The 56836-nt window shown below is 73.2% G+C and carries 49 protein-coding genes and 1 pseudogene (1 of these 50 cut by a window edge); 30 read left to right on the top strand and 20 right to left on the bottom strand.

Going from position 1 to position 56836, the window contains the following annotated elements; all coding sequences use genetic code 11:
• The 4 genes from ACFQ9Z_RS32145 to ACFQ9Z_RS32130 all read left to right on the top strand — a co-directional run.
• A protein-coding gene (locus ACFQ9Z_RS32145; protein ID WP_383027465.1) for a PHP domain-containing protein crosses the window boundary here: on the top strand, positions 1-335 show its final stretch. It extends 706 nt beyond the left edge of the window; 335 of the gene's 1041 nt are visible here — the last part of the coding sequence; its start codon lies off the left edge, out of view; the stop codon is at positions 333-335.
• Between the two features lie 67 nt (positions 336-402).
• Positions 403-1074 carry an HAD family hydrolase gene (locus tag ACFQ9Z_RS32140; protein ID WP_383027457.1) on the top strand — a complete coding sequence of 224 codons (672 nt, stop codon included), beginning with the start codon at positions 403-405 and terminating at the stop codon, positions 1072-1074.
• A 293-nt stretch (positions 1075-1367) separates the two neighbouring features.
• A complete protein-coding gene (locus tag ACFQ9Z_RS32135) occupies positions 1368-2399 on the top strand; it encodes an SDR family oxidoreductase (protein WP_383027452.1) in 1032 nt (343 codons plus the stop codon).
• Positions 2400-2432: 33 nt separating this feature from the next.
• Entirely contained in the window at positions 2433-2648 is a 216-nt protein-coding gene (locus tag ACFQ9Z_RS32130) for a hypothetical protein (RefSeq protein ID WP_383027449.1), read from the top strand.
• 121 nt (positions 2649-2769) lie between these two features.
• Here ACFQ9Z_RS32130 and ACFQ9Z_RS32125 read toward each other — a convergent pair whose 3' ends face one another.
• Complete coding sequence (locus ACFQ9Z_RS32125; protein ID WP_383027446.1) at positions 2770-4059, bottom strand: ROK family protein; 1290 nt, start codon at positions 4057-4059, stop codon at positions 2770-2772.
• 251 nt (positions 4060-4310) lie between these two features.
• On the opposite strand from ACFQ9Z_RS32125, the gene ACFQ9Z_RS32120 reads away from it, so the two are divergent.
• From ACFQ9Z_RS32120 to ACFQ9Z_RS32105, 4 genes are all read left to right on the top strand, one after another.
• A complete protein-coding gene (locus ACFQ9Z_RS32120; RefSeq protein ID WP_383027444.1) occupies positions 4311-4805 on the top strand; it encodes an FBP domain-containing protein in 495 nt (164 codons plus the stop codon).
• 94 nt (positions 4806-4899) lie between these two features.
• Positions 4900-6153: an aromatic acid exporter family protein gene (locus ACFQ9Z_RS32115; RefSeq protein WP_383027440.1), complete on the top strand. Its 1254-nt coding sequence runs from the start codon at positions 4900-4902 to the stop codon at positions 6151-6153.
• A 46-nt stretch (positions 6154-6199) separates the two neighbouring features.
• Positions 6200-7270 carry a hypothetical protein gene (locus tag ACFQ9Z_RS32110; RefSeq protein ID WP_383027437.1) on the top strand — a complete coding sequence of 357 codons (1071 nt, stop codon included), beginning with the start codon at positions 6200-6202 and terminating at the stop codon, positions 7268-7270.
• A gap of 111 nt (positions 7271-7381) precedes the next feature.
• Entirely contained in the window at positions 7382-8638 is a 1257-nt protein-coding gene (locus tag ACFQ9Z_RS32105) for a lactonase family protein (RefSeq protein WP_383027433.1), read from the top strand.
• Here the strand turns inward: ACFQ9Z_RS32105 and ACFQ9Z_RS32100 are convergent.
• Both ACFQ9Z_RS32100 and ACFQ9Z_RS32095 read right to left on the bottom strand, forming a co-directional pair.
• A complete protein-coding gene (locus ACFQ9Z_RS32100) occupies positions 8606-9331 on the bottom strand; it encodes a DUF2470 domain-containing protein (protein ID WP_383027430.1) in 726 nt (241 codons plus the stop codon). The genes ACFQ9Z_RS32105 and ACFQ9Z_RS32100 overlap by 33 nt on opposite strands.
• Positions 9332-9414: 83 nt before the next feature.
• Complete coding sequence (locus tag ACFQ9Z_RS32095; RefSeq protein WP_383027426.1) at positions 9415-10020, bottom strand: TetR/AcrR family transcriptional regulator; 606 nt, start codon at positions 10018-10020, stop codon at positions 9415-9417.
• Between the two features lie 121 nt (positions 10021-10141).
• On the opposite strand from ACFQ9Z_RS32095, the gene ACFQ9Z_RS32090 reads away from it, so the two are divergent.
• A complete protein-coding gene (locus ACFQ9Z_RS32090; RefSeq protein WP_383027423.1) occupies positions 10142-11662 on the top strand; it encodes a cytochrome P450 in 1521 nt (506 codons plus the stop codon).
• 63 nt (positions 11663-11725) lie between these two features.
• Here ACFQ9Z_RS32090 and ACFQ9Z_RS32085 read toward each other — a convergent pair whose 3' ends face one another.
• The 9 genes from ACFQ9Z_RS32085 to ACFQ9Z_RS32045 all read right to left on the bottom strand — a co-directional run bounded on the left by ACFQ9Z_RS32085 (position 11726) and on the right by ACFQ9Z_RS32045 (position 21441).
• Complete coding sequence (locus tag ACFQ9Z_RS32085) at positions 11726-12646, bottom strand: pentapeptide repeat-containing protein (RefSeq protein WP_383027418.1); 921 nt, start codon at positions 12644-12646, stop codon at positions 11726-11728.
• 81 nt (positions 12647-12727) lie between these two features.
• Positions 12728-13621 carry an RNA polymerase sigma factor SigJ gene (gene sigJ / locus ACFQ9Z_RS32080; RefSeq protein ID WP_383027415.1) on the bottom strand — a complete coding sequence of 298 codons (894 nt, stop codon included), beginning with the start codon at positions 13619-13621 and terminating at the stop codon, positions 12728-12730.
• A 121-nt stretch (positions 13622-13742) separates the two neighbouring features.
• Positions 13743-15044 carry an alpha/beta fold hydrolase gene (locus tag ACFQ9Z_RS32075; RefSeq protein ID WP_383027410.1) on the bottom strand — a complete coding sequence of 434 codons (1302 nt, stop codon included), beginning with the start codon at positions 15042-15044 and terminating at the stop codon, positions 13743-13745.
• A gap of 96 nt (positions 15045-15140) precedes the next feature.
• Positions 15141-16172, bottom strand: coding sequence for a LacI family DNA-binding transcriptional regulator (locus tag ACFQ9Z_RS32070; RefSeq protein ID WP_383027406.1), 1032 nt, complete (start codon positions 16170-16172; stop codon positions 15141-15143).
• Positions 16173-16357: 185 nt separating this feature from the next.
• Positions 16358-16678, bottom strand: a complete 321-nt coding sequence (locus tag ACFQ9Z_RS32065) for an L-rhamnose mutarotase (protein ID WP_383027402.1) — start codon at positions 16676-16678, stop codon at positions 16358-16360.
• A 17-nt stretch (positions 16679-16695) separates the two neighbouring features.
• Entirely contained in the window at positions 16696-17778 is a 1083-nt protein-coding gene (gene rhaS, locus ACFQ9Z_RS32060; RefSeq protein WP_383027397.1) for a rhamnose ABC transporter substrate-binding protein, read from the bottom strand.
• A gap of 37 nt (positions 17779-17815) precedes the next feature.
• Positions 17816-18805 (bottom strand): ABC transporter permease, encoded by a 990-nt coding sequence (locus tag ACFQ9Z_RS32055; protein ID WP_383027392.1) that lies wholly within the window; start codon positions 18803-18805, stop codon positions 17816-17818.
• Complete coding sequence (locus ACFQ9Z_RS32050) at positions 18798-19868, bottom strand: ABC transporter permease (RefSeq protein WP_383027387.1); 1071 nt, start codon at positions 19866-19868, stop codon at positions 18798-18800. Before ACFQ9Z_RS32050 ends, ACFQ9Z_RS32055 begins: the two co-directional genes overlap by 8 nt.
• Before the next feature lie 55 nt (positions 19869-19923).
• Positions 19924-21441 carry a sugar ABC transporter ATP-binding protein gene (locus ACFQ9Z_RS32045; RefSeq protein ID WP_383027380.1) on the bottom strand — a complete coding sequence of 506 codons (1518 nt, stop codon included), beginning with the start codon at positions 21439-21441 and terminating at the stop codon, positions 19924-19926.
• 261 nt (positions 21442-21702) lie between these two features.
• Here ACFQ9Z_RS32045 and rhaI point away from each other — a divergent pair, with 261 nt between their 5' ends.
• The 12 genes from rhaI to ACFQ9Z_RS31985 all read left to right on the top strand — a co-directional run bounded on the left by rhaI (position 21703) and on the right by ACFQ9Z_RS31985 (position 37067).
• Positions 21703-22863 (top strand): L-rhamnose isomerase, encoded by a 1161-nt coding sequence (rhaI, locus tag ACFQ9Z_RS32040; RefSeq protein WP_383027374.1) that lies wholly within the window; start codon positions 21703-21705, stop codon positions 22861-22863.
• 67 nt (positions 22864-22930) lie between these two features.
• Positions 22931-24970: a bifunctional aldolase/short-chain dehydrogenase gene (locus ACFQ9Z_RS32035; protein WP_383027371.1), complete on the top strand. Its 2040-nt coding sequence runs from the start codon at positions 22931-22933 to the stop codon at positions 24968-24970.
• Positions 24967-26415: a rhamnulokinase family protein gene (locus tag ACFQ9Z_RS32030; RefSeq protein ID WP_383027368.1), complete on the top strand. Its 1449-nt coding sequence runs from the start codon at positions 24967-24969 to the stop codon at positions 26413-26415. The genes ACFQ9Z_RS32035 and ACFQ9Z_RS32030 overlap by 4 nt, the downstream gene beginning before the upstream one ends.
• A 72-nt stretch (positions 26416-26487) precedes the next feature.
• Entirely contained in the window at positions 26488-27243 is a 756-nt protein-coding gene (locus ACFQ9Z_RS32025) for a (Fe-S)-binding protein (protein WP_383027364.1), read from the top strand.
• On the top strand, positions 27240-28718 hold the full coding sequence (locus tag ACFQ9Z_RS32020) for a lactate utilization protein B (protein ID WP_383027360.1): 1479 nt from the start codon (positions 27240-27242) through the stop codon (positions 28716-28718). Before ACFQ9Z_RS32025 ends, ACFQ9Z_RS32020 begins: the two co-directional genes overlap by 4 nt.
• Positions 28715-29362, top strand: a complete 648-nt coding sequence (locus ACFQ9Z_RS32015; protein WP_383027357.1) for a lactate utilization protein C — start codon at positions 28715-28717, stop codon at positions 29360-29362. The genes ACFQ9Z_RS32020 and ACFQ9Z_RS32015 overlap by 4 nt, the downstream gene beginning before the upstream one ends.
• A 166-nt stretch (positions 29363-29528) precedes the next feature.
• Positions 29529-30398 (top strand): nucleic acid/nucleotide deaminase domain-containing protein, encoded by an 870-nt coding sequence (locus ACFQ9Z_RS32010; RefSeq protein ID WP_383027352.1) that lies wholly within the window; start codon positions 29529-29531, stop codon positions 30396-30398.
• A 37-nt stretch (positions 30399-30435) separates the two neighbouring features.
• On the top strand, positions 30436-32124 hold the full coding sequence (locus ACFQ9Z_RS32005; protein WP_383027348.1) for a hypothetical protein: 1689 nt from the start codon (positions 30436-30438) through the stop codon (positions 32122-32124).
• A 265-nt stretch (positions 32125-32389) separates the two neighbouring features.
• Complete coding sequence (locus ACFQ9Z_RS32000; protein ID WP_383027344.1) at positions 32390-34075, top strand: nucleic acid/nucleotide deaminase domain-containing protein; 1686 nt, start codon at positions 32390-32392, stop codon at positions 34073-34075.
• A gap of 58 nt (positions 34076-34133) precedes the next feature.
• The gene (locus ACFQ9Z_RS31995; RefSeq protein WP_383027339.1) at positions 34134-34751 is read left to right on the top strand and encodes an SUKH-4 family immunity protein; all 618 of its coding nucleotides are present in this window, start codon (positions 34134-34136) and stop codon (positions 34749-34751) included.
• 112 nt (positions 34752-34863) lie between these two features.
• Entirely contained in the window at positions 34864-35721 is an 858-nt protein-coding gene (locus ACFQ9Z_RS31990; RefSeq protein ID WP_383027333.1) for an AAA family ATPase, read from the top strand.
• On the top strand, positions 35718-37067 hold the full coding sequence (locus tag ACFQ9Z_RS31985) for a VWA domain-containing protein (RefSeq protein WP_383027330.1): 1350 nt from the start codon (positions 35718-35720) through the stop codon (positions 37065-37067). The genes ACFQ9Z_RS31990 and ACFQ9Z_RS31985 overlap by 4 nt, the downstream gene beginning before the upstream one ends.
• Positions 37068-37125: 58 nt before the next feature.
• On the opposite strand, the gene ACFQ9Z_RS31980 is transcribed toward ACFQ9Z_RS31985, so the two are convergent.
• Positions 37126-37482 carry a cupin domain-containing protein gene (locus ACFQ9Z_RS31980; protein WP_383027325.1) on the bottom strand — a complete coding sequence of 119 codons (357 nt, stop codon included), beginning with the start codon at positions 37480-37482 and terminating at the stop codon, positions 37126-37128.
• A 275-nt stretch (positions 37483-37757) separates the two neighbouring features.
• Here ACFQ9Z_RS31980 and ACFQ9Z_RS31975 point away from each other — a divergent pair, with 275 nt between their 5' ends.
• The 4 genes from ACFQ9Z_RS31975 (at position 37758) to ACFQ9Z_RS31960 (ending at position 40395) form a co-directional block, all read left to right on the top strand.
• Positions 37758-38228 carry a hypothetical protein gene (locus ACFQ9Z_RS31975; protein WP_383027318.1) on the top strand — a complete coding sequence of 157 codons (471 nt, stop codon included), beginning with the start codon at positions 37758-37760 and terminating at the stop codon, positions 38226-38228.
• A 63-nt stretch (positions 38229-38291) separates the two neighbouring features.
• The gene (locus tag ACFQ9Z_RS31970) at positions 38292-38996 is read left to right on the top strand and encodes an RNA polymerase sigma factor (RefSeq protein WP_383027314.1); all 705 of its coding nucleotides are present in this window, start codon (positions 38292-38294) and stop codon (positions 38994-38996) included.
• Positions 38993-39343, top strand: a complete 351-nt coding sequence (locus tag ACFQ9Z_RS31965; protein ID WP_383027311.1) for a hypothetical protein — start codon at positions 38993-38995, stop codon at positions 39341-39343. Before ACFQ9Z_RS31970 ends, ACFQ9Z_RS31965 begins: the two co-directional genes overlap by 4 nt.
• A gap of 86 nt (positions 39344-39429) precedes the next feature.
• Positions 39430-40395, top strand: a complete 966-nt coding sequence (locus ACFQ9Z_RS31960) for a pirin family protein (RefSeq protein ID WP_383027308.1) — start codon at positions 39430-39432, stop codon at positions 40393-40395.
• 100 nt (positions 40396-40495) lie between these two features.
• Here ACFQ9Z_RS31960 and ACFQ9Z_RS31955 read toward each other — a convergent pair whose 3' ends face one another.
• From ACFQ9Z_RS31955 to uvrA, 5 genes are all read right to left on the bottom strand, one after another.
• Positions 40496-40903: a DUF2795 domain-containing protein gene (locus ACFQ9Z_RS31955; protein WP_383027305.1), complete on the bottom strand. Its 408-nt coding sequence runs from the start codon at positions 40901-40903 to the stop codon at positions 40496-40498.
• A gap of 34 nt (positions 40904-40937) precedes the next feature.
• Positions 40938-42080 (bottom strand): Vms1/Ankzf1 family peptidyl-tRNA hydrolase, encoded by a 1143-nt coding sequence (locus tag ACFQ9Z_RS31950; RefSeq protein ID WP_383027301.1) that lies wholly within the window; start codon positions 42078-42080, stop codon positions 40938-40940.
• 341 nt (positions 42081-42421) lie between these two features.
• Positions 42422-42742: a DUF2795 domain-containing protein gene (locus ACFQ9Z_RS31945; protein ID WP_383027296.1), complete on the bottom strand. Its 321-nt coding sequence runs from the start codon at positions 42740-42742 to the stop codon at positions 42422-42424.
• A 220-nt stretch (positions 42743-42962) separates the two neighbouring features.
• Positions 42963-44033 carry an NADH:flavin oxidoreductase/NADH oxidase gene (locus ACFQ9Z_RS31940; RefSeq protein WP_383027293.1) on the bottom strand — a complete coding sequence of 357 codons (1071 nt, stop codon included), beginning with the start codon at positions 44031-44033 and terminating at the stop codon, positions 42963-42965.
• A gap of 234 nt (positions 44034-44267) precedes the next feature.
• Positions 44268-46736 carry an excinuclease ABC subunit UvrA gene (gene uvrA / locus ACFQ9Z_RS31935; protein WP_383027290.1) on the bottom strand — a complete coding sequence of 823 codons (2469 nt, stop codon included), beginning with the start codon at positions 46734-46736 and terminating at the stop codon, positions 44268-44270.
• Positions 46737-47056: 320 nt separating this feature from the next.
• On the opposite strand from uvrA, the gene fdh reads away from it, so the two are divergent.
• The 5 genes from fdh to ACFQ9Z_RS31910 all read left to right on the top strand — a co-directional run bounded on the left by fdh (position 47057) and on the right by ACFQ9Z_RS31910 (position 55255).
• The gene (gene fdh / locus ACFQ9Z_RS31930) at positions 47057-50347 is read left to right on the top strand and encodes a formate dehydrogenase (protein ID WP_383027287.1); all 3291 of its coding nucleotides are present in this window, start codon (positions 47057-47059) and stop codon (positions 50345-50347) included.
• Positions 50344-51363 carry a 4Fe-4S dicluster domain-containing protein gene (locus ACFQ9Z_RS31925; protein WP_383027282.1) on the top strand — a complete coding sequence of 340 codons (1020 nt, stop codon included), beginning with the start codon at positions 50344-50346 and terminating at the stop codon, positions 51361-51363. The genes fdh and ACFQ9Z_RS31925 overlap by 4 nt, the downstream gene beginning before the upstream one ends.
• Complete coding sequence (gene nrfD / locus ACFQ9Z_RS31920; protein WP_383027279.1) at positions 51360-52421, top strand: NrfD/PsrC family molybdoenzyme membrane anchor subunit; 1062 nt, start codon at positions 51360-51362, stop codon at positions 52419-52421. The genes ACFQ9Z_RS31925 and nrfD overlap by 4 nt, the downstream gene beginning before the upstream one ends.
• Before the next feature lie 432 nt (positions 52422-52853).
• Positions 52854-54269, top strand: coding sequence for a cytochrome ubiquinol oxidase subunit I (locus tag ACFQ9Z_RS31915; RefSeq protein ID WP_383027273.1), 1416 nt, complete (start codon positions 52854-52856; stop codon positions 54267-54269).
• Positions 54266-55255 carry a cytochrome d ubiquinol oxidase subunit II gene (locus tag ACFQ9Z_RS31910; RefSeq protein WP_383027268.1) on the top strand — a complete coding sequence of 330 codons (990 nt, stop codon included), beginning with the start codon at positions 54266-54268 and terminating at the stop codon, positions 55253-55255. The genes ACFQ9Z_RS31915 and ACFQ9Z_RS31910 overlap by 4 nt, the downstream gene beginning before the upstream one ends.
• A gap of 309 nt (positions 55256-55564) precedes the next feature.
• On the opposite strand, the gene ACFQ9Z_RS31905 is transcribed toward ACFQ9Z_RS31910, so the two are convergent.
• Both ACFQ9Z_RS31905 and ACFQ9Z_RS31900 read right to left on the bottom strand, forming a co-directional pair.
• Positions 55565-56110 (bottom strand): hypothetical protein, encoded by a 546-nt coding sequence (locus tag ACFQ9Z_RS31905; RefSeq protein WP_383027263.1) that lies wholly within the window; start codon positions 56108-56110, stop codon positions 55565-55567.
• Between the two features lie 310 nt (positions 56111-56420).
• A pseudogene (locus tag ACFQ9Z_RS31900) lies at positions 56421-56836 on the bottom strand (glutathione-dependent formaldehyde dehydrogenase); the annotation flags it as partial.

Genomic DNA, 56836 nt, shown 5'->3' with positions numbered 1-56836 from the left:
TGGTCACCGGGCGCGGCCGGCCCGAGTCGGAGTTCGACGCGGACGAGGTGTTCGCGGCCTGCGCCGAGTCCGGCACCGCGGTGGAGATCAACAGCAGGCCCGAGCGGCTCGACCCGCCCCGGCGGCTGCTGCGCCGGGCGGTGGCCGCCGGGACGCTGTTCGCGGTGGACACCGACGCGCACGCGCCCGGACAGCTCGACTGGCAGATCCTCGGCTGCGCCCGCGCCGAGGAGTGCGGGGTGCCGGCCGGGCGGGTGGTGAACACCTGGCCGGCCGACGAGCTGCTGGCCTGGACGCGTGAGGGCCGCGTACCGGCGCGCGTGGCGGGCTCCTGACGTGGTACCCGCAAGGTGGCGGGCTCCTGAGGTGGTACCCGCAAGGGTGAGAGAAAGGAACCCCTGGATGGACCGCGCCGCCGTGTTCGACGTCGACGGAACCCTCGTCGACACCAATCATCTGCATGTCGTGACCTGGTGGGAGGCGTTCCGGCAGGCCGGGCACGACGTGCCCATGCACGCCGTGCACCGGGCCGTGGGCCTCGGCTCCACTGATCTCATCGCGCACCTGCTGGGCGACGGCCGGGACGAGGAGCAGGACGCCGAGCTGAGCGCGGCGCACAAGGCCCTGTACGGCCAGTACTTCGACCGGCTGCACGCCCTGCCGAGGGCCGGGGAGCTGCTGCGGCGGCTGCACTCGGACGGCTGGCGGGTGGTGCTGGCCACCTCCGCGAGCGGCGCCGAGCTGGGCGCGCTGCGCCGGGCGATCGACGCGGACGAGGTCATCGCGGGCACCGCCAGCGCCGACGACGTGGCACGGGGCAAGCCCGCTCCGGAACCGGTGGAGCGCGCGCTGGAGCTGGCCGGGGTGCCGGCGTCCCGGGCGGTGTTCGTCGGGGACACCGTGTGGGACATGCAGGCCGGCGCCAAGGCCGGGGTGCGCTGCGTGGGGCTGCTGTGCGGCGGGATCCCGCGGGCCGACCTGGAGGAGGCGGGGGCCGGGGCGGTGTACGACGATCCGGCGGACCTGCTCGGCCGGCTGGGCGACAGCCCGCTGGCCGAGACGCCGCGGCAGTGACGCGGGTCACGGCAGCGTCCGGGAACACCCAAGGGTGGTTGCCCGTTGAACCAGCCGTGGGTGTGGATGGGACAGTGTCCCCGGGCCTCACCTTTTGCCCACAGGGACGATCGTTCGGCTGAAGCCCTGTGGAGCCTTTCGCCGAGAGGCGACCGCCATCCGCGCCCACCCACAAGCCGCCCCGGCCGTGTCTCCCCCGTCACGGCCGGGGCTTTCTCGTGCCGCCGCCGTGTGCCGGTCGGGCCGCCGGGTACCCGGCGGATCCGCCGAAGTCTCCGCGGAAGGAGCCGAAGGTGACCAGCGCAGTGGGCAGCAGGGTGGTGGTGACGGGCGCCACCGGCAATGTCGGCACCAGCGTGGTGCGCGTCCTGTCCGAGGATCCGGGGATCAAGTCGATCCGGGGGATCGCACGGCGGACACCGGTGTGGTCCCCGCCGAAGACGGAGTGGTCGGCGGTGGACCTGGCGTCCGGGACGGCCAACCTGGCCGAGCGGTTCGAGGGCGCCGACGCCGTGATCCATCTGGCCTGGGCGTTCCAGCCGACGCACGATCCGGCGACCACCTGGCGGACCAATGTGCTGGGCAGCAACCGTGTGTTCGAGGCGGTCGCCGCGGCCCGGGTGCCGGTGCTGGTGCACGCGTCCTCGGTGGGCGCGTACTCGCCGGGCCCCAAGGACCAGGCGGTGGACGAGTCATGGCCGACGCACGGCTGGCCGGACGCCGCGTACTGCCGGGAGAAGGCGTACCTGGAGCGCACCCTGGACATCTTCGAGCGCGACCACCCGGAGGTCCGGGTGGTCCGGATGCGGCCGGGCTTCCTGTTCAAGTGGGAGTCGGCCAGTGAGCAGCGGCGCATCTTCGGCGGGCGCTTCCTGCCCGGGCCGCTGGCCCGGCCCGAGATGCTGCCGTTCCTGCCCGACGTGCCGGGGCTGCGGATGCAGGTGCTGCACACCGACGACGCCGCCGAGGCCTACCGGCTCGCGGTGCACTCGGAGGCAGCCCGGGGCGCCTTCAACCTCGCCGCCGACCCTCCGGTGGACGCCTCGATGCTGGGCGAGATGGTCGGCACCCGCGCGGTGCGGCTGCCGCGCGCCGCCGCCCGGTCGGCGCTCGCCGCGGCCTGGGGGCTTCGCCTGGTCCCGGCCTCCCCGCACCTGTTCGACGCGGTCCTGCGGCTGCCGCTGATGGACTGCACCCGGGCCCGCACCGAGCTGGGCTGGCGCCCCCGGTACACGGCCGAGGAGGTCCTGCGCGAGTTCCTGGACGGACTGCAGCGGGGCGGCGGCATGGAGACCGAACCGATGCGCGGCCGGAAGGTCGGCTGAAGCGCGTCGGCGTGATGGAGAGGAGAGGAAGTCATGACCGTACGGCCCGAGCCCGAGCCGGAGCCCGGCCGCGATGAGCACCCCGTCCCCCGGGACCCGCCCGACCAGCAGGCCCGTCCCGGCACCGACCCGCTGGACGTGGCCGCGGAACCGGCCGGCGAGAAGGAGACGGGGCCGGCCGGGGAGACCCGGACGGGCGAGGACATCGGGACGGAGGAGCGGCCGGAGCCGGACGAGCCCTCCGGGTGACCGCCGGGCCGACGGCCCGTGGCGTCGGTCTTCCGTGCCGGGCCCGCAGGGAACCGTGCCTGTTCACGGCTCTTGCCGCGCCGCCCCTCAGAGGGGCGGCACGGCAAGCGCGGTACAGGCCCTAGCGCGGCGCCCGCTCCTCCAGTGCGGCCCGCCAGGCCGGGTGGCGGTCCTCCGGGACCGGTTCGGCGCGGCGGCCGCCGCGGGCGAAGAAGTCGGCGAGCGGCAGGATGGCGGCGCCGACGGTGACCGCGTCGGGGCCGAGCCGGCCGAGTTCGATGGTGACCTTGTCCGCCGGGTGGCGCAGGGCGTACGTCGTCGCGTGGCGGCGCACGGCGGGCAGGAACCGGGTGCCGAGCTGGAGTCCGGCCCAGCCGCCGATGAGGATCCGCTCCGGCTGGAAGAGGTTGATCAGGTCGGACAGACCGGCGCCCAGGTACTCGGCCGTCTCCTCCAGGACCGCCAGTGCGACCGGGTCCGGGTCGGCGCTCTCGAGCGGATAGGCCGCGGCGAGCATCGCGGTGAGCGCGGTCTCCTCGTCGGCGCCCTCGGGCGGCCGTCCGCCCTCCTCGCGCCAGCGGGCCAGCAGCGACTCCGCGCCCGCGTAGGCCTCCAGGCAGCCCGGCGCCCCGCACCGGCAGCGCCGCCCGCGCACACGTACCGTCAGATGGCCCCACTCGACGGCCCGCCCGTGCTCCACCTCGGGGGTGACCAGGCAGGCGCCGACGCCGGAGCCGAAGAGCACGACCACCGCGTTACGGGCGCCCCGCCCGGCGCCGAACCACATCTCCGCCTGGCCCAGCGTCTTGGCGCCGTTGTCTATGAAGTAGCGGACGGCGTCCGGGAGCTGGGAGGTCGAGCGGAGCAGCTCCTCCAGCGGCACCGCGTCCCAGCCGATGGTCTGCCCGTGCACGACGGCGCCCCGGTCGGCGGTGTGCTCCACGATGCCGGGGACGCCCACGCCGACGCCGAGCAGCCGCTCGGGCACGGCCTCCGGCGCGGCGAGCACCTCGGCGATGCCGTCGCGGATGTGGCCGACGATCACGTCGACGTCGTAGCCGTCCTGGGTCAGCGGGCGGTCGGTGCGGGCGAGTTCGGTGAGCGCCAGGTCGAACAGCTCGACCCGGACCCTGGTCTCGCCGACGTCGACGCCGATCATCTGGCCGCTGTGCGGGGCGACGCGCAGCAGCGTGCGGGGGCGGCCGCCGTCCGAGTCGACGCTGCCGGCCTCCTCCACCAGCCCGTCGGCGGCCAGGTCCGCGACGACGTTGCTGACGGATCCGGAACTCAGCCCCGTCGCCGGGCCCAGCTCGAAGCGGCTGAGCGGACCGTCGAAGTACAGCCGTTGCAGCACGGCCGTGCGGTTCCCCCGCCTGAGGTCCCGTACCGTACGCCCGTTCCGCCCCGCCATGTGGCTCCTTCCGAAACCTGTCCCGACCTGCAACATACCCTCCGCACCGGACGGAACGCGACTTTCCGACAACCCTTATTTCATGTACTGAGCTAACCGGTGCGAGGCGACAGGACCCTGCTCACCGCCCACTGCCGCCACAGCCTACGGAAAACCGGTGGCACGGCCCTCCTGTGGCTACGTAGGCTAGCCATGAACCTAGAGGGTCTAGGTTCACGCGACGGAACATGGAATCCGGAAGGACCCCAGTCATGCCACCGCTCACCGAGCAGGACATCCGCAGCTCCTTCATCAACTGCTCCAAGGGTGAGGCGAAGCGGCTGGCCGTGCCGCGCGACCTCGGGGAACGGCCCTGGGACGATCTGGACTTCCTCGGATGGCGGGATCCGGGGGCGCCGGACCGGAGCTATCTGGTCGCCGAGCGGGAGGGCGGGCCCGCCGGCGTGGCACTGCGCTTTCCGGCCTCGCGGCGCGGGTTCCTGCACCGCAGCCTGTGTTCGGTCTGCCTCACGACGCATCCGGGCGGCGGGGTCTCGCTGATGACGGCGCGCAAGGCGGGCCCGGCGGGCCGCGAGGGCAACTCGGTCGGCGTGTACATGTGCACCGACCTGGCCTGCTCGCTGTACGTGCGCGGGAAGAAGGCGCCGCAGTCCGGGGGCAGGTTCGAGGAGAGCCTGAGCCTGGAGGAGCAGATCGCCCGCACGACGGGCAATCTGAACGCCTTCCTGGACAAGATCCTGGCCTGACGCCCGCCCCCGGGCGGGCGGTCGGCCGTCACGGATGGACGCCTCGGCGATCGAGGACGTTCGGCCTGGCCGGGGAGCGGGAACAGGCCAAGGAATGCAAGACGTACGAGAGTGGCCCGCGGCACTGAAGCGACTGGTGATGCGCTACCGGGAGCCGGTGGTCGTCCAGACGCTTCGGTCCGCGACCGCGGCGACGATCGCCTACGTGGTGGCGCTGCGCCTGAGTCCGGAACCGGCCCCGCTGACCTCGCCCCTGACCGCCCTGCTGGTCGTCCAGGTCACCTTCTACGCCACCCTCACCAACGGCATCCGCCGGGTGAACTCGGTGGTCGCCGGGGTGCTGGTCGCCATCGCGTTCAGTCTGCTGGTCGGGCTGACCTGGTGGAGCCTGGCGCTGCTGATCGTGGCCTCGCTGGGCGTGGGACACCTGGTGCGGGTGGACGAGTACGTGGCCGAGGTGGCGATCAGCGCCATGCTGGTGCTCGGGGTCACCACCGTCGGCTTCACCGCCTGGGCCCGGATCGTGGAGACCCTGATCGGCGCGTTCGTGGGCATGGCCTGCAACCTGCTGCTGCCGCCCCCGGTATGGGTGGACAAGGCCGGTCAGTCGATCGCGGACCTCTCCCGGCGGGTGCGGCAGCTCATGCTGCGGATGGGCGAGGAGGCGGCCGGCCACGTCACGTGGGAGCTGGCCGCCGAACGGCTGCACGAGGCCCGCCGCCTGGACCAGCACATCGCCCAGGTGGACGCCTCGCTGCGGCAGGCCGAGGACAGCCTGCGGCTCAATCCGCGCGTCCGGGAGGGCCTGCTGCACCGGGTGGTGCTGCGCACCGGCCTGGACACGCTGGAGATCTGCACGGTGGTGCTGCGGGTGCTGGCCCGCTCCTTCACCGACCTGGCCAAGGCCCGCGGCCCCGAGGAGCTGTTCCCCAAGCAGATCGGCGCCACGGTGGAGCAGCTCCTCTCCGAGATCGGCGACGCCATCGTCAGCTTCGCGGTACTGGTGACCACCCATCTCAGCGAGAACGCCGAGTCGGCGGAGGCGCGTCTGGCCGCCGAGCTGCACACCGCGGCCGGCACCCGAGACCGGCTCGCCGGGCTGCTCCAGGAGGAGATCGGCAAGGACTGGGAGAACTGGCAGCTCATGGGCGCCGTGCTGACCGAGGTGGACCGGATCATCGCCGAGCTGGACACCGAGCACCGCACCCGCCGCCTGCTGGAGGAGCTGGACCGGGTGTCCCGGGAGCAGCGGGCCAGGCTGCCCCGGATGAGCAGGCTGCGCGAGCGCCTGGGAGTGCAGGAGAACCTCTGGCGGAACCGCGCGGGGTTCGGCGAGCGTTCTCCGTGAGAGGTGCCGCGGCGGGGCCGGCACCAGGAGGCGAGGGGGCGGGCCGATGGCCGGGACCGGGGTACGGATCGACGGGAACACACTGAGGCTGGCGGGCGGCGTGGCGGTGCGGTTCGTGCGCACGCTGCGGCTGCCCGAGAAGGGCACCCATCCGCTCCCGCCGGGGCTCGGCGAGTTCCCGGTGCGGCGGGTGTCCGACTTCGGCGACCGGGTGCCGCCGCAGTGGCGCGGTCGCGGCGGCGTGATGCTGCCGGTCCACCTGCGCGAGGCGATGTGGCTGAGTTTCACCGGTACGACGGAGCCGGCCGCTCTCCAGGTGGGCGTGGGCAAGGTGTGCGCCGTGTCCGGGAAGCCGTGGCGCGACCACCTGGTCCGCAAGCCGCAGAACTACCTGGTGCTGCCCCGCCAGCCCTGGCTGGACGGCATCAACTCCGGCAAGGGCACGGTGCGGCAGTTCGTCGCCGTGCCGCTCGGCCTCGGGGCGACGGTGGAGGGCCAGGTCACCGGCGAGGAGGTGTGGGGCGGCGTACAGCTCCAGGCGTTCGGGCTGAAGGAGCGCGCACTGGCCGAGTGGCGGCGCGCGGAGCGGGAGCGGCAGCGGCAGCGGACGGCCGGGCCGTTCGCCGGCTACGGCGCGCCCCCGCCCGGCGGCGGACCCGTCCCCATGGCGGCGGCCGCTCCCGGCGGGCCCCCGCCGGCGCCCTCCGCCCCGGCGGGCGCTCCCCCGCGGCGCGCGGCCGCGATGGGGCTGGGCGTCGGCGGCTCGATGCGCCAGGAGGTCTACCGGGACGACCGGCCCCTGAAGGACTGGTCCGAGACGCCGGCCGGACGGGTCTTCGTCCACCTGGTCACACCTCCCGAGTGGCGCCGCATCACCGGCGAGGCGCCTCCGCCGTCGCCGGTGGACCGCGCTGCGTACACACGGGCCGGGCTGCCCTGGTACGACTACTACGACGAGGACGCCGAGGACCTCGACCCGTCCGGGGCCCTGACCGACGTCAAGCCGGTCGGCGACTGGCTCGGCGACGACCTCGACCCCTGGCAGCAGCCGTCCCCCGGACAGGTCACCCCGCTGAAGGACGCGCCGGGCAAGCCGGTCGAGGACGGTGACTGGTAGTCCCGGATCGCGTTGCGCTCCGTGCAACGGCCGTTGCCGTTCTTGCCTTCACCGGCCGGTCCGCGCCAAGGTGACCGCACCAGCGGGACGACCGACGACCTGAGGTGCGGCATGGACGAGGAGGAACGGGCGGTGCGCGGCGGCTCCCGTGCGACCGGCCGGGGCGGGGAACCGGGGACCGGCTGGAGCAGGCGCCGGTTCGTCGGGGCCGTGGCGGGTGCGGCCGCCGTGGTGGCGGTGCCCGTCACGGCTGCCGAGCCGCCCGCCCCCGCCGCGCCGGCCGGTCCGGCGCCGCGGGCCGGTGAGCGCACGGCGGCCCGTCCGCCCCGTGGGCCGGACCGACCCCGTCCGCTGTATCTGGGCACCTACACCTCCGCGCAGGGCGGCGGGGCCGGCGTCGGGCTGGCCGAGTACGACCCGGCGACCGGCCGGATCACCGGCAAGGGGACGCTCACCGGCGTCCCCGACCCGTCGTATCTCGCGGTCCACCCCGACGGCCGCACGCTGTACGCGGTCGACGAGCGCCAGGAAGGCGCGGTCACCGCCGTCCGGCTCGCCGACCGCAAGGTGCTGGGCGCCCGCGGCACGGGCGGGGCGGCCCCCTGCCACCTCTCGGTGCACCCGCGCGGGCGCTGGCTGCTGAGCGCCAACTACCAGTCGGGCAGTGTCGCCGTGCACCCCATCGACGCCTCGGGGGCGCTCGGCGAGCGCACCGCCGTGGTCACCCACACCAGTCCCGCGCCCGGCCCCGGGCAGCAGGGCCCGCATGCGCACCAGTTCGTCACCGCCCCGGACGGCGGCCACGTCCTCGCCGTCGACCTCGGGACCGACACCGTCTACAGCTACCGGCTCGACGAGCGCCGGGGCACCCTCACCGAGGTCGCCCGGGCGCACGCCCGGCCCGGCGCGGGCCCGCGTCATCTGACCTTCCACCCCGGCGGCCGCCACGCCTACCTGGCGAACGAGGTGGACGACACGGTCGCCGTCTGCGCCTACGACCCGCCCACCGGCCGCCTGACGATCGGCGCCCCGCAGCCGTCGGGCTCGTCCGGGGGCACCAACTACCCGGCGCAGTTCCTGGTGACCGCGGACGGCTCGTTCGCTTTCCTCGCCAACCGCGGCCACAACAGCATCGCGCGCTACGCCGTCGAGGACTCCGGAGCCCGGCTGCGGCTGCTCGGCACGGTGCCGGTGGCCGGGGACTTCCCGCGGCAGATCGCCCTCTCGCCGGACGGCCGGCTGCTGTTCGCGGCGAACCAGCGCTCCGGCACGGTCGCCGTCTTCCACGTGGACCGGGAAGGCGGCGGGATGCGCCTGGCGGGCGAGCCGTTCGCGTCACCGGTCGCCGTCTGCGCGCTGCCGCTGTAGGGCGCGGGGGCGGGCGGCGCCGCACGCCTGGGCCAGCAGGGCGTGCATGCGCTCGGTGAGCTGGGCGACGTCGTCGGCGGGGGTGTGGAACGGCAGCCGTACGTCGCCCTGGGTGCGGGCGCGTTCGATGCGCAGGGTGAGACCGTGCCGGTCGACGGCGAGCGGCACCACGCGGGTCGCGGCGTGCAGGCTCTCGGGCCGCACGAGGCGGGTGAGCCGTTCGACGGCGTCCGGGTGGGCGTCGGCGAGGTGGGTCAGCAGCCGGGCCTCCGCGCCGGCCAGCGGGTCGGGCGCGGCGGCGGCGAACTCGTCGGGGCCGACGGGCACGGAGCCGGACGGCTGCCACAGCACCACGCGGGTGGGCCGCAGGAACAGCGAGCCGCCGAACGGGGTGAACCAGCCGGCCAGCCACAGCCGGGCCCGGATCCGCCGGCGCACCGGCACGGGGGCCGCGTCGGCGAACTCGACCAGGGCGGTGGGCTCGCCGCGCGGGGCGCACAGCGCGGCCGCGGCCAGGGCGCTGTCCTCGGGCACGTCCAGCAGCACTCCGCCGTCGGCGGTCACGCGGTGCGCGCCGACGTACTCCTCGCGGGCTCCGTCCGCGGTCACCGCGCACGACCACGCGACCGCCGCCACCGACCGCGCCCGCTGAGCCGCGCCGGGTCCGGCCGCCCAGTCCTGGGTGTCACCCATCCCCACTCCTCCCACTAAGGTAAGCCTTGCCTAACCTATCGGGGATCGGGGCGCGCGCCAACCACGCCCGCCGGCGTAGGACCTCAGACGATGACCCCCAGCAGTGCCCGGGCGCACAGGTCGCGGACCTGCTCCCGGGCCGGCCCGCCGTCGCGCAGCCACTCCAGGCAGACGGCGGTGGTGAAGGCGAGCCAGCCGCGCACGGCGAGCCGCGCCCCTGGAGTGCTCTCGAACGCGGGCCCGAACTCGGGATCGGCGGCCAGGGCGCCCAGGATCTGCTGCTCCTGGGCGGCCAGGGCCCGCTGGTAGACGCGGCGCACGGCCTGGTCACCGGCCGCGTCGGCGCGGTGGAAGGCGCGGAAGCCGTGCGCGTGCGCCTGGACGTAGGCGAGGTAGGTGTCCAGGCCGGCGAGGAGCTGCTCGCGCACCGGCACCCCGGGCACGGCCGCCGTCATGCGCAGCATCCGCTCGCTCTCGCGCTCCACGACCGCGGCGAAGAAGTCCCGTTTGGTCGGGAAGTAGTGGTAGAGCAGCCCGCGGGAGACCTCCGCCATCTCGGCGACCCGCTCGATGCGCACCTCGTCGTACGGGCTCTCCGAGAACAGCCGCGCGCCGACCGACAGCAACTGCTCACGGCGCTCCTCGGTGCTGAGTCTGCGCCGGGCGCGTTCCCCCTGGTTCGCGGGCATGCCGTCACTTTACTTGACGCCGGTTCAACAAGCGGACCACACTGGAACGCGTTATTGAACTCACGTACAACACGCGCGCGTCACAGGTTCGACCATCCGCTGGATCAAGGGAGATCGCGTCATGGCGGTGACGACGGAGACCGGGCTGCCCAAGGGGTTCCGCGGTGCCGAACAGGGCTGGCCCGAGCTGCACCGCATCCCGCATCCGCCGCGCCGGCTGCCGCTGCTCGGCGATGTGCTCGGCGTCGACCGGCACCGGCCGCTGCAGGACTCGATGCGCTTCGGGCGGGAACTGGGGCCCGTCTTCCGCCGCCGGGTGTTCGGCAACGAGTTCGTGTTCCTGTGGGGGTCGCGGCTCGTCGCCGACCTCTCCGACGAGTCCCGGTTCGCCAAGCACGTGGGTCTGGGGGTCGCCAACCTCCGCCCCGTCGCCGGGGACGGGCTGTTCACGGCGTACAACCACGAGCCGAACTGGGAGCTGGCGCACGAGGTGCTGGCGCCCGGCTTCAGCCGGGAGGCCATGGCGGGCTACCACTCGACGATGCTGGCGGTGGCCGGGCGGCTGACCGGGCACTGGGACCGGGAGCTGGCCGCCGGCCGCCCGGTGGACGTGCCCGGTGACATGACCAAGCTGACCCTGGAGACGATCGCCCGCACCGGGTTCGGGCACGACTTCGACTCCTTCGAACGGGACCGGCCGCATCCGTTCGTGACCGCGATGGTCGGCACGCTGAGCTACGCGCAGCGCCTGAACAGCGTGCCGGTGCCGCTGGCGCCGCTGCTGCTGCGCGGCGCCGCCCGGCGCAACGCCGCCGACATCGCCCACCTGGACCGCACGGTCGACGAGGTCGTGGCGGCCCGGCGCCGCTCGGGCGGCGGGGGCGGGGACCTGCTGGACCGCATGCTGGACACCGCGCACCCCGAGACCGGGCAGCGGCTGTCCGCGGAGAACGTGCGCAAGCAGGTGATCACGTTCCTGGTGGCCGGCCACGAGACCACCTCGGGCGCGCTGTCCTTCGCCCTGTACTACCTGGCCCGGCACCCGGAGGTCGCCGCCCGGGCCCGCGCCGAGGTGGACCGCGTCTGGCGGGACACCCCGGAGCCAGGCTACGAGCAGGTCGCCAAGCTGCGCTACGTCCGCCGGGTGCTGGACGAGTCGCTGCGGCTGTGGCCGACCGCGCCCGCCTATGCCCGGGAGGCCCGGCAGGACACGGTGCTCGCCGGGGAGCACCCGATGCGGCGCGGAGCCTGGGCGCTGGTCCTGCTGCCGCTGCTGCACCGCGACCCCGAGGTGTGGGGCGAGGACGCCGAGCGCTTCGACCCGGACCGCTTCGCGGCGGGCGCCGTACGGGCCCGGCCCCCGCACACCTTCAAGCCGTTCGGCACCGGCGCGCGGGCCTGCATCGGCCGCCAGTTCGCGCTGCACGAGGCGACCCTCGTCCTCGGCCTGCTGCTGCGCCGCTACGATCTGCGCGCCGACCCCGCCTACCGGCTCCGGGTCACCGAGCGCCTGACGGTGATGCCGGAAGGTCTGCGCCTGCGCCTGGAACGACGCCCCTCCCCCGCCCCGGCACCCGTCACCGTGCCCGACACCGGCCCCGGCACGGCCGCCCGGTGCCCGGTGAGCGGCACGGGCGGCTGACCCCGGCCGGAGGGCACCGGCGCGCCCCGGTCCGCGGTGGGCGAACTCCGCGGCCCGGAACTCTCAGCCGCCCGCCACCCAGTGCGCGGGCCGGGTGACCGACTGCGGGAGTCTGGTGCCGGCGTTGCCGCGGGCCGCGTTGACCTGGGGCTGGGTGAGGAAGAAGGCGCCGGTGAGGTCGGCGTCGGTCAGGTCGGCGTCACGGAGGTCGGCGCCGATCATGTCGGCGTCGCGCAGGTCGGCGCCGGTCAGGTCGGCCGCGATGAGGTACGCGCCGCGCAGACTGGCCCCGCGCAGGTCGGCGCCGGGCAGCCGGGCGCCGATGAGGTCGGCGCCCCGGCGGTCCTTGGCCGCGCGCCGGCCGCCCTTGCCCCGCTTTCCGCCCTTGCCCGTCTTCCCGGCTCTGCCGCCCTTGCCGTCGTGCCCGTCCGGTCCGTCCGTTCCGCCTACGGCGTCCGCGCGGGCGAGTTCGCTCGCGCGCAGCAGCAGGACGTTGACCTCCTGCCGGTGGGCGGCGACGTCCAGCCGGGCCAGTTCCTCCGGGGTCCCCCGGGTGAGCAGCTCGGTGCGCTCCAGTGCCTCGCGCAGGCCGGCGTGGACGGGCCGGGCGGCCTCCAGGCGCAGCGCGTCCGTCAGGTACCAGAGCAGTTCGTGCAGTTGGCGTACGACGGGGAAGACCTCGAACATCCGGCGGGCGTGCTCCTTTGAGCCGGTACGCCAGTCCTGCCCCTCGAAGGTGAGCCGCGAGACCTTCTGGCCCGCGCCGAAGCAGTCGTAGACCGTGCAGCCGGGGAAGCCCTTCTCGCGCAGGTCGGCGTGGATGCCGCAGCGCTGGTCCTCGCGCAGGTTCGGGCAGGGCCTGCCCGCGGGCTTGTCGAGCGCGAAGTCCGCGGACGCGGCGAAGGGCAGGGCGACGCAGCACAGCCCAAAGCACTGGGCGCAGTCGCCGCGCAGAGCGGCGAGGTCGGATATCTGACCGGGCATGGCGACAAGCTTAGTGACCTGCGTGGCCGCCCGGCGCGCGGCCACGCCCTCCGCCCCTGACACGCCCGGTCCATGAGCCCCTCAGCCCTCCAGCGCGGGCAGTTCGAGGCGGGCCAGGCGTTCCGGGTCGGCGAGGATGTAGAGGCCGGTGATCCGGCCGTCGGCGACGGTGAACGCCGTGACCGAGACCGGCCGTCCCCCGGGCGCGGTGACCAGGCCCACCGTTCCGTTGACCAGTACGGGCCGGGCGTGCACGGCGAGGTGGGCGAACATCGAGGCCTGTTCGGCGACCGTCCGGGCCCCGCTGACCGCCTTGGAGGCGCCCACGCCCCGGACCAGGGCGCCGGCGTCGGCGCGCAGCGCGGCGTCCGGGTGGAGCAGGCCGAGCAGTGCCTCGAAGTCGCCGCCACGGGTGGCGGCCAGCCAGGCGTCGACCACCTGCCGCTGCCGGCCGAGGTCGGGGTCGGCCGCCGGTCCGGCCCCCTGGACCCGGCGGCGGGCCCGGCTGGCGAGCTGCCGGGCGGCGGCCGGGGTGCGCTCGACGATGGCGGCGATGTCGTCGAAGGGCACGGTGAACATGTCGTGCAGGACGAACGCCAGCCGTTCGGCCGGTTCCAGCGTCTGCAGGACCACCAGGAGCGCGAGCCCGACCGAGTCGGCCTCCAGCACCTCCTGCTCGGGGTCGGTCTCGGCGAGGGACCGGACCACCGGGTCGGGGACGAACGCGTCGTCCATCGGCTCCTCGCGGCGCGCGGTGCGCGAGCGCAGCATGTCCAGGCAGACCCGGCCCACCACGGTGGTCAGCCAGCCGCCGAGGTTGCGGATCTCCTCCGCGTCGCTTCGGCCGAGCCTGAGCCAGGCCTCCTGGACGGCGTCCTCCGCCTCGGTCAGCGAGCCGAGCATCCGGTAGGCCACCGCGCGCAACTGCCCCCGGTGCTCCTCGAAGCGGTCGGCGAGCAGGTCGGTGCGGTTCATGAGGTCCCCGTTCGTTCGGTGGCGGCCGCGGATCCGGTCCGGTGATCACCGGCTCGCCCACGGCCGCAGACTATGCCGCCCGCCCGCCGCAGCAACTCCTTTTACGCCGCGCCCCGTTGGCTCACGCCTCGTCGCGGGCCAGGGCGAGCAGCCGGTCCAGCACCCGCGGCGCCCCGGTGCGCAGCCCGTCGTGCTCGTACTCGTCGGTCACCCAGGTCCGCAGCCCCCGCACGGCGCGGGCGGTACGCAGCGAGTGGCCGGCGTCCACGTACATGTCGTCGTGGTAGACCGCCGCGGCGACCGGGACCTCGTTGGCGGCGAGCCGGGCCGGGTCGTACAGCGGCTGCCAGTCGGTGCGGGCGGCGAGCAGTTCGGCCGTCTCCCGCAGCGGGCGCAGGGCCGGGTCGGTGTCGAACGTCCAGGGGTGCACCGTCTCGCCGGTGAACAGCACCGGGGCGTCGCCGGCGACCGCCTTGGCCGCGTCGAACTGCGGGAACTCCGCCCGTACCCGCTCGGCCGCCCAGGCGGTGGGGCGGGCGTCCTGGCCGTAGACGGACTCGTGGACGAGCGCGTACAGCGGGTGCGCCGCGTACGACAGCAGGCCGCGCACCTGTTCCTGGAAGGCGTCGGACAGCTCCGGGCCGCCGGGGGTGCGGACGAACGCGTCCTCCAGGAGGAAGTGCAGCCGGTGGCTGCCGTCGCTCATGCCGAGCATCAGGCCGAGGGACTGGAAGGCCTCCACGGTGAGACGGTGGCCGCCGGGCAGCACGACGTCGTGGGTGAGGAGGTGGTCGGCGATGCGCCGGGCCCGCTCGACGTCCTGCGGGTAGCGGGCGTAGTGCGCGGCGACCTTGCGTTCCATGCGCGGGTAGGCGGCCCGGTAGACGTCGTCGGCGTGGGCGTCGAGGGAGGGCAGGCCGCCGGTGATGACGGCGGTGCTCAGGCCCTCGGGGGCCAGGGAGAGGTACGACACCGCGCAGAAACCGCCGAAGCTCTGTCCGAGGACGGTCCACGGGGCGCCGCCCGTCACCCGGGGGCGGACGGCCTCGCAGTCGCGGACGATGGAGTCGGCCCGGAAGTGGGTGAGGTAGGCGGCCTGCTCGGCGGGGCCGCCGCGCAGCGGCAGGGTCTGCCGGTTGGCGGGCGTGGAGCTGCCGGTGCCGCGCTGGTCCAGGAGCAGGACGCGGTAGTCCTTCAGCGCGCGGTCGAGCCAGGCCTGCCGTCCGACGAAACGATTCGCCCCAAAGCCGGGCCCGCCCTGCAGATACACCAGCCACGGCAGGTCCTGCCCCGCCCGGTCGCTCGCGACGGCCTCGCGGGCGTACAGCTCGATGGTCTCCCCGTCGGGCCGCGCGTGGTCGAGGGGCACGGTGAAGCGGCGGTCGGTGAGGACGACACCGGGCTGGCGGTAGCTGGAAGTCAACGGTTCTCCCGGGACGGACGGCACGGACGCGTCCCAGTTCAGCACACCGGCCGGGGCCCACCCACCCGGGATCACGGATCCCTGCTGAACCGCCGGTCAGCGGGCGGCGAGGCTGGAGCGGCGCACCACCAGCTCCGGCTGGAGCACCACGCGCCGGTGCTCGTGCCGGCCGGCGCCGCCCTCCGCGCCGGCCTCGGTCTCCTCCAGCAGCAGCTCGGCGGCGAGTGCGCCCATGGTGACGGCGGGCTGCCGTACCGAGGTCAGCGGTACGGCAGCGGCCGCGGCGAACTCGATGTCGTCGTAGCCGACGATGGCCAGGTCGTCGGGGACGACCACGCCGGCCGCGTAGAGGGCCTGGAGCACGCCGAGGGCGAGCAGGTCGTTGGCGCAGAAGACGGCGGTGGGGCGGTCGGCGAGGCCCAGCAGCCGGGCGCCGGCGTCCCGGCCGGCGGCCACGTCCAGGCGCTCGCTGGGCAGCTCGCGCAGGGCGTCGGGCCCGAGTCCGGCCTCGGCGAGGGCGTTCAGGGCGCCGGTACGGCGGTCGCGCACCTGGTTCAGTCCGGGCGGACCGCTGACGTAGGCGATCGAACGGTGCCCGGCGTCGACCAGGTGCCGCACGGCGAGGGCGCCGCCCGCCACGTCGTCCACGGAGACCGAGCACTCGGCGGTGCCCTCGGCGACCCGGTCGACCAGCACGAAGGGGATGCCGTGCCGGCGGAAGGCCTCGATGTTGCGGCCGGTGGCGTCGGCCGGGGTGAGCAGCACCCCGCGCACCCGCTGCTCGGCGAAGAGCGAGAGGTACTCCGCCTCCTCGGCCGCGTTCTGCGCGCTGTTGCAGACCATCACGCCGAGCCCCGCGTCCCGGGCGGCCCGCTCGGCGCCGCGTGCCACGTCCACGAAGAACGGGTTGCCCATGTCCAGCACCAGCAGGCCCATGATCCGGCTGCGGCCGGCGCGCAGTTGCCGGGCGGACTCGCTGCGCACGTAGCCGAGCCGCTCGATCGCGGACAGCACCCGCGCCCGGGTCTCGCCGGCGACGGTCTCCGGACGGTTGATGACGTTCGAGACCGTGCCCACCGAGACTCCGGCGGCGCGGGCGACGTCCTTGATACCCACCGACTGGGCCATCGGACTTCGGACCTCCAGGGGACGAGGGGACGGCGGGGCGACGCGCTCACGGGCACCACGGGCGCCCGGGCGCCCGAGGGCGGACTCACCGCGCGCTCACGGGCGGAAGGGGCCCTCACATTACCGTCATCACCGGCATCACGGCCCGGTGACGGCGGGTGCGGCGGCCCCGCTCGCGGCGGCGGTCACGGCAGGTGGAACACCTCCGTGAGCGGTGTCATCGCCTCGTCGGGCCGGGCGCCGTCCAGCGATTCGAAGAACGGCGCCATCTCCGCCTGCCAGCGGGCGTTGACGTCGGTGGCCTCCATGGCGGCCTGGGCGGCGGCGAAGTCCTCGGTCTCCAGGTAGCCGACGAGCAGTCCGTCGGCTCTCAGGAAGAGCGAGTAGTTGTGCCAGCCGGCCGTCCGGAGCGCGTCGAGCATCTCCGGCCAGACGGCGGCGTGCCGCTCGCGGTACTCGTCGAGGCGGTCCGCCCTGACCTTCAGCAGGAAGCACACGCGTCGCATCAGCGCCCCCTCGTCGATCAGAAGTCGAACCGGTCGATGTTCTTGGCGTCGAACACGGTCGGCTTGCCCAGGTTGATCACGCCGTCCTTGCCGATGGTGCAGGACGTGCCGCCCGCCTCGAACGTCTCGCCCTCCTTGCCGCTGATCTGCCCGGATGCCAGGGCGACGGCGGTACGAGCGGCCAGGTCGCCGAGCTTGGCCGGGTCCCACAGCTCGAAGGCGTCGACGGTGCCGTTCTTGACGTACTTGCGCATGTCGTTGGGGGTGCCCAGACCGGTCAGCTTGACCTTGCCCTTGTACTTCGAGCCGGACAGGTACTGGGCGGCGGCCTTGATGCCCACGGTGGTCGGGGAGATGATCCCCTTGAGGTTCGGGTGCTCCTGGAGCAGGCCCTGGGTCTGCTGGAAGGACGCCTGCGCGTCGTCGTTGCCGTAGGCGATCTTGACGAGCCTGACGTTCTTGTACTTGGGGTCCTTCAGCTCCTCCTTCATGAAGCCGATCCAGGTGTTCTGGTTGGTCGCGGTCTGCGCCGCCGACAGGATCGCTATCTCGCCCTTGTAGCCGATCTGTTCGGCGAGGAGCTGCACCTCGGTGCGGCCCAGGTCCTCGGCGGAGGCCTGGGAGATGAAGGCGTTGCGGCAGCCCGGGTTGGTGTCGGAGTCGTAGGTGACGACCTTGATGCCGTTGGTCATGGCCTGCTTCAGCGCGGTGCACAGGGCGCCCGGGTCCTGCGCGGAGACGGCCATCGCGTCCACCCGCTGCTGGGTGAGGGTGTTGACGTAACTCACCTGACCGGAGGTGTCGGTGGCGCTGGAGGGGCCCACCTCCTTGTACTTCTCGCCCAGTTCGGCCAGGGCCTTCTCGCCGCCCTTGTCGGCGGTGGTGAAGTAGGGGTTGTTGACCTGCTTGGGCAGGAAGCCGACGGTCAGTCCCTTCTTGGTGGCCGCTTTCGGGTCGGCCTTGCCGGCGGAGGCGGCGGCGGCCCCGCTGTCGTTCTTGACGTCGTCCTTGGTGGTGCCGCCGCAGGCGGTGGCGGCGAGCGCGAGGGAGGTGACGGCGGCGAGGGCCACGCAGGTGCGGCGCAGGGTGGACTGGCGCATGGTCGGGTTCCTTTACGAGGGTCGGTCGGGCGGGGAGTTACGACGTCGGTGCCGGGGCGGCTCTGCGGCCCGCCCTCGCGACGGTGATCTGGCGGGCGACCCGGGGTCCGAGCACGGAGACGACGAGCAGCACGCCGGTGACGACGATCTGGGACTGGGCGGAGACGTTCAGCAGGCTCATCACGTTCTGCAGCGCGCCGAGCAGGAACACCCCGGCGATCGCGCCGCCGAGCGTGCCCTTGCCGCCGTCGAAGTCGATGCCGCCGAGCAGTACGGCGGCCACCACGGAGAGTTCGAGGCCGGTGGCGTTGTCGTACCGGGCGCTGGCGTAGTGCAGGGCCCAGAAGACGCCGGTGAGCGCGGACATGAACCCGGTGGCGACGAACAGCAGCAGCTTGGCCCGCTTGACCCGGATGCCGGCGAACCGGGCCGCCTCCTCGCCGGCGCCGACCGCGAACAGCGACCGGCCGAACGGGGTGGCGTGCAGCACGACGACGGCGACGGCGAGCAGCACCAGGAAGGGCAGGAAGGCCTGGGGCAGGAAGCTGTCGCCGAGACGTCCGGCGGCGAAGTCCTGGTACCGGGCGGGGAAGTCGGTCACCGCGTCCGAGCCGAGCACGATCTGCGCGATGCCGCGGTAGGCGGCGAGGGTGCCGATGGTGACGGCGAGCGAGGGCAGGCCGAGCCTGGTCACCAGCAGGCCGTTGACCAGGCCGCACACCACGCCCAGCAGCAGGCAGAGCGGGATGATCGTCTCGATGGCCATGCCCTGGTTCCACAGCTTGCCCATCACCGCGCCGGACAGCCCGGCCGTGGAGGCGACCGACAGGTCGACCTCGCCGGAGACCACCAGCAGGGTCATGGGCAGGGCGATCAGCGCGATGGGCAGCGTGTTGCCGATGAGGAAGGACAGGTTGAGGGAGTTGCCGAAGCCGTCCACGAAGCCGAACGACATCAGCAGCAGGACGATCAGGAGGGCGCCGACGACGGTGTCCCAGCGGACGGCGCGGCTCAGCGTCTCAGGCACCGGCGTTCTCCTCGGTCAGGGGGGCCTTGCTCAGGGCCGACTTCTTCTTCAGGGCGGCGGCCACCCGCAGCGCGACGACCCGGTCGACGGCGATGGCGAGCAGCAGCAGGACGCCGTTGATCGCGAGCACCCACACGGAGCTGACGCCGAGGGCGGGCAGCACGCTGTTGACGGAGGTGAGCAGCAGAGCGCCGAGGGCGGCACCGTAGACGCTGCCGGCTCCACCGGTGAAGGCGACGCCGCCTACGACGACGGCGCTGACGACGGTGAGTTCGTAGCCGTTGCCGGTGCCGGAGTCGACGTTGCCGAACCGGGCCAGGTACAGGGCGCCGGCGAGCCCGGCGAGGGCGCCGCAGACGGTGTAGGCGGTGAGGATGCGCCTGCGGACGGGGATGCCGGCCAGCCGGGCGGCCTCCGGGTTGGAGCCGAGCGCGTACAGCTCGCGCCCGCTGCCGAAGTGCTTCAGGTAGTAGGCGGTGGCGATCAGGACGGCGAGCGCGATGAGGGCGAGCCACGGGACGGCGGAGAGGCCGCCGGAGCCGAAGTCCACGAACCCGCCGGGGAGGTCGGCCGCCGTGATCTGCCGGGAGCCGACCCAGATGGAGTCGATTCCCCGGATGATGTACAGCGTTCCGAGGGTGACGACCAGCGCGGGCACCTGGCCGAGGCTGACGAGCGCACCGTTCAGCAGGCCGAAGCCGACGCCGAGCAGGACGGCGAGGAGCAGCGCCACGGCCGGGCTCCCGCCGCCGTGCAGACAGGTGCCGGCCGCGAAGGCGCTGATGCCGAGGACGGAGCCGACCGAGAGGTCGACGCTGCGGGTGATGACGACGAGGGACTGGCCGGTGGCGACCAGCACCAGGATCGTGGCGTTGAGCAGCAGGTCCTTGATGCCCTGCTCGGACAGGAACTCGCTGTTGCCGGCCTGGGTGACGGCGATCATCACCAGGAAGACGGCCAGGATGGCGAGTTCGCGCATCCTGAAGACCCGGTCCACCAGCCGGGTGCCGCTGGAGCCGGGCACCTCGGTGAGCGGTGCCTCGTTCGGGGTGGTCACCGTCATGCGGCGGCCCTCCTGGTGACGGTCGGGGTCATACGGGCGGCCCTTCCTCGGGCTGTCATGCCGCGGCCCTTCCGGTGGCGGCGGCCATCACCGTCTCCTCGGTGGCCGCGGAGCGCGGGATCTCGGCGGTGATCCGGCCCTCGTGCATGACGAGCACCCGGTCGGCCATGCCGAGGATCTCGGGCAGGTCGGAGGAGATCATCAGGACGGCGACGCCCTCGGCGGCCAGCTCGCTGAGCAGCCGGTGCACCTCGGCCTTGGTGCCGACGTCGATCCCGCGCGTCGGCTCGTCCACGATCAGCACCTTCGGGCCGGTGGCGAGCCACTTGGCGAGCACGACCTTCTGCTGGTTGCCGCCGGAGAGGGTGGAGACGGCGTCGGCGATCCGGGCGTACTTCACCTGGAGGCGTACCGCCCAGTCGAGGGAACGGCTGCGTTCGGCGCCGCGGTCCATCAGGCCGGCCTTCACGGTCGTGCGCAGTCCGGTGAGCCCGATGTTGCGCGCGATGGACATCTCCATCACCAGGCCCTGGGCCCGCCGGTCCTCGGGAACCAGGGCGAGTCCGGCGGCCATCGCGGTGGAGGGCGCCCCCCGGGTGAGTCTGCGGCCCTCGACCTCCACCTCGCCGGCGTCCCACCGGTCGACGCCGAACACCGCGCGGGCCACCTCGGTGCGGCCCGCGCCGACCAGTCCGGCGAGACCGACGATCTCACCGCGCCGCACCTCGAAGGAGACGTCGGTGAAGACGCCCTCGCGGGTCAGCCGGCGCACGCTCAGGGCGACCTCGCCGGGTGTGACGTCCTGCTTGGGGTACAGCTCGTCCAGGTCGCGGCCGACCATCCGGCGGACCAGGTCGTCCTCGGTCATGCCGTCGAGAGGCTCGCTGGCGATCCAGGCGCCGTCCCGCAGCGTGGTCACCCGGCGGCAGATCTGGAAGATCTCCTCCAGCCGGTGGGAGATGAACAGCACCGCGGCGCCCTGCTCGCGCAGGGTGCGGACGACGCCGAAGAGCCGGGCGACCTCGCTGCCGGTCAGGGCCGCCGTCGGCTCGTCCATGATCAGGACCCGGGCGTCGAAGGAGAGCGCCTTGGCGATCTCCACGATCTGCTGGTCGGCGATGGACAGTCCGCGGGCGGGCCGGTCGGGGTCGAGCTCGACGCCGAGCCGCCGCATCAGGGCCGCGGTCGCCGCGTGCGTGGCCTTGTGGTCGATCCGGCCGAAGGCCCGGCGGGGCTGGCGGCCCATGAAGATGTTCTCGGCGATGGACAGGTCGGGAAAGAGCGTCGGCTCCTGGTAGATCACGGCGATCCCGGCGTCGCGGGCGTCGCCGGGCCCGTGGAAGACGACGGGCTCGCCGTCGAGCAGCACCTGGCCGGAGTCCGGGCGGTGCACCCCGGCGAGCGTCTTGATGAGCGTCGACTTGCCCGCGCCGTTCTCACCGGCGAGGGCGTGCACCTCACCGGGCAGCAACTCCAGGGAGACGCCTCGCAGGGCGCGCACGGCACCGAAGGACTTCGAGACGTCCCGCAGGGCCAGCACCGGGGTCGGCCCCGGGTCAGGCGGGTGGGTCATGGGAGCTCCTCGACGACGCCGGCGGCACCGCCCCTCGACGTCGTGAAAGGTTTCAACTGGATTGCCGGGACGTTAGGCATCCCGGGCATGTCACGTCAATGGGTCCGAGTCGAAAAACTTTCGATAGCCGTAGGTGACAGAGGAGTCCCGGGCAACGGTGTCGGCCGGAATGCTTGACACCCCCCTGGACGACTCATAGCTTGCCGTTCTGAATCGTTTCACCCGCTCAGTCGTTCCACCCGACACCACAGGAGCCCCCAAGTGACCGACCTCGCCGCGGTGAAGGCCGCGCTCAGGACACAGGCCGTCGAGACGCCGTCGTGGGCGTACGGGAACTCGGGGACCCGTTTCAAGGTGTTCGCGCAGCCCGGCGTCCCGCGCTCGCCCAGGGAGAAGCTGGCCGACGCGGCCAGGGTCCACGAGTTCACCGGGGTCGCGCCCACGGTCGCCCTGCACATCCCCTGGGACGCCGTCGAGGACTACGCGGCACTGGCCGAGTACGCCGAGAAGCAGGGCGTACGGCTCGGCGCCGTCAACTCCAACACCTTCCAGGACGACGACTACAAGCTGGGCAGCATCTGCCACCCGGACGCCCGGGTGCGCCGCAAGGCCGTCGACCACCTGCTGGCCTGCGTCGACATCATGGACGCCACCGGCTCGCGGGACCTGAAGCTGTGGTTCGCGGACGGCACCAACTACCCCGGCCAGGACGACATCCACGCCCGGCAGGACCGGCTGGCCGAGGGTCTGGCGGAGGTGTACGCCCGGCTCGGGGACGGCCAGCGGATGCTGCTGGAGTACAAGTTCTTCGAGCCGGCCTTCTACACGACGGACGTGCCGGACTGGGGCACGGCGTACGCGCACTGCCTGAAGCTGGGGCCGAAGGCGCAGGTCGTGGTCGACACCGGGCACCACGCGCCGGGCACCAACATCGAGTTCATCGTCGCCACGCTGCTGCGGGAGGGCAAGCTCGGCGGGTTCGACTTCAACTCCCGCTTCTACGCCGACGACGACCTGATGGTGGGGGCCGCTGACCCGTTCCAGCTCTTCCGCATCATGTACGAGGTGGTGCGCGGGGGCGGCTTCGGCTCCGAGGTGGCGTTCATGCTCGACCAGTGCCACAACATCGAGGCGAAGATCCCGGCGATCATCCGCTCCGTGATGAACGTCCAGGAGGCCACGGCCAAGGCGCTGCTGGTCGACCGGGAGGCGCTGGCCGCGGCGCAGGCCTCCGGTGACGTCCTGGGCGCCAACGCCGTGCTGATGGACGCCTACAACACCGATGTCCGGCCGCTGCTGCGCGAGGTGCGCGAGGAGATGGGGCTGGACGGCGACCCGATCGCCGCGTACGCCCGCTCCGGCTGGGCGGAGCGGATCGTCGCCGAGCGGGTGGGCGGGGAGCAGGCCGGGTGGGGAGCCTGAGGCGACCCGACCGCACCGCCCCCTGCCCCGCCCGTATCCACCCTCTTCCGCAGAAGGACCGAGATCCATGGCCACGCATCCCGAAGCCGCCGCTCTGCTCGCCCGTTCGCACCGGCTGGGCGCCGACCCCCGCAACACCAACTACGCCGGCGGCAACGCCTCCGCCAAGGGAACCGGCACCGATCCCGTCACCGGCGGTGACGTGGAGCTGATGTGGGTGAAGGGGTCCGGCGGCGACCTGGGCACCCTCACCGAGGCCGGGCTCGCCGTGCTGCGGCTGGACCGGCTGCGCGCCCTCGCCGGCGTCTACCCGGGTGTCGAGCGCGAGGACGAGATGGTCGCCGCGTTCGACTACTGCCTGCACGGCAAGGGCGGGGCGGCCCCCTCCATCGACACCGCCATGCACGGCCTCGTCGACGCCCCGCACGTGGACCACCTGCACCCCGACTCCGGCATCGCGCTCGCCTGCGCCGCCGACGGGGAGAAGCTGACCGCCGAGTGCTTCGGCGACACGGTGGCCTGGGTGCCGTGGCGGCGGCCCGGGTTCCAGCTCGGCCTCGACATCGCGGCGATCAAGAAGGCCAACCCGCGGGCGATCGGCGTCGTTCTCGGCGGTCACGGCATCACCGCCTGGGGCGCGACGGCCGAGGAGTGCGAGCGCAACTCGCTGCACATCATCCGCACCGCCGAGGCCTTCCTCGAGGAGAAGGGCAGGGCCGAGCCGTTCGGTCCCGTCCTGGAGGGCTACGACGCCCTGCCCGAGGCCGAGCGCCGGGAGCGGGCCGCCGCGCTCGCGCCGTACGTGCGGGCCCTGGCTTCCCAGGACCGGCCGCAGGTCGGCCACTTCACCGACTCGGACGTGGTGCTGGACTTCGTCTCCCGCGCCGAGCACCCGCGGCTGGCCGCCCTCGGCACCTCCTGCCCCGACCACTTCCTGCGGACCAAGGTCCGCCCGCTGGTGCTGGACCTGCCGCCGACCGCGCCGCTCGAGGACGCGATCGCCCGGCTGAAGGAACTGCACACCGCCTACCGCGAGGAGTACGCCGCCTACTACGAGCGGCACGCGCTGCCCGGCTCCCCCGCCATGCGCGGCGCCGACCCGGCGATCGTGCTGGTCCCCGGGGTGGGCATGTTCTCCTTCGGCAAGGACAAGCAGACCGCCCGGGTGGCGGGCGAGTTCTACGTCAACGCGATCAACGTCATGCGGGGCGCCGAGGCGGTGTCCGCGTACGCGCCGATCGAGGAGTCGGAGAAGTTCCGCATCGAGTACTGGGCGCTGGAGGAGGCCAAGCTGCGGCGGATGCCCGCGCCCAAGCCGCTGGCCACGCGCGTCGCGCTGGTCACCGGCGCGGGCAGCGGCATCGGCAGGGCCATCGCCCGGCGGCTGGTGGCCGAGGGCGCCTGCGTGGTCGTGGCGGACCTCGACGGCGGGAACGCCGCGGTCGTCGCCGAGGAGCTCGGCGGCAGCGACAAGGCCGTCGCCGTCACGGTCGACGTGACCTCCGAGGAGCAGATCGCGGCCGCGTTCAAGGCCGCGGTGCTCGCCTTCGGCGGAGTGGACCTGGTCGTCAACAACGCCGGCATCTCCGTCTCCAAGCCGCTGCTGGAGACCTCGGCCAGGGACTGGGACCTGCAGCACGACGTCATGGCCCGCGGCTCCTTCCTGGTCTCCCGGGAGGCCGCCCGGGTGATGACCGCGCAGAGGCTGGGCGGCGACATCGTGTACATCGCGTCGAAGAACGCCGTCTTCGCCGGCCCCGACAACATCGCCTACTCCGCCACCAAGGCCGACCAGGCCCACCAGGTGCGGCTGCTGGCGGCCGAGCTGGGCGAGCACGGCATCCGCGTCAACGGGGTCAACCCGGACGGCGTGGTCCGCGGGTCCGGCATCTTCGCGGGCGGCTGGGGCGCCCAGCGGGCCGCGGTCTACGGAGTGCCGGAGGAGAAGCTGGGCGAGTTCTACGCCCAGCGGACCATCCTGAAGCGGGAGGTGCTGCCGGAGCACGTGGCGAACGCGGTGTTCGCGCTCACCGGCGGGGAGCTCACCCGCACCACCGGCCTGCACATCCCGGTCGACGCGGGTGTGGCCGCCGCGTTCCTGCGATGAGCGGCGCGGTGCGGTCCTACGCGGCCGTCGACCTGGGAGCCTCCAGCGGGCGGGTGATGGTCGGCCGGGTCGGCCCCGGCTCGCTGGAGCTGACCGAGGCGCACCGCTTCGCCAACCGGCCGGTCAGGCTCCCCGAGGGCCTGCGCTGGGACGTCATGGGGCTGTACGCCGGCGTGCTGGACGGGCTGCGGGCCGCGGGTCCGGTCGACTCCGTCGGCATCGACAGCTGGGCCGTCGACCACGGCCTGCTGGACGCGGACGGCGCCCTGCTGGGCAACCCGGTGCACTACCGCGACGCCCGGACCGAGGGCGTCGCGGAGAAGGTGTGGGCGACCGTGCCGGCCGCCGAACTCTACGCGGCGACCGGTCTGCAGTACGCGCCCTTCAACACCCTGTACCAGCTCGCCGCCGCCCGCTCGACCGCCCAGTTCGCGCAGGCGCGCCGGCTCCTGCTGATCCCGGATCTGCTGACGTACTGGCTGACCGGCGAGCAGGGCACCGAGCTGACCAACGCCTCCACCACCCAGCTCGTCGATCCGCGCACCCGGGACTGGGCGTACGGCGTCGCCGAGCGGCTGGGCGTCGACCTCGGGCTGTTCGCGCCGCTGCGGCGGCCCGGCGACCCGGCGGGGCTGCTGCGGCCGGAGGTGCTGGCGGAGACCGGGCTCACCGGTCCGGTGCCGGTCACCGCGGTCGCCTCGCACGACACGGCGTCGGCGGTGGCCGCGGTCCCGGCGACGGAGGGGCGCTTCGCCTACATCTGCACCGGCACCTGGTCGCTGGCCGGTCTGGAACTCGACGCGCCCGTGCTCACCGAGGAGAGCCGGGCCGCGAACTTCACCAACGAGCTGGGGCTCGACGGCACCGTGCGATACCTGCGCAACATCATGGGGCTGTGGCTGCTCCAGGAGTGCGTGCGGGCCTGGGGCGAACCGGATCTGGGGCTGCTGCTGCGCGAGGCGGCCGGGGTGCCGGCGCTGCGGTCGGTGGTGGACGCCGGGGACGAGGCGTTCCTCGCGCCGGGCGGCATGCCGGAGCGGATCGCCGAAGCCTGCCGAGCCTCGGGGCAGCCGGTGCCCGTGACCCGGGCCGAGGTGACGCGCTGCATCCTGGACTCGCTGGCCCTCGCCCACCGCCGGGCCGTCGAGGACGCGCAGCGGCTGGCCGACCATCCGGTCGACGTCGTCCACATCGTCGGCGGCGGCACCCGCAACGCGCTGCTGTGCCAGCTCACCGCCGACGCCTGCGGGCTGCCGCTGGTGGCGGGCGCGACCGAGGCGGCGGCCCTCGGCAACGTGCTGGTGCAGGCCCGCACGCACGGCCTGGCCGGCGACCTCGCGGGCATGCGCCGGCTGCTCTCGCGCACCCAGCCCCTGACCCGCTACACACCCCGGGGCGGCACCGCCCGCTGGCGGGAGGCGGCGGCGCGGCTCGCCACGCGGTGAGCCGCCCGCCGCCCGGCGGATATCACGGCGATTACCCTGCAAACGTCCGACGACCGAAGCCGAGGAGCCGCGATGCGTGTCGCCCTGTTCCTGACCTGTGTCAACGACACGCTCTATCCGGACACCGGCCGGGCGGTGGTGAGACTGCTGACCAGACTGGGGGTCGAGGTCGACTTCCCGATGGACCAGACCTGCTGCGGGCAGGCGCACTACAACACCGGCTACCGGCACGAGGCGGAGCCCCTGGCCCGGCACTTCGCCGAAGTCTTCGGGGAGTACGAGGCGATCGTGACCCCGTCCGGGTCGTGCGGGGCGATGGTCCGCGAGCTGTACCCGCGCATGGGCGAGCGGGCCCGGGCCGAGGGCCGCGGCGGCGCGCTGGCCGGCGTGCTCGCGCCGGTGGTGCCGAAGACGTACGAGCTGACGGAGTTCCTGGTGGACGTGCTGGGGGTGACGGACGTCGGCGCCCACTACCCGCACCGGGTGACGTACCACCCCACCTGCCACGGACTGCGCGCCCTGGGCCTGGGCGACCGGCCCCGGCGGCTGCTGAACGCCGTGAAGGGGCTGGAACTGGTGGAGCTGCCGGGCGCCGAGGAGTGCTGCGGGTTCGGCGGCACGTTCGCGGTCAAGAACGCCGCCGTGTCGGCGGCGATGGGCGCGGACAAGGTGCGCGCCGCCGAGTCGACGGGCGCCGAGGTGCTGTGCGCGGCCGACAACTCCTGCCTGATGCACATCGGCGGCACGATGAGCCGGCTGCGGACGGACATGCGGCCGGTGCACATCGCGGAGATCCTGGCGAGCACTGAGGAGGAACCGGCCGCATGAGCGGAACGTACCTGGGCATGCCGGCCTTCCCCGAGGCGGCGCGCGAAGCCGTCGGCAACCCCACCCTGCGCGGCAATCTGCGCCACGCCACCCACACCATCCGCGCCAAGCGGGCCAGGGCGGTCGCCGAGGTCTCCGACTGGGCGGCGCTGCGGGAGGCGGGCAAGCGGATCAAGGACCACACGCTGCGCCATCTCGACCGGTACCTGGTCCGGTTGGAGGAGGCGGTGACGGCGGCCGGCGGCACGGTCCACTGGGCCGCCGACGCCGACGAGGCCAACCGGATCGTCACCGAACTGGTCCGGGCCACCGGCGAGTCGGAGGTCGTCAAGGTCAAGTCGATGGCCACGCAGGAGATCGGGCTCAACGAAGCCCTCGAGGCCGCGGGCATCCGCGCCTACGAGACCGATCTCGCCGAGCTGATCGTGCAGCTGGGCAAGGACCGGCCCTCGCACATCCTGGTCCCGGCCATCCACCGCAACCGGGGCGAGATCCGGGACATCTTCCGCGCCGAGATGGCCGAGTGGGGCCGCCCCGCCCCGGAGGGCCTGAGCGACTCACCCGCCGAGCTCGCCGAGGCCGCCCGGCTGCACCTGCGGGAGAAGTTCCTGCGGGCCGAGGTCGGAGTCTCCGGGGCCAACTTCATGGTCGCGGAGACCGGCACCCTGGTGGTCGTGGAGTCCGAGGGCAACGGGCGGATGTGCCTGACCCTGCCCAGGACGCTGATCTCGGTCGTCGGCATCGAGAAGATCGTGCCCACCTGGCGGGACCTGGAGGTCTTCCTGCAGACGCTGCCCCGCTCCTCGACGGCCGAGCGGATGAACCCGTACACGTCGACGTGGACCGGCACCACGGACGGGGACGGCCCGGAGACGTTCCACCTGGTCCTGCTCGACAACGGCCGCACCGACACCCTCGCCGACGAGGTGGGCCGGCAGGCGCTGCGCTGCATCCGCTGCTCGGCCTGCCTGAACGTGTGCCCGGTGTACGAACGGGCGGGCGGCCACGCCTACGGCTCGGTGTACCCGGGGCCGATCGGCGCCATCCTCAGCCCCCAGCTGCGCGGCACCGGCAGCGAGATCGACGCCTCCCTGCCGTACGCGTCCTCGCTGTGCGGGGCCTGCTACGAGGTGTGCCCGGTCGCCATCGACATCCCGGAGGTGCTGGTGCACCTGCGGGAGCGGGTCGCGCAGGGCGGCGAGGCGGTCCGGGCGGGCAACAAGGTAGTGCTGAGGCCGGCCCGCGGCCACGCCGCCGAGCGGGCGGCGATGCGGGCCGCGCGCTGGGCGTTCGCCCACCCGGGCGCGCTGCGCGCCGGGCAGCGGCTCGCCTCCCGCACCCGCCGGCTGCACCCGCGCGCACTGCCGGGTCCGGGCCGGGCGTGGAGCGGCACCCGGGACCTGCCGGCGGTGCCGGCGGAGCCGTTCCGGGACTGGTGGCAGCGTACGGACGGCGGGAAGGGCACGGCGAAGTGAGCAGCAGGGAACGGATCCTTGGCCGGGTGCGGCGCGCGCTCGCGGACCTGCCCGCGGACGAGCGGCCGTACGAGGAGGCGGTGGCGCGGGACTACCTGCGCGAGCACGGCGGCCTTACGGCCGGGCAGACCGTGGAGCTGCTGGCCGAGAACCTGGCGGACTACCGGGCGCTCGTGCACCGCACGGACGCGGCGGGCCTGCCGGCCCTGATCGCCCGGCTGCTCGCCGCACACGGCTCGGAGCGGGTGCTCGTGCCGCCGGGCCTGCCGGCCGGGTGGCTGGCGGCCGCCGGTCCCGCCCGGGTGGAGGACCGCGCCGGGAGCACGGCGCGTGAACTGGACCGGGTGGACAGCGTGGTCACCGGGTGCGCGGTCGCGATCGCCGAGACCGGCACGATCGTCCTGGACGGCTCCCCCGACCAGGGCCGGCGCCGTATCACGCTGATCCCCGACCACCACGTGTGCGTGGTGCGCGTCCCGGACCAGGTGGTCGCCTCCGTCCCGCAGGCCCTCGGGCGACTGGACCCGGCCCGTCCGCTGACCTGGATCTCCGGGCCCTCGGCGACCAGTGACATCGAACTCGACCGGGTGGAGGGGGTGCACGGGCCGCGCACCCTGGAGGTGGTGCTGGTGGGCGGGGAGTGAGCGGCGTGCCGGGCGCGCGGTCGTGGTGCGCTCCGCGAAGGCCGCCCGCGGCGGGCCCGCCGCGGGCGGACCGGGCAGGCGGAACCGGCGTCGGGGTCCCCGCCGTCGGAAGCCCGGACTGCGCATAGGGTGGGGCCGGTAAGTCCGCCACCGTGAGAGGTCTGTGATGCCCGAGCTCCCCTCGGACCCCGCCGTCGCACAGTTCGGTCCCCAGGGGCTGCGCCGCATCAGCGTGCCCGCCTCGTACGGCACCGTGCCGGCGTCGGCCCGCACCCACCTCGCGCAGGTCGGTGTGCCGCTGCACGTCGGCCCGTACTTCATCGCGGCGGACGAGACCGACGGGCCCACCCTCGGGATGTACACCGGCCACCGTGGCGTGGCCCTGCAGGGCGACTGGGCGGAGTGGGTGCGCATCGGCACCGACCGGCTGGCGAACCTGTGCGTCCGCACCGACGGCTCCGTGCAGGCGGTCTTCCTCGGCCGTGGTGAAGCCGCCCTGTTCGTCAGCTCGGACGTCGCCGCCTTCACGCACTGCGCCGCCGCCCTGGACCGCGCCCTGCCGGTGATCGCCGCCTCCGACGGACTGCAGTCGGCCGCCGAGGCGTTCGCCGCGCTGGTCCGGGAGATCCGGCAGATCGACCCGGAGGCCGTCGCCGACCGCGAGAACTGGTGGTCGCGGGTGCTCGACGACGTCCGGCACACCCTCAACTTCCCCTTCTCGTCGGCCTTCGAGTACGTCGGCGAGGACGGCGCAAAGCAGATCGTCACCGCGCAGGCGGGTCCCGGCCGCCCGCACCCCGAGGAGCAGCTGTGGCAGCGGCTCTCCTCCACCGGGGTGGAGCCCGAGCAGGTCCGCCGCGTCTACTGCGAGCTCGAACCGTGCATGATGCCGGGCCACTACTGCGCCGCCTGGCTCCAGGCCGTCCTCCCGCACGCCGAGTTCACGCACAGCTTCGACTACGGCGCCACCGCGGAGTCCCGCGAGGAGGGCCTCAAGGAACTCATCACCCACGCCGCGCGGCAGGCCCGGCAGTGACTCGCCGTCCGGGCACGGCGGGAACGGAGGCAGGGGCGTGACCGCCGATCCCGCACCGCCCTGGTCCCGTCCCGCTTCCGGGCGGGAGCCCGCGGCGGCCGCCCTGCTCGCCTGGCTCGGCGACCCCCACGCCCCCGGTCTCGCCGTGGTCACCGGCGCCGAGGGCAGCGGCAAGTCGCGGCTCCTCGCCTGGCTGATCGGCCACGGCACCCGGCCCGGCGCCGTCGGCGAACGCCGTGTCCACGGCTTCGTGCCGCTGCCCGGCCAGACCACGACCACGGCCGTCTGGATGCTCGGCGAACAGCTGTCGGTCGCCGCCCGCTCCCCGGGCGAGCTGCTGACCGCGCTCGCCGCGGACCGGCGCCGCACCGTCATCGCGCTGCCGGGACTGCACTCCGCCGAACAGCCCGGCCCGCTCGTCGAACTCGCCCTGGCCCTGGCCTCGTTGGAGCACGTGCGAGTGATCGTCGAGGTCCGCTCCGGTACGCCGTGGGCGCAGGCGCTCACCGCCGGGCCCTGCGCCCGCATGGACCTGGACGAGCCCCGGTGGACCGACGAGGCCCGCCGCGAGTCCTGGGACGCGGCCCACCCCGTCGCCCCGGCCGGGTCCGCGGAGCGGGAACCGGAACCCGAGGAACCGTTCGACCTGGACGATCCCGCCTCGGTGTGCGCCGCCGACCCCTGGAGCGTGACCACCGCCTACGAACGCTCCGAGGAGGACCACGGCGGACTGCGCGCCGCCTGGCTGCGGGCCGGCGCCTCCCTGACCCGCGAGCAACCGGCCGCGGAACGAGCCCTGGTCCTCCTCGCCGCCCTCGGTGACGCCGGTGATCCGCGGCTGCCCGCCATCCTCGGATCCCTTGCCCGGGACGCCCCCTGGACGCTCGTCTGGCACCGGGTGCGCGGCGACGTCACCCCGCCGTGGCCCGGACCGGTCCGCTCCCTGACGGCCGGCACGGGCCCCCTGGCCGGGCAGCTCGTCGTCGCCGACCACCAGGGCACCGTGCGCGTCCTCGACGCGGAGAGCGCCCGCTCCACCGGACGCCTGCCGCACTCCGCGCCCGGCGTCCTCGCCATCGCCGAGCACGGTGACGGCACCGTCAGCGCCCTCGACGAGCACGGCCTCCTGCGCACCCAGCGCGCCGCCGAGTCCGCGCGGTCCAAGGGGCTCGCCGCCCTGCTCGACGACGGCCCCTCGGAGCAGAGGCGGCTCCTCGAGGCGGTGGCGGAGTACACGGGGCGTCAGCGGGAGGCGTTCACCGCGCTGGCCGGCGCCGGGGACCGTGTCGTCCTCGGTGACGCCGCGGGGACGGTGCACGTGGTGACCGCCGGCACCGAACCGCGCACCTCCGCCCTGCACCGGGGCCGCGTCACCGCGGTCGCCGGAACCGCCCTGCCCGTCTCCGCGGAGGGCGACACAGTCCTCCTGCTGTACACGGGCGGCGCCGACGGCACCGTACGCGCGTGGGCCCCCCACACCGGCCCCATGCCCGAGCCGGTGGCCGCCCGGGGCTGCGCCGTCGACGCGGTGGCGGTGGCGACGGCCGGGGCCGGGCTCGTCCTCGCGATCGCGTGGGCCGACGGCCTCGTGGAACACCGGGTCCTCGACGACGACCGGCTGCGCACCTTCCGCCCCGGCAGCCGGGCCAACGCCCTCGCCCTCACGGCGGAAGGCGACCTGGTGGTGGGCACGGACGAGGCACTCGTGCGGCTGCGGGCGCGGTGACGGCCGCCACGCGGTGAACGGCGGGCGCCCCGCAGCGCCCGCACCCGGGGCAAGTGCCGTACGGACACCGGCGATCCGCCCGCCCGTCGCATTCCGGCGCACCCCGTGTTCCCGTGCGAGTCCGGCCAACTGCGTTGTCGTCACCGTCAGATGGAACTCCTGTCACACGACCGTGACGCGGCCGGTCTAATCTTGTGTACCTGACAACCTGTCCCGTTGGCTGGAGGCAGGAGACCACCAGTCGACGGGGACGGAGCACGCGGCCATGGGTCTGGTACTGCCGAGCATCATCGACGAGGCGCTCGACCTCATCGGGATCAACTGGCCCAATGTCGACGAGGACGACTACTTCGAAATGGCGACGTCCATGCGGGACTTCGCCGACCAGTTCGAGGGCCACGGCGGTGAGGCGCACAAGGCCGTCACCCGCATCCTCGCCTCCTCCGAGGGCTGGGCCGTGGAGGCCATGGACAAGCACTGGTCGCACGTGAAGACCCGTCACCTGGAGAAGATCCCCGAGGTGGCACGGCTGTTCGCGGACGCCTGCGACGGCGTCGGCCAGATCATCCGCGGCATGAAGGTCAAGGCGGGCGTCGAACTCGGTGTGCTCGCCGGCACCATCGTCGCCGAACTCGCCGCCGCGCCGGTGACGCTCGGCCTGTCCGCCGCGGCCGCCGCCGGCGAGATCGCGCTGATGCGCACCATCGTCAAGCGGCTCGTCGACGAGGCGGTCGACCAGATCGTCGACGCGCTCATCGCGAAGGTCACCGAGCCCGTGACCGGCAAACTCCGGGAACTCGTCTCCGACATGGTCCTCGACCTCGCCGAGGGCGCCTTCAACCCCGGTGACAAGCCGGGCGGCATGCAGCTCGCCTCCGCGGGCGACAGCGGCGGCTCGGGCGGCGGGGGCAAGAAGACGGTCATCGACCACGCCGAGTTCGAGGACGGCGCCGGCAAGGTCTCCCGCCAGGGCAGCGACATGGGCAGCCAGTCCGGGATCCACCTCGGCAGGTCGAAGCACACCTTCGGCAGGACCAAGGGCAGGGACGCGTTCACCAAGGCCTTCGACGGCATCCTCGAGGACGCCATCGACGGCATGGAGAAGGCCGTCAAGAAGGTGACCGACCACGTCACCGACACCATCCCGGAGCGGGTGAAGGCCGCCTCCCGGCACCAGAAGCGCAAGGACCGCGACGTCGGCGACGAGGCCGACAAGGTCGAGGTCAAGAAGGTCAAGCGGGACGGCGACACGCCCATGTACCTTCTCAGCGACGACGGTTCGGTACGCCGGCTGCACCACGACGGCACCACCGGTCCCGTCCATCCCGGCGACTCCTCCGGAGTGAACGACGTACTCGGCGACAAGGCCTGGTACCCGTGGAACAACAAGAACGACAAGCAGCGCAAGGACAAGCCCGGCACCGGCGGGACGGTCGACTCCAAGAAGGTGGCGCCCGGTTCCACCGAGCTGGCCCGCGCCACCCAGCTGGGCCGCTACGCCAACCGCGCCGAACGCCCCGACTCCTACGTCCCCGGCGGCAACTACGCCTCGGCGCTGTACGACGACGGCAACGGCAAGCGGTTCATCCTGGTCGGCGCCAGCGGCAAGGCGCACTCCGAACGCTCCATCGGACACCCGCTGATAAAGAAGGGCCACGAGGGTCACGTCAGCCGGCTCTACACGGAACGGGAGCCCTGCCAGAAGAATCCCAAGTGCGACAAATACCTGGCGAGGGAATTCCCCGACCACCTCGAGGTCACCCACAGCGCGAAGTACGACCAGTCCGAGAAGGGGCCGGACGGCACGGAGCTCAGCAAGTACAAGAAGGACCGGGAGCACCGCGCCTACGTCCAGTGGCTGGAGGACCAGTGGGCCCAGCACGGTGCCGCCGGCGGACGCACTGATACGGTGATGAACCTCTCGCCCTCGGACCGCAGGTTCCTCCCCTAGGAGGGCGGACGGCCAGAATCCCCCGGCGCCCGTCGCCGCCGAGTTCGGAGTTCCGGAAGTGCTTTTCGACGTCACCCGCAGCGAGCTCGTCGACATCTTCGGCGAGGACCGGATCGCGACCGTGCCCGCCACCGCCTTCCCGCCCGCCGCCGCGGACAGCGAGGGCGCCCGCCTCCTGCAGACCGTCGGCGTCCCCACCGGCACGCTCCTGCTGCGTCAGCCCGACGAGGAGGACGGACTGCTGCCCCTCGTCCAGGACGTAGTCCACGTCGAGGACTTCGAGGACGCCGCGGAGGGCGCGGGCGGCTGGCCCGTCATCGGCTGGCTGCTCAACGCGCACCTCGCCCTCGACCCCGGGTCCGGCAAGGTGCACGCCTTCGACCCCGACGAGGAGACCGTGCGGGAGCTCCACACGGACGTCTCCTCCCTCGTCCAGGTGACCCTCCGGTTCCAGCGCCTGCTCGAGGAGTTCACCTTCAGCGGTGAAGAGGAGGACGAGGAGGCCGACTTCGAGCGCCTGGACGGCGAGGTCGACCGCATCCGCGAGGAGACGAGCGACGTCGACCCGCTCCCCTTCGAGGACGACGAGACCGTCTGGTCGGTGGTGGGCGACGAGATCGCCATGGGCCAGCGCTTCAAGGGCGACAGCCCGGGAGCCCGCTCGCTCTACGGGTGACGGCCGGCCCGTGTCCGCGGGCGGGCGGGGCGGCGGGACCGCGTGACAGAAGCGCTGAACAAGCGCTTAGATAGTCGGCGGACGCCGTTTCCCGACCCCGCCGGAGGCCCCGTTGTTCACGTCCGTCGACGACGTCTCCGCCCGTCTCGCCGAGACCGGGTACCTCGCCTCGCCCGCCGTCGCCACGACCGCCTTCCTCGCCGCCCGGCTGGGCAAGCCGCTGCTGGTCGAGGGGCCCGCCGGCGTCGGCAAGACCGAACTGGCCAAGGCCGTCGCCCAGGCCGCCGGCGCCCGGCTGGTCCGGCTGCAGTGCTACGAGGGCGTCGACGAGTCCCGGGCCCTGTACGAGTGGAACCACGCCAAGCAGCTGCTGCGGATCAGCGCGGGCCGCGGCGAGAGCTGGGACGAGGCCCGCACCGACATCTTCACCGAGGAGTTCCTGCTGCCCCGCCCGCTGCTCACCGCGATCCGCGGCGAGGAGCCGACCGTCCTGCTGATCGACGAGATCGACAAGGCCGACGTCGAGATGGAGGGCCTGCTGCTCGAGGTGCTCAGCGACTTCCAGGTGACCGTCCCCGAACTGGGCACGGTCACCGCGACCCGGCGTCCCTTCGTCGTGCTCACCTCCAACGCGGGCCGCGAGCTGTCCGAGGCGCTGCGCCGCCGCTGCCTCTTCCTGCACATCGGGTTCCCGGAGGAGGAGCTGGAGCGGCGGATCGTGACGCTGAAGGTGCCGGGCCTCGGCGCGGCGCTGACCGAGTCGGTGGTGCGGGTGACCGGGGCGCTGCGCGCGATGGACCTGCGCAAGGTGCCGTCCGTCGCGGAGACCGTCGACTGGGCGCGGACCCTGCTGGCCCTGGGCGCGGACACGCTGGACGAGACGGTCGTACGGGACACCCTGGGAGTGCTCCTCAAGCACCAGGACGACGTGCTGAAGGCGGCGGCCAAACTGGACCTGGAAGCGCTGTGACCGGCGTCGAGGACCGGATCACCGGGCTGGTCGCCGCGCTCCGCGCGCACGGCGTGCGGATCGGCACCGGGGAGACGGTCGACGCGGCCCTCGCCGTGGAGGCCCTCGGCCTCGCCGACCGGGAGCTGCTGCGGGAGGGACTGGCCGCGACCCTGCTGCACGGCCCGGCCCAGCGGGCCGTGTTCGACCCGGTCTTCGACCTGTACTTCCCGCGCGGCGTCGGCGGCCCGGAGCGTTCGCCGGCGGGCCGGGAGGAGCTGCGCGACCGCCTGGCGCGCGCGCTGGCGGCCGACGACCGGGCACTGCTGGCCCGGCTGGCCGCGGAGGCCGTCGACGGCTTCGGGGGGTACGGGAGCTCACCGGGATCGGACGGCTGGTCGGCGCACCAGACGCTGGACCGGCTCCGGCCGCAGACCCTGCTGGCCCGGGTGCGGGCCGACGTACGGGGCCGGGACGGCGGCACGGGCTTCGCGGACCGGCTGCTGGACGACGAGATCAGGCGCCGCATCGAGGTGTTCCGGCGGCTGGTCGCCGCGGAGGCCAGGCGCCGGGTCGCCGAGCGGCGCGGACGCGACGAGATCGCCCGGCGGGCGGTGGCCCCGACCGCCGACCGGGTGGACTTCCTGCACGCCCACCGCGACCAGCTCGCCGAGCTGCGCAGGGTGGTGTGGCCGCTGGCGCGGAAGCTGGCGACCCGGCTGGCCGCGCGCCGCCGCCGGGCCGCGCGCGGCACGATCGATCTGCGCCGCACGCTGCGTTCCTCGCTGTCCACGGGCGGGGTGCCGATGCGGCCCGTGCTGCGCAGGCGCCGTCCGGCCCGGCCCGAGCTGGTGCTGCTGTGCGACGTGTCGGGCTCGGTGGCGGGGTTCTCGGACTTCACGATGCTGCTGGTGCAGGCCCTGCACGACCAGTTCGGCAAGGTCCGCGTCTTCGCCTTCGTCAACCGGCTGGACGAGGTGACCGGGCTGCTCGCCCACGGCCGGGCCGACCCGGACGGGCTCGGCGCCCGGATCCGCGCGGAGGCCACGCTCACCGGCTGGCACGGCAGCAGCGACTACGGCGTCGCCCTGGGCGAGTTCACCGAGAGGTACGGCGCGGCGGTCGGCCCGCGGACGACGGTGTTCGTGCTCGGGGACGCCCGTACGAACATGAGCGACCCGAACCTGCCCGCCGTCCGTGAACTCGCCGGCCGCGCCCGGCGGGTGCACTGGCTCAACCCCGAGCCGCGCGCCCAGTGGGGCACCGGCGACTCGGCGGCGCCCGCCTACGCCGAACTCGTCGAGATGCACGAGTGCCGCACGGCCCGGCAGCTCGGCGGGCTGATCGCCCGGCTGCTGCCGGTGTGACGCCGGACGCGCGGCGAGGGCCGCGGGTGCGCGCCCCACGGCCCTCGGCGTGCCCGCCTCAGCCCTTGGCGTACTCGTTCGCCGTCGTCCCGGCGAAGTCGAACACCACGACCTGCTCGTCACCCACCACCCAGGCGTCGTGGCCCGGTCCGCAGACGAAGACGTCGCCGGGGCCGACCTCGCTCTCGCCGCCGTCGTCCATCCGCAGGTGCATCCGTCCCTGGACCATGTAGCCGTTGTGGTGGACCAGGCAGCTCGCGGTGCCCGCGATCGGTCCGACGGAATCCGACCATCGCCAGCCCGGTTCGAAGGTGCCCACCGCGAAGTCGAGCCCGGTCAGGTGGAGGGCTTCGAGGTGGCCGCGGGGGAAGTCACGCCGCTCGTCGGGTTTGTCGACCGTCTTCACTTCCAGCATGAGGGTGTCCTCCCTTCCGGCCGCTCACCACGGCCGGGGCCGGCCCCCGTCCCCGGCGGCCACGGACGGCACCGGCAGCGCAATGACGGCGACCGCACCCCTCGCCTCCATCGTCGGCCCGCCCCACCGGGCCCGCCAATCGGGTCGGTGCGGTCAGGGACGGCCGGAAAAAAATTTGCCAGGGGCCGGGTGCAACCTCGGCCGGGGCCGGACGTCTGTCGGGGTGGAGGCCTCCACTTCGACCCCTGTCCGGCACCGATCGACCGAAGGAACCCATGTCCGCACAGCAACTCCCCCGCCCCGGCCGTTCCCGCAGGCTGCGCACCGTCCTGGGGGTCTCCGCCCTCGGCGCGGCCCTGGCCGTGGGCGGCGCCATCACCGCCCAGGCGGTGCAGGGCGACGCCCGGCCCGCCTCCCACTCCGCGTCCACCGCCGCGCCGGCGCCCGCGGGCGGCCACGCGACCCCGGCGCCCGTACCCTCCCCGACCCGTCCGCCGTCCTCGAAGCCCGTCCCCACGCCGTCGAACCCGCCCACCGCCGCCCCGACCCCCGTGCCGTCCAGCCCGCACCGGCCGACCCCCGTTCCGTCGGTGCCGGGCACGAAGGCGCCGGCCCCCGTGCCGTCCCCCACCCTTCCCGGCACCCCGGCGCCGGCCCCCGCGCCGCACGGCCACCGGCCGGCCTCGCCGAGTCCGGTCCCGGCGAGCCGGCTCGCCACACCCGCGCCGGCTCCGCGGCACCACTGAGGCAGCGCCGGAGGTGCGGGGAGCCGCCCGGCGCGGCTCCCCGCACCTCCGGCCGGGAGATCCATGACGACAGCCACACCACCGGCGGCGCCCCTCCCCTGGGGCCCGTCCCGCACCCCCGCGGGCAGGCGGCCCCGCCTGCCCGCGGCGCTGGCGGCAGCCCTGCGCGCACCGCTCGGCGCCCGTCTCCTCGCACGCGTCCGCGCCGGGGGCCCGGCCGTCCCGGCACCGGCTGGCGGCCGCGCCGGCGCCGGCGCGCACGGGGCGGCCGCCATCGAGGCTCAGCCGGACATCGAGGAGTTGTACCACCACCGCCGGCTCTCCCTGGTGCGCCTGGCGGTACTGCTGGTCGACGACCTGCCCACGGCCGAGGACGTCGTGCAGGACGCCTTCACCGCGCTGTTCCGGCGCCACGGCCACCGGCTCGGCTCGCTCGACGACCCGGCGGCGTACTTGCGGACGAGTGTCGTCAACGGCGCCCGTTCGGTGCTGCGGCGGCGCAGGACGGTACGGGCGCACGCCCCCGAACCCGAGCGGCACGCGCCGCCGCCGGAGGAGGACGTCCTGCTGCACGAGGACCACCAGGAGGTGCTGGCGGCCCTGCGGACGCTGACCCCGCGCCAGCGCGAGGTCCTGGTGCTGCGCTACTGGTCGCACCTGACGGAAGCCCAGATCGCGGCGACGCTGGGCCTGTCGCGGGGCGCCGTCAAGTCCACGGCCAGCAGGGCCCTGGACGCCCTGGGCCGACGTCTGGAGGGTCTGCGATGAACGACTCAGCCCCCGGAGGGACCGGCACCGCCGCGGCGCCGGTCGAGGAGCGGCTGCGCGCCGCCCTGGCCGCACGCGCGCGGTCCGTCGGCCCGGCCGACCTGCGGCCACCGCGCCCGCCGTCCCCCGCGGCCCGTTCCCGCCGGGCGCCGTTGCGCCGCGTCACCATCGGCCTGCTCGCGCTGGCCGCGGTGGCGGCCCTGGTGCTCCTCACCGTGCGGAACGAACAGCCACGCCCGACCGCACCGGCCCGCTCCCCCCGGCCGACGACCGGCACCCCGACCCCGCCGCCCACCACCGTTCCTCCGGAACCGGCCCGGCCGTCCCCGAGCAGCCCGGCGCCCTAGGGCCGGTCCGGCGGCCGTGTCCCGGGACCCGGGCCCGGGCCAGGGTCTGTCGGCGTCGCGGCCCGGAGGCGGCTAGGTTGTGGCACATGAGCAACCTTGACCGCGCGCCGGTACCGAGCGTGTGCGGCGGCCGCGGATTCGTCGTCGCCGAGCCCGTCCGTGAACTGCTGAGCCCCCGCCGTGTGAAGCTGGGCGAGTCGACCGAGGTGCGCCGGCTGCTGCCGAACCTCGGCCGGCGCATGATCGGCGCCTGGGCCTTCGTCGACCACTACGGACCCGACGACATCGCCGACGAGCCCGGTATGCAGGTGCCGCCGCACCCGCACATCGGGCTGCAGACGGTGAGCTGGCTGCACGAGGGCGAGGTGCTGCACCGCGACTCCACCGGCAGCCTCCAGACCATCGGACCCCGGCAGCTCGGCCTGATGACCTCGGGCCGGGCGATCAGCCACTCCGAGGAGAGCCCCGGATCGCACGCGCGCTTCCTGCACGGCGCCCAGCTCTGGGTCGCGCTGCCCGACGAACACCGCCACACGGACCCCAGGTTCGAGTACCACGCCGAGCTGCCCCAGGTCACCGTGCCCGGTCTGACGGCCACCGTGATCCTCGGCGCCCTCGACGGCACGTCCTCCCCCGGCACGGCGTTCACCCCGATCGTCGGCGCCGATCTCAGCCTCACCCGGGGCGCCGACGTACGCCTGCCCCTGGAGCCGGACTTCGAGTACGGGGTGCTGGCCATGTCCGGCGAGGTGCACGTGGACGGCGTACCGGTGCTGCCCGGCTCGATGCTCTACCTCGGCTGCGGCCGCGCCGAACTCCCGCTGCGGGCCGAGTCGGACGCCGGGATCATGCTGCTGGGCGGCGAACCGTTCGCCGAGGAGCTGATCATGTGGTGGAACTTCGTCGCCCGCACCCAGGAGGAGGTCGTACAAGCTCGTGAGGAATGGATGAAGGGGACACGTTTCGGCGAGGTGAAGGGCTACGACGGGGACCCGCTGCCCGCGCCCGAGCTGCCCCCGGTGCCGCTGAAACCCCGTGGCAGGGTGCGCTGACCTGGGACGACGTTGGAACTTCGTCGGTAGAGGTCGTCTTCGGGCGGCTCTCCCCGGGAACGGTCGTGACCACGCCTTGCTTGTCTCCGCGGCGGACGATTCACACCGTGGGCTCGCCGCCGAGCGCCTTGACGACCTCTGTCACATTGGCGTACTCGCCGTTCTCCGGGAGTTTCCGCACCTCCTCCAGCAGGGGGTCCGGCGCGTGGTGAGCTTCGAGGACCTCGAGCAGCCCCCGGCGGCCGGTCGGGAAAGCGGCGCGCTCCAGGTGACGCGCCAGTTCGAGCCGCAGGGAGTCCGCTTCGGCGACCGCCCGGGCATGTTCACGTTCCTCACCGCGTGGCGGGACGGGGCCACCCGGGTCGACGCGGATGTCGTCGTCGGCCGGCGGCTCGGGCTCGACGGCCTCCTCCACGTGTGTGGGCCGGCCGGCACGCAGCTGCCCTTCCAGCTCGTGCTTCATCTCGTCGTCCTTGCGGGGACCGAGCGGGTTGCTGCCTCGTTCCATGCCCGTACACCTCCGTTTCCTGCCGCGCCGCCCCTCAGGCCGCGCTGGGTTCCTGCGCCCACCGCAGCAGGGCGCCGAGGCCGCCCGCAGGCACGTCCGGTTCCTCCACGTCCGCGGGAGGAACGAACAGCACGTCTGCGGCCGTGGCGGCGGCCGCCCGCAGCAGCGCGTCGTCGGCCCGTACGGCGACGGGATCGACTTCCCCGAGGGTCTCTGCGTCGGCACGGCGCACCGTGACCTGATCCGGCGCGGCACCCACCCACGTCTCGATGGTCAGCTCCAGCCCGTCGGGGCGGACGAGAAGTGTGTCGATGCGGTGCTCCTGAGCGGCTTCCACCAGTGCCGGGACCCCTTCCACCGCGTCCGCCCGGCTGCCGGTCTCCGACCGTCCGGCGCGGAAACGGTCGAGTGCCTTCTCCACGCGCCGATGTGCGTGCTCCTGCCGGGCCTGCTCGATGGCCTCTTCGAGGGCGGGGGAGGAAGAGCCGGGGGCGCGTCCGCCGTGCTCCGTGGCCACCGTCACCTCGCGGACGGGCTCGGGAAGCCTCTCGAGTACGGCGGGGCGCTCGCGGACGTCACCGACCAGCACGACGAGCTCGGCACCGGACTCCTCGTAGGCCGAGGCCAGTGCTTCGGCGATCTCGCCGGCGTTGTGCTCCCAGGTGTTCTCCACCTTGAGCTGGAAGTGCCGCTGGGACCAGTCGCCGGAGGCCGTACGGTGGACCGGGCTCTGCCGCCCCTCGACGCTCCCGAAGTCCTTCGGGCCGGCCGCCCCGCGCAGTTCGAAGTCAGCACCGGTCCGGTCGACGTACGCCACGAGGCAGAGCGGGTCCTGCCCGGCCAGCTCCAGCAGTGGCGTCAGGCGCGGCAACGGCGCCCAGTAGGCGATCGGGCCTTGCGGCGGTCGGGAAAGGCGCCAGGTGAGCGCCACTTCGCCTCCGGCGGCGAAGAGCACCAGGCCCGCTGGGTTTTCCTGGGGCGTGACATCCGTCAGGGCGTCGTGCACCGCCTGGACCGTCGCCGGGTCAGCGCCCTCGTCCTCCAACGTCTGACAGGCCTCCCGAACGAGCAACCCACGCCGTATGATTCCCCACTCATCTCTCTGAACCGGGTTGAAGTACACGGTGGCCCACGGACCGCGCCGGTCGAGCAGTGGCTCAAGAAATGTCAGCTGCACGATTCCTCCCTGTTTTCTTCCGTCGCTTTCAGGCGCCCGCGCCGAAGCCGGGCGGACGGCCGCCTCGGCGGCCTCGCCACCGCAGTGACGGCGGCTCTGGTCGGGCCCGCCGGGTGTACGACGCCGAGAGGTCGTCGCCCGCATCGTGGACGGCCTGGGGCGCCGGCGCACCGCCGTGTACGCGCCCGGCCGGCTGCGGCCGCTCCAGCCGGTGCGTGCCGTGCCGCCGCCGCTGGTGCTCCGCGTGGCGCACCGGCAGCCGCTCCGCCTTGAGGCCGAGGAGAATTTCGGCCCCAGGGCCGCTCGGCGCCGGCGGCGACGCCGAGTGGGCGGCCCGGCCGTCAGCTGTCCAGCTCCTCCTCGATCGGCGGTTTCGGCACATCACGCAGATGCTGGGACTGTCCCGGCCTGCCGCCTTCGCGGGCCTGCTCGGCACGCTGTGCCGGGCTCAGACCCAGGTCGGAGGCGGGATCCACGCGCACCGACCGGGCCACCTCCTCAGGGTTGGCGTACTGCTCGGCCGGGATGCCGCGCAGCGCCTTCACGACATCCGGCGGGGCGCCCGACCGGCTCGCCGCTTCGATCAGACTGTCCTTGCCGGCGGGGAAGTCGACATCCTTGATGGCCTCCACCACGTCCCGGGCGCTCGTACTGTGGGTCATGGCCTCTTCTCCCTCATCGGAATCCGCTGGACCAGCCGGGTAACCGGCGGGGCAGCTCACTCACCTCCTTCACCCGCCCGATTTCCCCCGGTTTGCCGGTCTGGGCCGGGGGCCCGGCCCGACAAGAGGTGCGCCGCTCTGCCGATTGCCGCACGAGCGGCGTTTCCGGCGAGTCACTCGCAGAATCCGAACTTCGTCCCGCGTCCGGTTCCCAGCTGCCTCAGCCGTGGCGTGGGCGGCCACGCTCGTACTGCTTCGGCCACGGGACGTCGTCACGGAGCACCCGGGCCGCGCGGAGCGGCCAGGTCGGGTTGCGCAGCAGTTCGCGCGCGAGCATGATCGCGTCAGCCGAGCGGTCCACGAGGATCTGGTCGGCCTGCTCCGGTGCGGTGATCAGGCCGACCGCGGAGACGGGCAGGGCCGCGCCCTCGCGGACGGCCCGGGCGAAGGGAACCTGGTAGCCGGGCTCCACTTCGATGCGGGCGTTGTGGACGAGGCCGCCGCTGGTGACATCCACCAGATCGACCCCGTGGGTCACCAGGTGCCGCGACAGCTCGACCGTCTCCTCCGGCGTCCAGCCGCCATCGGCCCAGTCCGTGGCCGAAAAGCGTACGAACAGCGGGCGGTCCTCCGGCCACACCGCGCGTACGGCGTCGGTGACCTGGACGAGGAAACGGCTGCGCCCGTCTAGACCGCCTCCGTACTCGTCGTCGCGGTGGTTGGACAGCGGTGACAGGAACTGGTGCAGCAGATAGCCGTGCGCGGCGTGGATCTCCAGGACCTCGAAGCCGGCTGACAGCGCCCGCGCGGCGGCCTCGCCGAAGGACCGGACCAGGGCGCGGATGTCGTCGGCGCCGAGCTCCCGTGGGGCCGGCCAGTCCCCGAACGGCAGCGGCGACGGTCCCACCGTCTGCCATCCTCCGGCCTCCGGTTCGACGTACTCGCCACCCTCCCAGGGCGGTGCCGTCGACGCCTTGCGGCCGGCATGGGAGATCTGGATGCCGGCAACGGCCCCCTGCCCATGGACGAAGTCGGTGATCCGCTTGTACGCGGCGGCCTGCGCGTCCTCCCAGATGCCGGCGTCGGAAGGGGTGATCCGGCCTTCGGGTTCCACTGCCGTGGCCTCTTGCATGACCAGGCCGGACCCGCCGCGTGCCAGGGAGCCGAGATGGACCAGATGCCAGTCCTGCGGATAGCCGTCGACCGAGCTGTACTGGCACATGGGGGCCACCCAGGCCCGGTTCGGAAAGGTCGTGCCGCGGAGGGTGAGCGGCGAGAAGAGACGGCTCATGGGAGGCCTCGCAGGGGGATGTGGGCGCCGGGTGCGCCCGCAGCCGTCGAGCCGTGACGGCCTTGGCTCCGGCGGGCGCCCCGCACGGCGGGTGCACCCGAGTACCCGGCGGTTCGTGGCACAACCACGGCCAGGGTGCTCGTCATCGGTTCGGTCACCGGGTCGCTTGCCGCGCACTTCCGATGGGCGTGGGCGGCACCGCGGCCTCGGGCAGCGGGCCCCTCGCGCTGTCCGTCAGGAGCGCGCGAGCCGGGCCGCGAGATAGGGCGCGGTGGCGCTGCGGCGGGCCCTCGCCACCGTGGCCGGCAGACCCGCCGCGACCACCCGTCCGCCCGCGTCGCCGCCGCCCGGTCCGAGGTCGACGACCCAGTCGGCGGTGGCGATCGTGTCCATGTCGTGCTCGACGAGGACGACCGTGTTGCCGGCGTCGACGAGCCGGTGCAGCTGCCGCAGCAGCAGCGCGATGTCCGAGGGGTGCAGCCCCGCCGTCGGCTCGTCGAGCAGGTAGAGCGCGTGCCCGCGGCGGGCTCGCTGCAGCTCGGTGGCCAGTTTGATGCGTTGCGCCTCACCACCGCTGAGTTCCGTCGCGGGCTGGCCCAGCCGCAGGTACCCCAGTCCCACCTCGCGCAGCGTCTCCAGACTGCGGGAGGCGGCCGGGACGGCGGACAGGAACCTGGCGGCGGCGTCGACGGAGAGCGCCAGCACTTCCGCGACGTTCTTGCCGCGGTAGGTGACTTCCAGCGTTTCGGCGTTGTACCGGGCGCCGTGGCAGGTCGGGCACGGCGCGTAGGTGCCGGGCAGGAACAGCAGTTCCACCGCGACGAATCCTTCGCCCTGGCAGGTCTCGCACCGCCCTTCGGGCACGTTGAAGGAGAACCGCCCGGCCGAGTAGCCGCGCGCCCTGGCCTCGTCCGTCGCCGCGTACAGCTTGCGCACCGCGTCGAACATTCCCGTGTACGTGGCCAGGTTGGACCGGGGAGTTCGGCCGATGGGCCGCTGGTCGACCCGGACCAGCCGGTCGAACGACTCGACCCCCGACGCGTCCTGGACGTCGGCCTCGAACTGCGCCTCGTCGGGCTCCTCGGGCACGAGTCCGAGGTGGCCGCGGACGACCTCGGCGAGCACCTGCGTCACCAGGGTCGACTTTCCGGAACCGGACACGCCCGTCACCGCCGTCAGTACGCAGAGCGGTACGTCGACGGACACGTCGTGCAGATTGTGGCGGGAGACGCCGCGCAGGTGCAGCCAGCCGTGCGGGGTGCGCGGGCGGTGATCGAGGGGCTGGGCGCGCCCGAACAGGTACTGGCCCGTGGCCGACTCCCCGACCCGCTCGAGACCGGCGACCGGGCCGCTGTACAGCACGTGTCCGCCGCGCTCGCCCGCGCCGGGGCCGATGTCGACCACCCAGTCCGCCCGCCGTACGACGTCCATGTCGTGCTCCACGACGAACAGCGAGTTGCCCGCCGCCTTGAGGCGGTCCAGCACGTCCAGCAGCGGTTCCGCGTCAGCCGGGTGCAGGCCCGCGGAGGGTTCGTCGAGGACGTAGACGACGCCGAACAGCCCCGAGCGCAGCTGGGTGGCGATCCGCAGGCGCTGCGCCTCGCCGGGCGACAGGGTCGTCGAGCGGCGCCCGAGGCTGAGATATCCGAGGCCCAGGTCGAGCAGTACGTCGATCCGCGCGACCAGATCGCCGCAGATCCGGACCGCGACCTCGGTCGTCTCCCCGGATCGGGCGGTCGACGTGGCGGCGTCGGCCTCGGACCGCCTCGCGACGGGCCGCAGCAGCGCCACGACCTCGGTGAGCGGCATCGCGTTGATCTCGGCGATGGAACGTCCGGCGAAGGTCACGGCGAGCGCCTCGGGCCGCAGTCCGCTGCCGTGACAGGCGGGGCAGGGCACACTCCTGACGAACCGGAGCGCCCGTTCGCGCATCTTCTCGCTCTTGGAGTCGGCGAGGACGTGCATGACGTGCCTGCGGGCGCTCCAGAACCTGCCCTGGTAGCCGTAGTCGACGCGGCCCTCCTCCGGCTCGATGTACACGGAGGGCTGCTCGTCCGTGTACAGCAGCCAGTCCCGGTCCTTCTTCCTGAGCCTGCGCCACGGCCGGTCGATGTCGATCCCCAGGCCGTGCACGACACTGCGCAGGTTGGCGCCCTGCCAGGCGCCCGGCCAGGCGGCGATCGCCCCCTCGCGGATGCTCAGCGAGGGGTCCGGGACGAGCAGGTCCTCGGCGACGTCGTGCACGACGCCCAGTCCGTGGCAGTTCGGGCAGGCGCCGGCCGCGGTGTTGGGTGAGAACGACTCGGCTTCCAGCCGTTCGGCCCCGGGCGGATAGGTGCCGGCGCGGGAGTACAGCATGCGCAGCAGGTTGGACAGCGTGGTGATGGTGCCGACCGTCGAGCGCGAGCTGGGCGACCCGCGTCGCTGCTGCAGGGCCACGGCCGGCGGCAGTCCGGTGATGTCCTGCACGTGCGGTGCGCCGACCTGTTGCAACAGCCTTCGGGCGTACGGTGCCACGGACTCGAAGTAGCGCCGCTGGGCCTCCGCGTAGAGCGTGCCGAACGCGAGCGAGGACTTGCCCGAACCGGAGACGCCGGTGAAGGCGACCATCGCGTCCCGCGGAACGTCGACATCGATGTTCCGCAGGTTGTTCTCACTGGCGCCCCGTACACGCACGAAGGGGTCGCTCGCGTCCTTGCTCACCGTTCCTGATTACCCGATCGCGCCGGGAACCGCGCGACAGACGCTGTCACCGGGCCCCGCTCACACGAGCCCGGTGGCGCGCTCGGCCGAGTGGCTAAGACCCAGGTCCCGAGTGAACAGGCGATTCGGGAGCCCCGGCAGCGATCGATGAGGCGGCTCACCCGGGCCGGGGTCGCGGGCACCGGACCGGCCGGGCGCTCCGCACCGATCCGCCGGCGCCGTCGTTGCAGCGGTGCCTGGCCGCCCGGCGTCGACTTGCACTCGGGCCCCGCGCGAGTAGCGTCGAGCAAGGCGTACGCCACCCACGAAGGAGCGAGCGTATGGGCCTGGAACGGTGGATCGGCCAGTGGCCTGTGTACCGGCAGCTCACCGGACCCGACCGGCTTGGCCGGGGCAAGGCGGCCGAGTCCCCGCGCTCGGCGGCTCTCGGACCCCGCACCGACCGCGCGGACCGAGTCGCGGACTCCGTCTGCCCCTATTGCGCCGTGGGCTGCGCGCAGCGCGTCTACGTCAAGGACGAGCGGGTCATCCAGATCGAGGGCAACCCGGACAGCCCGATCTCGCGCGGCCGGCTGTGCCCGAAGGGATCCGCCAGCAAACAGCTCGTCACCGGCCCGCAGCGCGAGCAGAAGGTCCGCTACCGTCCGCCGTACGCCACCGAGTGGCAGGACCTCGATCTGGACACGGCCATGGACATGGTGGCCGCCCGGGTGCTGGACGCCCGCCGCCGGGGTTGGCAGGACACCGACGAGTCCGGGAACACACTCCGCCGCACCATGGGCATCGCCGGCCTGGGCGGCGCGACGCTGGACAATGAAGAGAACTATCTGATCAAAAAGCTGTTCACCGCTCTGGGCGCGCTCCAGATCGAGAACCAGGCGCGTATTTGACACTCCGCCACGGTTCCCGGTCTGGGAGCCTCGTTCGGACGCGGCGGCGCCACCGACTACCAGCAGGACCTGATCAACGCCGACTGCATCGTCATCATGGGCTCGAACATGGCCGAGGCCCATCCGGTCGGCTTCCAGTGGGTGATGGAGGCCAAGGCACGCGGCGCCAGGGTCATCCACATCGATCCGCGCTTCACGCGGACCAGCGCGCTGGCCGACCAGCACGTCACGCTGCGGGTCGGCACCGACATCGCGTTCCTCGGGGGCGTCGTCAACCACATCCTGTCCAACGACCTGCACTTCAAGGAGTACGTACAGGCGTACACCAACGCCCCGTTCCTGCTGAGCGACCGTTACCAGGACACCGAGGACCTGGACGGACTGTTCAGCGGCTACGACCCGCACACCGCCTCCTACGACCCCTCCAGCTGGACGTACGAGGGCGTCGAGGCCGAGGAGCGCCCGGGGACGCGTCACAAGGAGCAGGCCGCGGCCTACCAGCACGGTGCCGGGGGCCCGGTCGTCGCGGGAGCCGTCGGAGACATCGCCGCCGACCCCACGCTGCAGCACCCACGCTGCGTCTTCCAGGTGCTCAAGCGGCACTTCGCCCGCTACACCCCGGAGATGGTCGAGCGGATCTGCGGGGTGCCCCGGGAACGGTTCCTGGACGTGTGCCGGGCCTGGACGGACAACTCCGGCCGGGAACGCACCGCCGCGCTGGTGTACAGCGTCGGCTGGACCCAGCACTCCGTCGGCGCCCAGTACATCCGGACCGGTGCGATCATCCAGCTGTTGCTGGGCAACATCGGCCGCCCCGGCGGAGGCATCTACGCCCTGCGCGGGCACGCGAGCATCCAGGGCTCCACGGACATCCCGACCCTGTTCAACCTGCTGCCCGGCTACCTGCCGATGCCGGACACCACCCACGACGACCTGACCGCCTACCTGGACGGCATCCGCCGCCCCGACCAGAAGGGGTTCTGGGGCAACGCCGACGCCTACATGATCTCCCTGCTCAAGGAGTACTGGGGTGAGGCGGCGACAGCGGACAACGACTACTGCTTCGACTACCTGCCCCGCATCAACGGCGACCACGGCACCTACCGCACCGCCATGGACATGGTCGACGGGAAGGTCTTCGGCTACTTCCTGCTCGGTCAGAATCCCGCGGTCGGGTCCGCGCACGGCCGCCTCCAGCGCCTCGGCATGGCCAACCTGGACTGGCTCGTCGTCCGCGACCTGACCATGATCGAGAGCGCCACGTTCTGGAAGGACGCCCCCGAGGTCGAGACCGGGGAGATCGTCACCGAGCGCTGCCGCACGGAGGTGTTCTTCTTCCCCGCCGCCTCGCACGTGGAGAAGGCCGGCACCTTCACCCAGACCCAGCGGATGCTGCAGTGGCGGGACAAGGCCGTGGAACCGAGCGGCGACCAGCGGTCGGATCTGTGGTTCTTCTACCACCTCGGCAGGCGCGTCAAGGACGCACTGGCCGGCTCGACCGACGACCGCGACCGGCCCGTGCTCGACCTCACCTGGGACTACCGCACCGAGGGCGACGAACCGTCCGCGGCGGACGTGCTGCGCCGTATCAACGGCATCGACCTGCGGACCGGCCGGACCATCGGCGGCTACACCGACCTCAAGGCCGACGGCAGCACGGCCTGCGGCTGCTGGATCTACAGCGGCGTGTACGCCGACGAGACCAACCAGGCGCGGCGCCGCAAGTCCCGCTTCGAGCAGGGGCCCTACGATCCCGAGTGGGGCTGGACCTGGCCGCTGAACCGGCGGGTGCTCTACAACCGTGCCTCCGCCGATCCGCAGGGCAGGCCCTGGAGCGAGCGCAAGGCCCTCGTCTGGTGGGACGAGGACCGCGGGGAGTGGACCGGATACGACACCCCGGACTTCGAGAAGGACAAGCCGCCCCACTACCGGCCTCCCGAGGGCGCATCGGGGCCGCAGGCCCTGAGCGGCGAGGACGCGTTCATCATGATGTCCGACGGGAAGGCGTGGCTGTTCGCGCCCACCGGCCTGGCGGACGGCCCGCTGCCCACCCACTACGAGCCGCACGAGTCGCCCGTGCGCAACCTCCTGTACGGCCAGCAGGCCAACCCCACGAGGAAGGTCTACGGGCGCCGCGACAACCCCTCCAACCCGGCTCCCCCCGAGGCGCACGGGGAGGTGTTCCCCTTCGTGTTCACGGCGTCGCGGCTCACCGAGCACCACACCGCCGGGGGCATGAGCCGCCGGCTGCCGTACCTGTCGGAGCTGCAGCCCGAGCTGTTCGTCGAGGTGTCGCCGGAGCTGGCGGCCGAACGCGGCCTGCGCCACCTCGACTGGGCCCACGTGATCACCAGCCGGACAGCGGTGGAGGCCCGCGTCTTCGTCACCGACCGGATGGCGCCGCTGCGTGTCGAGGACCGGACCGTCCACCAGGTCTGGATGCCCTACCACTGGGGCAGCACCGGGCTCACCACCGGCGACGTCGTCAACGACCTGATCGGAGTGGTGGCCGACCCGAACGTGCTGATCCAGGAGAGCAAGGTCCTGACCTGTGACATCCGCCCCGGACGACGGCCCAGGGGACCCGCCCTCCTCGCGTACGTGCAGGACTACCGCCGCCGGGCCGGGATCACACCGGAAACCGGCACCCGGGTCGCGACGACGGGTGACGACGACCGGCCGACCCACATCGAACCCCACCGGGGGGAGGATTCCCCATGACGGACGAGCACAGTCTGTACGGGCCTCTTGAGGACCCCGCCGCGGACGCCGGCCACCGCGACCACCCGCCCAGGGTCGGCTTCTTCACCGACACCTCCGTGTGCATCGGCTGCAAGGCGTGCGAAGTCGCCTGCAAGGAGTGGAACGACGTCCCGGACGACGGCCTCGACCTGCTGGGCATGTCCTTCGACAACACCGGCATGCTCGGCGCGAGTTCCTGGCGGCACGTCGCCTTCATCGAGCAGGAACGCCCACTGGGACGACAGGACCCCGGCCTGTCCGACCTGCCCACCGGGCCCTCGGCCACCGAGCACACCGCCGAGGTCGTCGCGGACGCCCTGCGGGACGCGCCCCGGGGCGGTGGCGAACTGGGCACCGAGCCCGTCGACCTGGGCTTCCCGTCCTTCGACCTGCCCGGCGCCGGTACCGGCGCGGAGACCCGCACCGACTTCCGCTGGCTGATGTCCTCCGACGTGTGCAAGCACTGCACCCACGCCGGATGCCTCGACGTCTGCCCCACCGGAGCGCTCTTCCGCACCGAGTTCGGCACCGTGGTGGTGCAGCCCGACATCTGCAACGGCTGCGGCTACTGCGTGTCCGGATGTCCCTACGGGGTCATCGACCGGCGGCCCGACGACGGCCGGGCCTGGAAGTGCACCCTGTGCCACGACCGCCTGCGCGGCGGCCTCGAACCCGCCTGCGCCAAGGCCTGCCCGACCGACTCCATCCAGTTCGGGCCGCTCGACGAACTGCGGGAGCGGGCCGACCGGCGACTGGAGCAGTTGCACGAGGCGGGCGTGGGCGAGGCACGGCTGTACGGGCGCGATCCCGAGGACGGAGTGGGCGGCGACGGCGCCTTCTTCCTGCTGCTCGACGAACCGGAGGTCTACGGGCTGCCGCCGGACCCCGTCGTGCCCACGCGTGACCTGCCGTCCATGTGGAAGCACGCCGCGGTGGCGGCCTCCGCGCTGCTCGCGGCCACCGCCGCCGTCTTCGTCAGGGAGGGTCTCCGATGACCGACGATGACGGACTCCTGCGCGAGCCGCGCAGCGACGCGGGCGCCGCCGACCTGCGTGCGCCCACGTTCGGCGCGGGCCGCGACCGGCACGACGACCAGGGCGTCGCAGCGGACTCGGAGTTCCGCTCCTATTACGGGCGGCCGGTACTGAAACCGCCGGTGTGGGAGTGGAAGGTGCCGGCCTACCTGTTCACCGGCGGCCTGTCGGCCGGTGCCGCCCTGCTCTCCGCCGGCGCCGACCTGACCGGCCGTCCGGCGCTGTGCCGCGCCGGGCGCCTGGGCGGCTTCGGTGCCCTGCTGGCCAGCAGCTACCTGCTGATCGCGGACCTCGGTCGTCCCGAACGCTTCCACCACATGCTGCGGGTGGCCAAGCCCAGTTCACCGATGTCCGTCGGCACATGGATCCTTGTCGCCTACGGACCCGGCAGCGGCCTGGCCGCCATGACCGAGCTGCTGCCGAGCTCACTGCGCGCCGTGCTGCCCGGCCGCCTGCCGGCTCGGGTCGGCCGCTTGGGAGGTCTGTCCTCGGCCGCGTTCGCCCCCGCTCTGGCGTCCTACACCGCGGTGCTGCTCTCCCAGACGGCTGTGCCGGCCTGGCACGAGGCACGCCGGGAGCTGCCCTTCCTGTTCACGGGGTCCGCGGCGGCGAGCGGCGCGGGGCTCGGGATGCTGCTGGCCCCCGTGCACGAGGCGGGCCCTGCCCGGCAGCTCGCGGCCCTCGGGGCGGGTGCCGAACTCGTCGCCGCCCGGCTGATCGAGCGCCGGCCGGCCCTGGAGACCAAGGCGTACACCAGGGGCCGGGCCCATCGGCTGCGCCGGGCGTCCGAGTACCTCACCCTCGCCGGTGCCCTGGCCGCCGTCACCGTCGCCCGCCGGAGCCGCCCCGCCGCAGCCGTCGCCGGGCTCGCCCTGCTGGCCGGCAGCGCCCTCCAGCGGTTCGGCACCTTCGACGCGGGTGTCGCCTCGACCAAGGACCCGGCCTACGTCGTGGTTCCCCAACGCGCACGTCTGAACGCCCGTGGCGGGCGGCACCGGCATGGCGACCAGACCGGATGACGTCGTGCCCGACGGGATGGTCCGGAACACGAGGGAACCTCCGGAATGGGCCGGGCTGGACCGGCCGACAGGAAACGCCCCAGGAAACGCCCCCGAGGCGGCGGCCGACGGCGGGCCGGTGACCGCGAATGCCCGGCAACGGTGTAGGCGGCCACCGTCATAGCGACCTGAGGTAATTCCTCAGGCGCCGCGACTGTGCAAACCCGGCCTCGGTGGCCGGTGCCTCGCGCCGTGCTCGGGGCATGCCGGAAGGTGCTCGCCCTGTCCACTGACCGGCGGCGACGAGATGGCCCTGGAGGAGGAAACCGGCGAAACCGCCGACCGCTGGAGCGGGAAATGCCGCGGAATGGCCGTTTACCATCGAGCGCGGAAGGCAAAGCATCTTCGGAATTCCCCCGCCGTCCGCCGCCGTCCGAGCCGGAAAGAAAATACATGGTGCTGTCTGCCCTGCTAGCAGCCGCCGACCCGCCACAACTCCTGCCCGCGCGTGAGCAGATGGCGTTCACACTCGGCTTCCACATCATTCTGGTGCCCTTCGGCGTCGCGTTCACTTTCATGATGCTGGTCTGCCACTACCGGGGGCTGCGCCGCGACGATCAGCAGGCGCTGGTTCTCGCGCAGCGATGGTCCAAGGTGGCCGCCGTGCTGTTCGCGGTGGGGGCCGTGTCCGGCACCGTGCTGACGTTCGAGCTGGGGCTGCTCTGGCCCGGGCTCATGGGCAGGTACGGGCCGGCCTTCGGTTTTCCGTTCGCCGTCGAGGGTCTCTTCTTCTTCCTCGAAGCAATCTTCGTGGCCATCTACATCTACGGCTGGAAAAGGCTACCGCCGTGGCCGCACTTCTTCACCGGCGTCGTGGTCACCCTGGCGGGCGTCGGCGGAACGGCCTCCGTCATCGCGGCCAACAGCTGGATGAACCAGCCCGCCGGAATCACGGTGCGGAACGGGCGTGTGGTGGGCGTGAGCCCGTCCCAGGTCTTCTTCAACGGCGCGTTCTGGTGGGAGATGGTGCACATGCTCCTCGCGGCGTACATCGTCGCGGGCTTCATGGTCGCGGGCGTGTACGCGTGGGGCCTGCTCAAGGGACGCCGGGACCACTACCACCGGCTGGGGTTCGCCGTGCCGTTCACGGTCGCCGCGATCGCCATGCCGCTGCAGTTCCTCGTCGGGGACACGATCGCCCGCCAGGTGTACGACAGGGAGCCGGCGAAGTTCTCCGCCATCGAACTGGTGCCGACCACCGGTGATCACGTCCCGGAGACCCTCGGCGGCGTCTTCGTCGACGGCAAGGTGCGCTACGGCATCCAGCTTCCCGACGTGGCCTCGGTCCTCGCCGGTTTCACCCCGTCCACCAGTATCAAGGGCTTCGATGCGATTCCCGCGGCGGTACGCCCCACGGACTCGGTCGTCAGCATCGTGCACCTCGCCTTCGACGTCATGGTGGCGACCGCGTCGCTGCTGCTCCTGCTGGCACTCTGGTTCGCCTGGCTGTGGTGGCGGCGGCGCGAGGTGCCGACCAACCGCTGGTTCCTGCGATGCTCCGCGGTCTCCGGGCTGGTCGCGCTCGTCTCCCTGGAGAGCGGCTGGGTGGTGACCGAGGTCGGCCGCCAGCCCTGGACCGTCGTGGGACTGCTGCTGACGCGGAACGCCGTCGCCACGCAGGGGAACCTGTGGCCCCTGTTCGCCACGGTCCTCGTGATCTACGCGTGCGTCGCCGTCGGCGCCCTGTACGTCCTGCGCACCCTGCGCCGCCGCTGGTCGGAGGAGGGCGCGGAGGCCGCCGTGGTCCCGTACGGCCCCCGGCCGGCGCCGGCGACGAACGGGCGCCCCTTCGGAGGAGATGACGCATGAGCGATCTCATCGCCGTGGTCCTGTTCGTCGGGGTCATCGCCTACGCCCTCTTCGGAGGCGCCGACTACGGGGCCGGCTTCTGGGATCTGACAGCCGGCGGCGCCGCGCGGGGACGTCCCGCACGCGAGCTGATCAACGTCTCCATCAGCCCGGTGTGGGAGGCCAACCACACATGGCTGATCTTCTGCTTCGTCACGATCTGGACAGCCTTCCCCCAGGCGTTCACCGCCATGACCACCACCCTGTACATCCCCCTGGGCCTGGCGGCGCTGGGGATCGTGGCCAGGGGCTCGGGCTTCGCCTTCCGGCACGCGCTGACCCGAGGGCGGGGAGAGCTGATCAGCGGTGTCGCCTTCGCCTGTTCGTCGGTGCTGACCCCGTTCTTCCTCGGCACCGTCGCGGGCGGGATCGCCTCCGGTCGCGTCCCCTCTGCGGGGCACGGCGACGCGCTGTCCAGCTGGCTCAATCCGACCTCCGTTCTCGGCGGCGTCCTCGCGGTCACCGTCTGCGCCTACCTCGCCGCCGTGTTCCTCGCCGGACAGGCCCAGCGCCGAGCGGACACCCGCATGGAGAAGGCGTTCAGCCACCGGGCCTTCGGGGCGGGCATCGTTGCGGGTCTGGTGGCGCTCGTGGGCGTCTTCGTCCTGCGTGCGGACTCCCCGCGCCTGTTCCACCGGCTGAGCACGGTGGGTGCACCGCTCCTGGTCGTCTCAGGCCTGTGCGGCCTGGCCGCGCTGCTCATGCTGCGCAGGGGCCGCCCTCCTGTCGCGCGCACCCTGGCCGCCATCGCGATCACCACCGTCGTCGGGGGATGGGGAGTGGCTCAGTACCCGTACCTCCTGGGCACCCACCTGACGATCCAGCAGGCGGCGGCTCCGACGGCCACCTTGTGGGTGCTGATCGCGGTGTCCTTCGTCGCGGTCGTCCTGATCGTGCCCTCGCTCCTTCTGCTGTACAGCCTGCAACTGCGACGCAAGCTCGGCTGACGGGGAACCGCCGCCACCGGAACGCCGCGCGCGGCGTCGTCCGGGTCACGGTCCGTCGCGGGGCGGTGAGGTGGTGCGACAGGATCCGCCTCTGCGCGGTCACCGCCGTCCCCCGAGACGGCGCACATCGTCACCGCCGATGCCGGCCCGGCGCACCCACGGGTCCCGGCCGTGGGAGGCGGCCATGCTCCCCGCCTGCCTCATCGCCCTCGCCGGCGGTCCCGTGTCGCTGCCCGCGGAGCCACACGCGCGGCCGAACATCTGCTCATGATCCCGCCGGACGCGCCGCGGCCTCCCTGGCGCAGCGGCTCAGCCGACTGTGGTGGCCAGTGCCTCCTCGGCTTGGCGGACGCGCCACTCCTCGATTCTTTCCTGCTGCCGCCGGGCTCGTTCGAGCAGCGTGTCGAACCGGGCGGGGTCCAGGCGCTCGTCGGCGGCGCTGAGGCGGCGCAGGACCTGCCACCCGGCCGCCTTTCCCTCGACCCCCATCCGCAGGACCTCCAGGTCCAGCATGGTGCCGAGCGGGGACGGGCGCAGCAGGCGGCCGTTGGGCTTCAGCCGTCCCAGCTTCTCGCCCGCCCAGCCCGCGCACACCTTGTAACGGCGAACGGGAACGCCGAGATCCCCCATGATGTCCAGCAGCGCTGCCCGGTCCTGGGCGATCTCGGCCGCCACGGGCTCGATCGCGCGGCCGAGCGCGGACCCGCGGGCGGCGCGCGCCAGGCGGGTGGCGCGTTGAGTCCCGGCGGTGGCGCCGGCGAGGTGGTCGTTGAGATAGATGCCGAGCAGCCTCATGTCGACACCTGGTCCTGCTGGGCGGCTCCGGGTCGCGGTGGAATGCGGAAGGGTGTTCATCTGCGGCCTCCTTCGGCTCCCGGGGATCGGCTCGCGTGTGAGCGGGTGACAGGCAGCGCGGAGCCGGCTGTGAACAGGGGTCGATCCGGCCCGCGAGGGAGGTGGTAGCTCTGTCTGAGGAACGCGGCCATGTTCTGCAGGGCCTGCCGGTATCCGTCTTCGACGTCGGTTGCGGTACAGGGCGCCGTACCGGGAGGAGCGGCTCCCGCACGCCGCTCGTCCCGGTCCTCCGGGTCGCCGATGCCGGCGGCGAGCAGTTCCTGCCACCGAGAATCCGGCCGCTGGGCGCCGCAGTTCATCGGCGCGTCCCTCACGGCTTGAGGACGACCTTCTCGCAGTGGTCCTTCTTGTTCTTGAACAGGTCGTAGCCGGTCGGTGCCTCGGTCAGGGGCAGCCGGTGGGTGATGATCCGGGTGGGGTCGATCTTGCCCTGCTCGATCAGACCCAGCAGCGGTTTCATGTACCTCTGCACGTGGCACTGGCCGGTGCGCAGGGTCAGGGACCTGTTCATCCAGGCACCCGCCGGGAACTTGTCGATCAGCCCGCCGTAGACGCCGATGACCGACACCACGCCGCCGCTGCGGCAGGACATGATCGCCTGGCGCAGGGCGTGCGGCCGGTCGCTCTCGGCGCGGACGGCCTGCTTGGCGCGGTCGTAGAGCTGCACGTGGGAGGCGCCGTGTGTGGCCTCCAGGCCGACCGCGTCGATGCACTTGTCGGGGCCCC

Source organism: Streptomyces sp. NPDC056580 (genome assembly GCF_042793175.1).
In the GTDB taxonomy this organism is placed as follows: Bacteria; Actinomycetota; Actinomycetes; order Streptomycetales; family Streptomycetaceae; genus Streptomyces.
Note: the sequence above shows the minus strand (reverse complement) of the source record. Positions and strands in the feature narration are given on the sequence as shown.

Coding starts and splice junctions, on each gene's coding strand:
- ACFQ9Z_RS32140 (WP_383027457.1), top strand. CDS start 403: ATGGACCGCGCCGCCGTGTTCGACGTCGACGGAACCCTCGTCGACACC.
- ACFQ9Z_RS32130 (WP_383027449.1), top strand. CDS start 2,433: ATGACCGTACGGCCCGAGCCCGAGCCGGAGCCCGGCCGCGATGAGCAC.
- ACFQ9Z_RS32125 (WP_383027446.1), bottom strand. CDS start 4,059: ATGGCGGGGCGGAACGGGCGTACGGTACGGGACCTCAGGCGGGGGAAC.
- ACFQ9Z_RS32120 (WP_383027444.1), top strand. CDS start 4,311: ATGCCACCGCTCACCGAGCAGGACATCCGCAGCTCCTTCATCAACTGC.
- ACFQ9Z_RS32115 (WP_383027440.1), top strand. CDS start 4,900: ATGCAAGACGTACGAGAGTGGCCCGCGGCACTGAAGCGACTGGTGATG.
- ACFQ9Z_RS32110 (WP_383027437.1), top strand. CDS start 6,200: ATGGCCGGGACCGGGGTACGGATCGACGGGAACACACTGAGGCTGGCG.
- ACFQ9Z_RS32105 (WP_383027433.1), top strand. CDS start 7,382: ATGGACGAGGAGGAACGGGCGGTGCGCGGCGGCTCCCGTGCGACCGGC.
- ACFQ9Z_RS32100 (WP_383027430.1), bottom strand. CDS start 9,331: ATGGGTGACACCCAGGACTGGGCGGCCGGACCCGGCGCGGCTCAGCGG.
- ACFQ9Z_RS32095 (WP_383027426.1), bottom strand. CDS start 10,020: ATGCCCGCGAACCAGGGGGAACGCGCCCGGCGCAGACTCAGCACCGAG.
- ACFQ9Z_RS32090 (WP_383027423.1), top strand. CDS start 10,142: ATGGCGGTGACGACGGAGACCGGGCTGCCCAAGGGGTTCCGCGGTGCC.
- ACFQ9Z_RS32085 (WP_383027418.1), bottom strand. CDS start 12,646: ATGCCCGGTCAGATATCCGACCTCGCCGCTCTGCGCGGCGACTGCGCC.
- sigJ (WP_383027415.1), bottom strand. CDS start 13,621: ATGAACCGCACCGACCTGCTCGCCGACCGCTTCGAGGAGCACCGGGGG.
- ACFQ9Z_RS32070 (WP_383027406.1), bottom strand. CDS start 16,172: ATGGCCCAGTCGGTGGGTATCAAGGACGTCGCCCGCGCCGCCGGAGTC.
- ACFQ9Z_RS32065 (WP_383027402.1), bottom strand. CDS start 16,678: ATGCGACGCGTGTGCTTCCTGCTGAAGGTCAGGGCGGACCGCCTCGAC.
- rhaS (WP_383027397.1), bottom strand. CDS start 17,778: ATGCGCCAGTCCACCCTGCGCCGCACCTGCGTGGCCCTCGCCGCCGTC.
- ACFQ9Z_RS32050 (WP_383027387.1), bottom strand. CDS start 19,868: ATGACGGTGACCACCCCGAACGAGGCACCGCTCACCGAGGTGCCCGGC.
- ACFQ9Z_RS32045 (WP_383027380.1), bottom strand. CDS start 21,441: ATGACCCACCCGCCTGACCCGGGGCCGACCCCGGTGCTGGCCCTGCGG.
- ACFQ9Z_RS32035 (WP_383027371.1), top strand. CDS start 22,931: ATGGCCACGCATCCCGAAGCCGCCGCTCTGCTCGCCCGTTCGCACCGG.
- ACFQ9Z_RS32030 (WP_383027368.1), top strand. CDS start 24,967: ATGAGCGGCGCGGTGCGGTCCTACGCGGCCGTCGACCTGGGAGCCTCC.
- ACFQ9Z_RS32025 (WP_383027364.1), top strand. CDS start 26,488: ATGCGTGTCGCCCTGTTCCTGACCTGTGTCAACGACACGCTCTATCCG.
- ACFQ9Z_RS32020 (WP_383027360.1), top strand. CDS start 27,240: ATGAGCGGAACGTACCTGGGCATGCCGGCCTTCCCCGAGGCGGCGCGC.
- ACFQ9Z_RS32010 (WP_383027352.1), top strand. CDS start 29,529: ATGCCCGAGCTCCCCTCGGACCCCGCCGTCGCACAGTTCGGTCCCCAG.
- ACFQ9Z_RS32000 (WP_383027344.1), top strand. CDS start 32,390: ATGGGTCTGGTACTGCCGAGCATCATCGACGAGGCGCTCGACCTCATC.
- ACFQ9Z_RS31980 (WP_383027325.1), bottom strand. CDS start 37,482: ATGCTGGAAGTGAAGACGGTCGACAAACCCGACGAGCGGCGTGACTTC.
- ACFQ9Z_RS31975 (WP_383027318.1), top strand. CDS start 37,758: ATGTCCGCACAGCAACTCCCCCGCCCCGGCCGTTCCCGCAGGCTGCGC.
- ACFQ9Z_RS31970 (WP_383027314.1), top strand. CDS start 38,292: ATGACGACAGCCACACCACCGGCGGCGCCCCTCCCCTGGGGCCCGTCC.
- ACFQ9Z_RS31965 (WP_383027311.1), top strand. CDS start 38,993: ATGAACGACTCAGCCCCCGGAGGGACCGGCACCGCCGCGGCGCCGGTC.
- ACFQ9Z_RS31960 (WP_383027308.1), top strand. CDS start 39,430: ATGAGCAACCTTGACCGCGCGCCGGTACCGAGCGTGTGCGGCGGCCGC.
- ACFQ9Z_RS31955 (WP_383027305.1), bottom strand. CDS start 40,903: ATGGAACGAGGCAGCAACCCGCTCGGTCCCCGCAAGGACGACGAGATG.
- ACFQ9Z_RS31945 (WP_383027296.1), bottom strand. CDS start 42,742: ATGACCCACAGTACGAGCGCCCGGGACGTGGTGGAGGCCATCAAGGAT.
- ACFQ9Z_RS31940 (WP_383027293.1), bottom strand. CDS start 44,033: ATGAGCCGTCTCTTCTCGCCGCTCACCCTCCGCGGCACGACCTTTCCG.
- ACFQ9Z_RS31925 (WP_383027282.1), top strand. CDS start 50,344: ATGACGGACGAGCACAGTCTGTACGGGCCTCTTGAGGACCCCGCCGCG.
- nrfD (WP_383027279.1), top strand. CDS start 51,360: ATGACCGACGATGACGGACTCCTGCGCGAGCCGCGCAGCGACGCGGGC.
- ACFQ9Z_RS31915 (WP_383027273.1), top strand. CDS start 52,854: ATGGTGCTGTCTGCCCTGCTAGCAGCCGCCGACCCGCCACAACTCCTG.
- ACFQ9Z_RS31910 (WP_383027268.1), top strand. CDS start 54,266: ATGAGCGATCTCATCGCCGTGGTCCTGTTCGTCGGGGTCATCGCCTAC.
- ACFQ9Z_RS31905 (WP_383027263.1), bottom strand. CDS start 56,110: ATGAACACCCTTCCGCATTCCACCGCGACCCGGAGCCGCCCAGCAGGA.